Genomic DNA, 46,705 nt, shown 5'->3' on the forward strand with positions numbered 1-46,705 from the left:
CTCATATCTTATGTGAAATGATTTCAAAAATGAGGAAAGATATTTTTATATGAAAATGTATTATACATAAGTAATTTTTTAACGATTAAAGATAATGAACAATAGAAAAAGATTACCATAATCAATTGTAGCTATATAAAAACTTTACAATAGTAAAATTTATTTATCTGTTTCTTTTAAAATAATAGATTTAATGAAGAAAGTGTTATATAATATTTTAAAAGCTTATTCATTATATAAAGCCAATACTAACAATGAAAGTAAATCATGAGGAGGCCAAATTTATGGAAAGTAAAGCATCATTTTATATTACGTCTGAGAGGGCTTTAAGTCAGTTGAAACATTGGTTGAAGTCAGCTCACCGTTTATCTATCGAAGAGTTTGTAGTTCTGTTTAAGGTTTATGAAGCTAATAAAATTAGCGGAAAAGAATTAAGAGATACCTTACATTTTGAAATGTTATGGGACACTAGTAAAATAGATGTTATTATAAGAAAGATTTACAAAAAAGAATTGATTTCAAAAGTTCGATCAGAAACAGATGAAAGACAAGTGTTCTATTATTACACAGATGATCAGTTAAAAGTAATAGATGATATTATAACAGAAATCGAAAACATAAAAGTTGCTTAATCATTAAGGTTACAATCAGATGATGATCAATAACAACAATATAAATTTGAAATAAGCCAAGTGCTAAAATAGCATTTGGTTTTTTTATGTATTTGAAATATAGAATAAACCTAATTCAGTAATAATTATAATATAAATAAACAAATTTCAATTTTAAATATTGTAAAATGTAGACGAATTGACGCTTCATCCATAAAGTATGTAAAAAAACTGCCAACAATACTTTTGTTGACAGCTAAAACCAATCTTTTTCGGGATATATAGTTTATTGTTTAATGAAAAGATTAGATGTTCATGTGTTTTACTTTTCTACCATGAACAAAGTAATAAATAACTCCAGTAATTAAAACCAGTACACCCATAATAGCGTATAATTGAGCGAATGAAACTGCAGAGGTTACAAATCCTAATATATATGGACCAAAGCCTAGTCCTAAGTCTAAACCAATGAAGTAAGTTGAGGTAGCTATTCCATATTTTGCCGGTGGAGATACTTTGATTGCAATTGCTTGCATACAAGAAGAAATATTTCCGTAACCAGCACCAAGGAGTAATCCCGCAAGAATTAATAACCAACTATTATTTGTAATACTTAACGTTAAAAAGGTAAGTATTAAAAAGATGAAAGCAGGATAAGCGATGACGTTTTCATTTTTGAGATCCATCATTCTACCAGCGATTGGTCTTGTAATGAGTGATGCAATAGCATAAAAAATAAAGAAATAACTAGATATTGTGACTAAATTAATTTCTTGTGCAAAAAATTGTAAAAATGTCAGAATAGACGAATAAGATAACCCGGCAAGGAGCATAATGATTGCCACAGGTAATGCTTCTTTGGCGATGTAGTTATTAATATTAAATTTTTTACTTTCAGTAGTTTGAGGTTTTATGATATCACGCGTTGTATCGATATTTAGCTTAATGAAAAATGAAATGATAAAACTAATGATACCGCACATTAAACAAAGTAAAAATAACAATTGAATTGGGAATGTATTAATAAGTAAAAGGCCAAAAAATGGACCGATTGCAGCGCCGATAACTAAGCTTAAAGAGAATAAGCTAATACCTTCACTTTTTCTCTCCTGAGGCGTTGCATATGCAGCAATTGTTCCTGTCGCTGTTGTAGTAACCCCAGTAGCAATACCATTAACTAATCTCGTGAACATTAAAATAGCTAAGGCACCTTCTATAAAATAGAACAATTGGGTGATGATTAATAAGATTAAACCAATGATTAAAATCCGTTTAGGACCTATTTTATTAACGTACTTTCCAGTGATAAATCGTCCGATTAAAGAACCGATAATAAATAATCCGGATACAAGTCCTGCCATACTGTCTGAGGCATGATATTCAGATTTTGTATAACTTGCTATGATAACGATAAGTAAATACATGCATAAGTAGACTAAAAAATTAGTTATGAAATTAATATTAAAATTCTTTGTCCAAATTGGTGTCTTCATCGATGCTGATTGATTCATGTTAAAACTCCTCTTTCTCTAAAATTTTCGCGTGAATAAGTTGTATTGATTGTGTGATATGCTCCAGTTCTGAATCTGACAAACCTGTATTTTTAATGATTTCATCTTGCACTTTATCTACACGAGTACTAATGCTTTTATAAAGATTTTCTCCTTTTTGAGAAAGTGAAAGCCATTTTTCTCGTTTATCGGTACCTGTTTCTACAGTTAATAAAGATTTTTCAGAAAGCACTTTTAATATTTTTCTTGTGGTCGGTTTTTCAATAGAGCGTCGTTTTGAAATTTGTACTAAAGTGGTTGGGGCATTATAGGAGATATCTTTTAAAACGAGCCATTGTGCAGGATAGAGATCAAATGATTCAAAGATGGGTTGGAATAGTTTTGTATATGGTCTATAAATTGCAATGATATTATCAAAGACAAATTTATTTTGCATGAATGCACACCTCCGAAAATAGTTAGCAAAGCTAACTTAATTTTTAAACAAGTTATATTTTAGTCTATTATGCCAAGGAAATCAATAGCTATTTTTTAAAATATGATTTTTAATCACTATATAAATATGATTTCACAAAAGTAAATTAAATCGTAATCATAGGTTATCAGAAGTAAACGCTTAAACAATTTGTTAGAATAAATATAAAGAAAAAGTAGGGGGATCAAGGTATGCAAGATTTAAAATTAGATCATATCGTTCATTATGTACAACAATTAGATAATTTCAAATTCCCAGGCAATTTATTTACACTATATCAAGGTGGTAAGCATGATCAATTAGGCACATATAATCGTTTAGCGTACTTAAATAATGCTTACATTGAATTACTGGATATTTATAAACCAGAAAAATTGCAAAAAATTGTCAAAAGTGAAGAAGGGCGAGTCTCATTTCCTTCAAAAATCGTTCAAGATCAGTATAAACAAGGACTGAAAACAATAGCATTTCAAACGCAAGATATTACCAAACTAAAAGAAAAACTTGAAGCACAAAATATAGATGTTATAGGTCCTGTAGAAATGGAAAGGGAAAATACTAAAGGAGAAAAGACTACATGGCGCTTGTTATATATAGCTGATCCAGATTATAGAGTTAAACCGCCATTTTTTATTCAATGGAATGAAAATATTGAAACAAGAGAAGAAAAGCTAATATCATTACGGCAAAACGCCTTTAGTATCAAGGGGATTGAAATTAATAGTACAGAAAGAACACATACGGTTGAAAAATGGCAACAGTGGTTTGGGATGGAAGTCGTGAATGATACAGAAACGTTCACGACATTAAAGTTGAAAAACGATGATATTGTATATCGTATATACGATGGTGAGTATTCAGGTTATAAAGCGGTTACTTTGAAAGACGATAATACAACTTCACCGTATACTTTAATCATTAGAGGGCTTAAGTACAAAGTTGAAGCGGATTAGTAAATGTAAACATACATACTATGTGCAATAACGACGATGTGTATCACAGAAGTAATTAGTGTTAAAATAGTTAAGTAAGTTCCCCATTTATTTTTATTAGATAAAAGTAGTAAATACACTGTTGCTACAAATGTAAAAACAGCGAGAATGATTCTTAAACTTAGATATGAAACATTAAACGTTGTACTAAATGTTTGGATTACAAAAATTAAATTGATTAAAAAGAGTAATGACAATATAATGATACGCACTAGAACACCTCATTTCGTATAATATTATAGCAAATAATAGGAAATGATGTGAAAGAATGTGTGAAGCAATGTATAATAACAAAGTATGTAATGGTAAAAGGAGATATCAGTTTTTATGGAAAAGATGAATATAACAAATCAAGCTCATGATGCATTTGTTAAAGCGCATCCGCAAGGTGATCTATTACAATTAACAAAATGGGCAGAAACAAAGCGATTGACTGGCTGGTACTCAAAGCGTATCGCAGTAGGTGAAGATGGTGAGATTTTAGGAGTGGCCCAGTTATTATTTAAAAAGGTTCCTAAATTGCCTTATACGCTATGCTATATTTCAAGAGGTTTTGTAACAGATTATAGTAATAAACTCGCATTAGAAACATTACTAGAATACGCAATTCAGATAGCAAAAGAAGAAAAAGCTTATGCAATAAAAATCGACCCTGATGTTGAAGTAGATAATGGTGCTGATGCACTTACACATCTAAGAGCATTAGGTTTTAGACATAAAGGGTTTAAAGAAGGACTTTCGAAAGATTATATCCAACCAAGAATGACAATGATAACACAGATTGATAAAAACGATGACGCTTTAATTCAAAGTTTTGAAAGACGTAATCGTTCAAAAGTTAGATTGGCATTAAAACGTGGTACGAAAGTAGAACGTTCTGATAGAGAAGGTTTGAAAACATTTGCCGAATTAACGAAAATTACGGGTGAAAGAGATGGCTTTTTAACGAGAGATATTAGCTATTTCCAAAATATATATGATACTTTACATCCCGATGGAGATGCAGAATTATTCTTAGTGAAATTAGAGCCTAAACCCGTGCTTAAGGATTTACGCCAAGATTTAGCGCAGTTAGAAAAGGAAAAAGAAAAGCTAGCTGAAAAAAAACAAGATAAAAAGACATTAAATAAAATAAACGATGCTGACAATAAAATGAAAAAAACGCAAGAACTTATCAATGAGATGGAAGCTTTAGAAGCTAAGCACCCAGAAGGATTATATTTATCAGGTGCATTGCTTGTGTTTGCTGGAAATAAATCTTATTATCTGTATGGCGCGTCATCAAATGATTATCGAGACTTCTTGCCAAATCATCACATGCAATTTGCAATGATGCAATACGCTCGAGCACATGGTGCAAAAACATATGATTTTGGTGGCACAGATAATGATCCCGATAAGGAATCAGACCATTATGGATTGTGGGCATTTAAGAAAGTATGGGGAACTTATTTAAGTGAAAAAATAGGTGAATTTGATTATGTGTTAAACAAACCATTATATCAAGTTATTGAAAATGTTAAACCTAAATTGACTAAAGCTAAAATAAAACTTTCACGTAAATTAAAACGTTAGTAGTTTTGTTTGTGATTTTGTAAAAAAGTAGACACGTTATAAAGTTTTAATATGCAACTTAAACTTTATAACGTGCATTTTTTATGAATTTAGAAAATACATATATAATTAAGCGTAATGAAATTAAATGAAGTATCGCATTAAATTGCTAGTTGAGAGGAGAAAAGATATGATTAAAAAACTATTACAATTTTCACTTGGAAATAAGTTTGCAATTTTTCTTATGGTATTGCTGGTCATTTTAGGTGGTGTGTATTCAAGTGCAAAAATGAAACTTGAATTATTACCTGATGTTGAGCCGCCAGTGATTACAGTACAAACAACCATGCCTGGTGCTACACCAGAAACGGTGAAGGAAGAAATTAGTGATAAAATTGATGACCAAATAAGGTCAATGGCAAGTGTGAAAAATGTTAATGCACAATCTATTCAAAATGCTTCTATGGTTTCTGTTGAATATGAAAATGGCACAGATATGGATAAGGCAGAAAACGATTTAAAAAAAGAACTTGATAAAATTAAGTTTGATGATGGTGTGGAAGACCCCGACTTAACAAGGAATTCAATGAATGCTTTTCCAATTGTGGCTTATTCTTTTACCACAAAGGATAATAATTTAAAAGATACAACAAAAAAAGTTAACAATCAGTTACTACCTAAACTTCAAACAATCGATGGTGTACAAAATGCACAATTGAATGGACAAACATCTAGAGAAGTTTCAATTAAATTTGATCAAGAAAAATTACAAGACAGAGGATTGACTGTAGATAGTGTGGAACAATTCTTAAAGGGTGCCACAAGTGAAACCCCGTTAGGTTTATTCCAGTTCGGTAAAACTGAAAAGTCAGTAGTGGTTGATGGCCAATTTACTTCAATAGATGCATTGGAAAACCTTGAGATTCCATTATCAGCTTCAAGTATGAGCACTCAAGGTAACAACGATGAAAATGCAAGTCAAAGTACGAGTGACCAAAGTTCATCACAAGGGGGTAACATGGAAGCAGCAATGCCTACCTCAGATGATCAAGACGGCGAAAATAGCATGCCTTCTGTTAAACTCAAAGACATTGCCAATATTTCAGTTGGTGATGAACGACAATCTATTTCTAAAACAAATGGCAAAGATGCAGTCAATGTACAAGTGACGAAAGCACAAGATGCCAATACTGTTAAAGTAGCAAAAGATACGAAAAAAGAAATTGATGAATTTACCAAAGACAATAAAGATATCAAAGCTACTAAAGTTATGGATACTGCGAAACCAATAGAAGACTCGCTGTATACAATGATTGAAAAAGCAGCACTCGGTACGATTGTTGCCATAATTGTTATATTATTATTTTTAAGAAATATTAGAACAACAGCAATTTCAGTCGTTTCGATACCGATGTCTATATTAATTGCAATGGTTGCATTGAAATTAACAGATGTGTCGTTAAATATATTGACACTTGGTGCGTTAACAGTTGCGATAGGTCGAGTGATCGATGATTCAATTGTTGTAGTTGAAAATATTTATAGACGTTTATCAGATAAAAAAGAAACACTAACTGGTAACAGCCTCATTATTAGTGCGACGAGTGAAGTATTTAAACCGATAATGTCGTCGACAATCGTTACTATTATAGTTTTTCTACCATTGGCGTTTGTCAATGGTTCAGTAGGTGAGATGTTTAGGCCATTTGCATTAGCGATTGCATTTAGTTTACTAGCTTCTTTACTTGTTTCGATTACCATCGTACCTTCTTTAAGTGCTACTTTCTTCAAAAAAGGTGTCAAACAACAGAGAGAAGAAACATTAGGTCTGGTAGGAAGAGGGTATAAGCGTATACTCCGCTGGTCATTAGCGCACAAATGGATTGTAATGATTTTAAGTACAATCATTTTAATCGCTAGTATCGGTTTAGGGGCCGCTAAACTAGGGACTAGTTTTATCTCAACTGGAGAAGATAAATTCATGGCATTAACTTACACTCCTGAACCAGGTGAGACAGAGCAAGGTGTATTAGCACATGCCGAACAAGTACAAAAATACTTGAACACTAAAGATAAGGTGAATACAGTTCAGTACTCTGTAGGTGGAGCAACGCCAACAGATCCTACAGGTAGTTCAAATAGTATGGCTATCATGGTTGAATATGAGAGTGATACACCTAACTTTGATGAAGAACCAGATAAATTATTAAAACATATCAACAAATATCATCATCCTGGAGATTGGGCAAATCAGGATATGGGTACAGGTGGTAAAAATAATGAATTAGCAATCACTGTTACTGGTCCATCTGTTGATGCTATCAAAGGAACTGTCAATAAAGTCGAAAAAGAAATGAAACATATTCATGGCATTGCTAATGTTAAGTCTGATTTATCTCAAACATACGAACAATATAATATCAAAGTCGATCAAAATAAAGCTTCCAATTATGGTTTGTCTGCATCACAATTAGCCATGACATTAAATCAGAATACACCTGAGCAAAGTGTCACAACCGTAAAGGAAAATGGTAAATCGATAGATGTGAAAATTAAAGAAGATAAAGAAACGGATTGGACAGAAGAAAAACTTAAAAATACTAAAATACAAACAGCTACTGGTCAATCTATTGAATTAAGTGATATCGCAAAATTAGAAAAAGCAACGACGCCAAACAAAATAGAAACTAAAGCAGGAGACTATACGTCAAAAGTTTCCGGAAAAGTGACAAATGATGATGTTGGCGGGACTTCACAGAAAGTGTTATCACAGTTAAATAAAATAGATAAGCCGAATAACGTAGACGTCAACATGGGAGGGGCAAATGAAGATATAGGAAATGCAGTAACACAATTATCTATGGCGATGTTAGCAGCAATTATTATAGTTTATTTAGTACTTGTGTTAACATTTAAAGGCGCCTTGGCACCTTTCACAATATTATTCTCATTGCCATATACAGTGATAGGTGTAGTGGTTGCATTAGTGGTGACTGGCGAGACAATATCTGTACCTAGCATGATTGGTATGCTTATGCTAATTGGTATTGTTGTAACCAATGCAATTGTGTTAATTGATAGAGTGATTAATAAACAACATCAAGGTATGGCAATGCAAGCGGCACTGTTAGAAGCAGGAGGAACGCGTATCCGACCAATACTTATGACAGCATTAGCAACGATTGGTGCGTTGCTGCCAATGTTATTTGGTCAAGACAGTTCTATTATTATTTCAAAAGGTATGGCAGCGACTGTAGTAGGTGGATTGGTTTCTTCAACCTTATTAACTTTAATTGTTGTACCAGTAATATATGAAATATTATTTACATTAAAGGCAAAAATCTTGAGAAAAAGAAAGTAAAATAAAATGCAGACATATGAGATGACATGCTTTTTGTAGATTTTGTATGTCCGTACTTATATATATGAGCACATGTTTGAATATATAAAATCAACCCCGATAAGTTTCTTTTAATCAGAAAACTTGTCGGGGCTGATTTATATGTGTGACGTTACAGTATTTTAAAATAGTGGTTTTTAATATAAAACTAAAGTCAAAATAACATAAATTACAAATAAGATAACGCTCATTATATTTAAAATTTGAACGGCTTTTTGGTCTTTTTTGCCGTTTTTGAAAGCTGTAATTTCTACATTACCTATGATAAGCAGTAGTACAATAAAGACCCACCAATTGATTGCTGGGAACGATAATGTTGTAATAGCTACCACGAATAATAAAAGTAAAGACATAATAATACGTAAAATACGCGTTATAATGGTGTTCATTTTAAATATACTTATGTAACTTACGATTAAATATAACACTGGCAAAAATATAAGATACAGTTGCATTTATTACATCCTTTCTATGTTCGCCCTTAATCTTAGCATGTAAGTTATTGATTTACTAGGATGTTATTTATTTTCTTTTTGTCTAATTTCTGAACGTACCTCTGACATTTCTTGTTCTATTTTTTCAAGTTGTTTTATTAAAGGATCCACAGATTGATTAACTGATTCTCTTTTTTCGAGGTCTCCTTGTAATCTAACATAATCATATTTCAGTTCCGCTAATTTATCATTTAAATCCATTCAATTACCTCCATTTTTGTTTAATGTAAGCATTTCGTATATAAGTTGAATTATAACATGGATTCGAAAGCTTCTAAAATGGTTGCCACTTATGTTAAAGTATGAAAATAGAATGAAAACAGATGATTGGATGAAAGAAGGAATAATGTGACCCAACAATTTATCATTATTATATTACTCATTGCATTAGGCTATGTACTCAAACGGATAAATTACTTTAAAGCTAACGATAGTCAAGTCTTTTCAACACTCGTATTAAACATAACATTACCTTCTTTAGTGATTGTTAATTTAAATGGTGCAAGTTTAGATTTGTCACTATCAATATTACCGATAATGATGATATTGTATGGTGTTATCGCTAAGATCATCGTGATTTGGTTTTTCTTAAAATATGACAATCACATACGTGGCACAGTTGGCATGATGACAGCTTCGCTAAATATTGGTTTATTTGCTTATCCACTTGTAGAAGCGATATGGCCTAAAACAGGAATGATATATTTTGGAATGGCAGATATAGGTGGCGCAATGATTATGTTTGGTGTTACATACTTTGTTGGCAGTTATTTCAGTAGTGCAGGTGATAATTTTGATTTTAAATATTTAGGAAAGAATTTACTTAAATCGGTTCCTTTAATGACATATATCATTATGTTTATATTAAATATGCTTAATATACACTTCCCAGAGCCTGTAATTAAATTTTTCTCTGTACTATCTGGCGCTAATATGCCACTTTCAATGATATTATTAGGTTTGATGCTCAACTTTAGTATTGATAAACGCTTCTTGCCTATTGCTTTAAAGTATTTAGGTTTACATTATGGATTGGGAATCATCGCAGGATTGCTCGTTTACTTCTTTTTACCAGTTGATAATGATATGATTAAAACAACACTACAAGTTGCTTGGTTATTACCAGTAGGTGTTGCTATTATACCTTATTCCATTCAATTTAAGTATAAGACTTTGCCACTCGTTGGAATGGTGAGTAATTTAACGATTTTAATTAGCATTATTATATTGTATGTATATCAAGCGTTATTTGTTTAATTGATTTTTGGAAGACTATGAAACGATTTGAATATAAAAAATAAGGGTCTGGGACATATCAATGGTGTCCCGGACCCTTAAATATTGAGCATAAGTATTAATGACTAAATGCATGTGTTTGGATTGGCGTGATGACTTTATCCTTTACCTCCCATAAACGCGGGGTAATTAGTCATTCCGCCATCAACGTAAATGGTAGTTCCATGAATATAACTTGCTAAATCAGAGGCAAGAAATCTTGCTACATTTGCGACTTCATTTGCTTCACCAATCTCTTTTGCCGGAATCATTTCTAATGTTTCTGCAAGTGTTGCTGGGTCTGAAAATTTTTCTTTTGTATGTTCCGTTACAATTGCCCCTGGTGAAATATTATTAATGCGGATGCCATATTGAGCATATTCCATAGACATTGTTTCCATCATTAATTTTAAACCGCCTTTACTAGCAGCGTAATTCACATAGTTAGGCCAAGGGATTTTATCATGTACACTTGAAGTATTAAGAATAACACCTTTTTTATTCTCTTTTAGAAATTGATTAACTGCTGCTTTGGAACCTAAAAAAGCACCTGTTAGGTTAATATCAATTACTTTTTGCCACTCATCTAAAGGCATTTCATGTGTTGGGATTGCTTTTTCAAATCCGGCATTGTTAATCATGATATCTAATGTACCAAAGTGATTTACAGTAGTTTGAATGAGGTGATCAATATCATTTTCTTTAGAGATATCTGCTTGAACTTTTAATGCTTTGCCACCAGCATTTTCAATTAATTCAATTGAGGCTTCAATAGCATCCATATGACGTTCGGATCTGTAATTTAATACGACATTCGCTTGTTCTTCACCAAACTGCTCTGCCATGGCTTTTCCAATACCACTACCAGCCCCAGTAATAATGACTACTTTTCCTGCTAAATCTTTAAACATTTAAGATTCCTCCTAGTTATTCGGCATAAATTTTGATGAATTAAAGTGTCTAGTCGAATAAGATTTTATAATACTTGATTAAGCTTTAATATTGCCTAAAACAAATGCAGCGATAACGATTAAAATGATACCTGTCCAAATACCTATCATCTGACGTTTATCTTTTCGTTCACCTAAAAGGAAAATGCCACCAAGTGTAGAAACAATTACTAATAATTGTGAAAATGAGAAACTTGTCGCCACACCTACTTTTGGTTGTGAATAGAACATAAACAAGTTACCTATACCCCATATGACACCTGGTATCAGGTTCCAAACTGTACTTCTAATCGTAGTTTCATGTTTAGCTGATAATATTAATCCACCTATTGCCATACCAATAGATTGGAAAAATAGGGCATTCATACCATCAACACCAAAAATTTGTGCAACTACAACATAGACGACATAACCTACAGTGGAAATTAACAAGATAGGAATTGCTTTACCAAAGTTTTTCGTACTTTCTGAAGCTTCATTTTTACCTTTAATTGAAGTAAGCGCAATACCGCCAACAAGTAAAATCATTGCAACTAGGCCAAGAATTACTTGTGTGCCAGTACTCCATTCACCTAAAAATATAGCACTAAATAAAGTAGTACCAACAAGTTGTAATCCTGTTGAAATTGGCATTGTTTTAGATACGCCAATTAAACTGACTGATTTTAATTGATAACCTTGTCCCAATGCCCAAAAAGCACCAGATATTAAACCTACAATAATGACGATGGGGTCATCGAATTTTGTATTGCCAGTAAGTAATAATAAGATACCTATGATAAGTGCACCGAAAGTAGTCCCTCTGATTTGATTGTAAGGGCCACCACCAACGAGTACATTAATTAAAACAACACTTCCCCAAAATAATGCTGGGAGCAGGGCAATTAATAAATCCATAATTAAGCTTCACTCACTCTCTATTTATTTTTACTTTCCCTTTATAAAACAATCACTGAAGATTGCCTTAGACACTCATTTTAAAGTAAAGGTATCGAATAGTAAAAATATTAGATTACAGTTCAGCTTTTTAATTTTTAAAATAGTCTATATGGATATTAAAAATGAAAAAATATAAAACACTTATAATTTAAATGTATGCCGCTACGTACTTGAATTTTTTATATTCATAATTAATGTTAAAACCTAATTCGTTGAAACGCTCAACAAGTGTAGTATTTTTACTGCGTATTTTAAAATATATCTTATCAATATCAAAAGTTGAAAAAGCAAAATGTAGAGAATATGATAGTAAATCAAAAGCAATCCCCATTAATCTGTAATCAGAGTGCGAAGAAAAGTATTTGATTTCAGCTATATGGTTGTTTTCAGCGATTTCAAGATATAAATAACCTTTTAATAATCCTTCAGACATGAATATAAATAGGCGATGGTACTCATCTAATGATTTTACAATTTCAGCAGCAGTCATTACATCATGTTTAAATGTTTGATCATGTAATTTACTAAAATAAGGATAGAACGCAGGTTGATATTCAATAATATTTTGTTCATTACCAACATTTCCAATATCTTTTGTAGAAATGAGATAGTAGTCAGTAAAGCTATAGGATGCACCTAATGATTTCATAAACGGTAAGTATTCTTGTTCATGTTCTTCAAAAGAAAAATTAAAATTTGCAGTATCAGGTTTACTTTGAGCTAAAGCATCAAAAAGTTGTGTCATTTCTTCGATAGTAGGCGTAATATTTTTGTGTATGAATGGGCCTAATACTTTATATTTATTATCTTCGTACTTTAAAGCTAAAAGTAACATTGTAATTTCATCTTGATTGTTCACTTGTGCAAATACACCAGGATCCTGTATTGCATTGGTAATAACAGACCTAATATCATTATGCATTTGTGGTAATTTGTACAAATAAGAAGCAGATTGATAGTTAGCATTATTCAAAAATTCCAAGATTTGATCGACATCGTTCGGATTTGTTGTTTTCATATAATACCTCCATATGATGAACTATTAAGTTAATTATAAGAACTTTTTCATGTAAATGGAAGTTTTGATGTGCTATATACATGTTACAATAAGAATATCATTGAACTGAAAGGACGAAATTATGAAATCACTCATTATTGCAGAAAAACCTTCTGTAGGTAGAGATATTGCGCAAGCATTGAATATAAATGATAAACGTAATGGTTACTTTGAAAATAATAAATATATTGTGACTTGGGCATTGGGGCATTTAGTTACAAATGCTACGCCAGAACAATATGATAATAATTATAAAGAATGGAAACTTAACGATCTCCCTATTATACCTAACCGTATGAAGACGGTTGTCATAAGTAAGACCAAAAAACAATTTTCTATTGTACAATCATTAATCAATAACAAAAACACAAAAGATATTATTATCGCAACAGATGCCGGTAGAGAAGGTGAACTTGTTGCGCGTTTAATTTTGGATAAATCTCATAATAAGAAACCGATTAAAAGGTTGTGGATTAGTTCAGTAACAAAAAAAGCAATTAAAGATGGCTTTTCAAAATTACAAGATGGTCGTAAATTTAACAATTTATATTATGCAGCACTTGCTCGAAGTGAGGCAGACTGGATTGTTGGTATCAATGCGACGCGTGCATTAACTACGAAATATGATGCACAATTGTCTCTCGGTAGAGTTCAGACACCGACGATACAACTCGTTCAAATGAGACAAAACGAAATTAATCACTTTTCTCCACAAACTTATTTTAAAATGAATATTGTTGCTGGGGGGCTTACATTCCAATGTGTGACGCCAGAGTCAAATAATGATAAATCAGTTTTTGAAAAGATAAAAAGTGAAATCAGTGAGAAAGACGGTTTGATTGAAAGTATAAATAAAAAACATAAAAAGTCCTATGCACCTAAACTGTTCAGTTTAACAGACTTGCAACAAGAGGCATACAAACGTTATCACTATGGTCCAAAAGAAACATTGAATGTTTTACAGACGTTGTATGAAAGACATAAACTAGTAACATACCCACGAACAGATTCTAATTATTTAACTGATGATATGGTAAATACACTAAAAGATAGAATACAAGCTATCATGGGCACATCGTTAAAAGAAATTGCAAAAAAACAATTAACACAATCTTTTTCAATAAATGAAAAATTTATAAATAATCAAAAAGTATCAGACCACCATGCAATTATTCCAACAGAAGTACGTCCAGATATGAATCAACTAACCCAACGTGAAACAAAAATTTATCTGATGATTGCTCAAAGATTTTTAGAAAATCTTATGCCCCCACACGAATACGAGGCTGTATCAATCCAAATTGTAAGTGGGAAATATAAATTCGAATTTAAAGATAAAATTACTAAAAAATTAGGGTTTAAGGCGATTTATGAAACTGAAGCATCAGTAAACGAGCAAATAGAAAAATTAACAAAATCATCCAAATTGCATATCACACAAGCTAAAATTGAGCACCATGAAACAACGCCACCTTCATATTTTAATGAAGGTACATTATTAAAAGCGATGGAAAGCCCACAAAAATTCTTTAAATTAAACAATAAAAAATATAATGAAACATTAAAAGAAACAGGTGGAATTGGAACAGTTGCGACTAGAGCAGATATCATTGAAAAATTATTTAATATGAATGCAATCGAATCACGTGACGGTAAAATCAAAGTTACCTCTAAAGGAAAACAAATACTAGAGCTTGCACCACAAAAATTAACATCTCCGCTATTAACTGCTGAGTGGGAAGAAAAACTATCTTTAATAGAACAAGGTAAATATAATGCCAATCAATTTATATCTGAGATGAAAAATTTCACACATGAAGTTGTCAGTGAAATAAAAGAAAGCGAACAGAATTATAAACACGATAATTTAACCACAACGGAATGTCCTACATGTGGCAAATTTATGATTAAAGTTAAAACTAAAAATGGACAAATGCTGGTTTGTCAGGATCCGAAATGTAAAACTAAAAAGAATATTCAAAGAAAAACCAATGCGCGTTGTCCAAATTGCCATAAAAAAATGATGTTGTTTGGAAAAGGAAAAGAAGCAGTATATCGTTGTGTGTGCGGACATACTGAAACACAAGCACAAATGGATAAACGTCATAAAAATAAAAAATCAGATAAAGTAAACAAAAAAGATTTAAAAAAATATATGAATAACAATGATGGCTTAGAGAACAATCCATTTCAAGATGCGTTAAAAGGTTTGAAATTTTAAATTAATCGAACGAATAGCATTAATTTTGACAAGAAGTTCGTGTTTGCTATTGTAAAATAATGAAATTGGTATTAGAATGTGTAGGTATTTTAAAAAAAGGAGAACTAAACCGTGAAAAAGTATTTCAAGTTTGAAAAACATAAAACAAACTATAAGAAAGAGATACTTGGTGGGCTTACAACTTTCTTGTCAATGGCATATATCTTAGCTGTCAACCCTCAAGTACTAAGTTTAGCAGGCGTAAAAGGTGTTTCAGAAAATATGAAAATGGATCAAGGTGCTATTTTTGTTGCTACAGCACTAGCAGCGTTTGTTGGTTCGTTATTCATGGGCTTGATAGCTAGGTATCCAATTGCCTTAGCACCCGGTATGGGCTTAAATGCGTTTTTCGCATTTACAGTGGTGTTAACAATGGGAATTCCATGGCAAGTAGGTTTGACTGGTGTGTTATTCTCTGGTGTAGTTTTTGCAATACTGACTATGACAGGTTTAAGAGAGACCATTATTAATGCAATACCCTATCAAATGAAAATGGCGGTTTCAGCGGGTATAGGTTTGTTTATTACCTTTGTAGGATTACAAAGCTCAGGAATTATTACTAATAATGATTCTACATTAGTGACTTTGGGTCATATAACTGATGGTCCAGTATTGTTAACAATATTTGGAATTATAATAACAGTGATTCTGTATGCTGTTAGAGTACCTGGTGCTATATTTATTGGTATGGTACTAACATCTATTTTAGGTATGCTTACAGGATTAATACATACACCAAGTGGCATTGTAGGCAAAGTACCAAGTATTGAACCTACTTTTGGAGCCGCTTTTGAAGCATTCAAAGATCCCGGTCAGTTGTTCACTGTGCAATTTTTAATTGTAATTTTAACGTTTTTATTTATAGATTTCTTCGATACCGCAGGTACACTTGTTGCAGTAGCAACACAAGCAGGTATGATGAAGAATAATAAATTACCGAGAGCTGGACGCGCATTATTTTCTGATTCATTAGCAACGATAGTTGGTTCAATTTTTGGTACGACAACAACAACTTCCTATATTGAATCTACTTCAGGTGTCGCTGTAGGGGCGCGTACTGGATTTGCTAGTGTTGTTACAGGTTTTTGTTTCCTATTAGCGATATTTTTTAGTCCTTTAATGGAAGTAGTAACAAGTGCAGTGACTACGCCAGCGCTTGTAGTCGTGGGTGTGTTGATGGCTGCCAATTTTGCGGAAATAGATTGGAAAAAATTCGAAGTTGCCGTACCGGCATTTATCACGATCATTATGATGCCATTATCTTATTCAATCGCAACTGGTATTGCTTGTGGTTTCATCTTTTATCCAATCACTATGTTGATTTCTAAAAGACATAAAGAAGTCCACCCAATCATGTATGCTTTAATGATATTGTTTATATTATATTTTGTATTTGTTCACGGCTAAATAAAAATCCTTTTGCAGCGTTTCGTATCGCAGCAAAAGGATTTTTTTGTAAGCACTTATTACTAATAAAAATTTTATAAAAAAGGATGTGTTTCTTCATTATAATATAGCTATCATAACTATATATTTTTAAAACTTCTTATTCTCTTGTTTGTGTTGTGTATAAACAACTTTTGCATGTTTATTTGGAACATAAAGTGGTGTCGAAAAAATAATTAACACAAAGAACAACATTAAAAAGAATAAAATCCAATGCACAATCATACCAACAAAAGGTACAAATGCTAAAAAGGAACCGAAAACACCTAATAAAGGAATCACTAACATTGGTTTAATAGAATTTTGTTTATCGACGACTAATATAATCACGATTACAAAGTAGAGCAATGCATTGATTAATAAAGGTTGCCAACCAAAACTAAAAATAATACTCCCACCTAAAAACGGAATACCATATATAAACTCACCAACAATTAATATTAAACTCAAAATTATAAGCGTTGTACGAATACCACTTTTCATTAATATTCACTCCTAACTAAATAATAGTATAAACGAAATAAATGAAATAGAAATAAAAAAGAACAAATAATCAATTAAAATTACAAACATCAAAAATTTCCGAAAAGAGGTTGAACTGAATAAGTAGTTCAAGTATAATAACAAGGTATGTGTTAGGCAAATAGTAAAAACTTTTGCAGAAAAGCTTGATAAATCACTGCTTTTCATGTAACATATCTAATGTTGGACTTTAAGAACACGCGATGAAGCGAAAGGTTACTGACACACCCGGCCGCTTTGCCATGGCGCTGTGTGAGATAGTTTTCGTGGAGAAGTCTATCACTTAAATGTAGACGAATAAGGAGGGAAAATTATGGCAAAACAAAAAATCAGAATCAGATTAAAAGCTTATGATCACAGAGTTATCGATCAATCTGCAGAAAAAATTGTTGAAACAGCAAAACGTTCTGGTGCAGATGTTTCTGGACCAATTCCGTTACCGACTGAAAGATCAGTTTACACTGTAATTCGTGCCGTGCATAAGTATAAAGATTCACGTGAACAATTCGAACAACGTACACATAAACGCTTAATCGATATTGTTAACCCTACACCTAAAACAGTAGATGCTCTTATGGGCTTAAACTTACCATCTGGTGTAGACATCGAAATCAAATTATAATAGAAAAATTTAGGAGGTGGACTTTCGATGACCAAAGGAATCTTAGGAAGAAAAATCGGGATGACACAAGTTTTCGGAGAAAACGGTGATTTAATCCCTGTAACAGTAGTAGAAGCTAGTGAAAACGTAGTATTACAAAAGAAAACTGAAGAAGTAGATGGCTATAATGCAATCCAAGTAGGTTATGCTGATAAAGCAGCTTACAAAAAAGGAAGCAAATCAAGTAAATATGCTAATAAGCCAGCTGAAGGTCACGCTAAAAAAGCGAGCTCAGCACCTAAGCGCTTCATTCGTGAATTCAGAAACGTCAATGTTGATGAATACGAAGTAGGTCAAGAAGTCTCAGTTGAAACATTTGAAGCTGGTGACATCATCGATGTAACTGGCGTATCTAAAGGTAAAGGATTCCAAGGTGCTATCAAGCGCCATAACCAAGCACGTGGACCAATGTCACATGGTTCTCATTTCCATAGATCACCTGGTTCAGTAGGTATGGCATCTGATGCTTCAAAAGTTTTCAAAGGACAAAAAATGCCAGGACGTATGGGTGGAAACACAGTAACAGTCCAAAACTTAGAAGTAGTTCAAGTTGACGCTGAAAACAAAGTTATCTTAGTAAAAGGTAACGTACCAGGTCCGAAAAAAGGATTCTTAGAAATTTCTTCATCAATTAAAGGTAATAAATAATTATAGAGCGAAAGGAGGAAATGCATAATGGCAAATTATGATGTATTAAAAGTAGATGGAACTAAATCAGGTTCAGTTGAATTAAGCGATGCAGTATTTGCAATCGAACCAAACAACAACGTTCTTTTTGAAGCAATTAATTTACAACGTGCTTCATTACGCCAAGGTACACATGCTGTTAAGAACCGTTCAGCAGTACGTGGTGGTGGACGTAAACCATGGAGACAAAAAGGTACAGGACGTGCGCGTCAAGGTACTATTCGTGCGCCACAATGGCGTGGTGGTGGTATCGTATTCGGACCAACACCAAGAAGCTATGCTTACAAAATGCCTAAGAAAATGCGTCGTTTAGCTTTACGCTCAGCATTATCTTTCAAAGCACAAGAAAATAGCTTAACAATTGTAGATACATTAAGTTTTGAAACTCCGAAAACAAAAGAATTCAAAACTGTACTTTCTAACTTAGAACAACCTACAAAAGTGTTAGTAATCACTGAATCTGAAGATGTAAATGTTGCACTTTCAGCACGTAACATCCCAGGTGTTCAAGTAACAACTGCACAAGGTTTAAACGTTCTAGATTTAACAAGCGCTGACAGTGTCGTAATCACAGAAGCAGCTGCTAAAAAAGTTGAGGAGGTGCTCGGATAATGGAAGCAAGAGACGTTCTTAAGCGCCCCGTAATCACTGAAAAATCTTCAGTTGCAATGGCTGAAGACAAATATACATTCGATGTTGATACTCGTGCGAATAAAACACAAGTAAAAATCGCTGTAGAAGAAATCTTTGATGTAAAAGTTGATAATGTGAATATTATTAACTACAAACCAAAGAAAAAACGTATGGGCCGTTACCAAGGCTATACAAACAAACGACGCGTAGCAATCGTTAAATTAAAAGAAGGATCAATCGATCTATTTAACTAAAAAATTACCAATAAGGAGGTAAACGACAATGGCTCTAAAAAAATATAAGCCAATTACTAACGGTCGTCGTAATATGACTAGTTTAGATTTCGCTGAAATTACGAAAACTACTCCTGAAAAGTCACTATTACAACCGCTACCGAAAAGAGCGGGACGAAATCATCAAGGTAAATTGACTGTACGCCATCATGGCGGTGGACACAAACGTCAATATCGTGTAATTGATTTCAAACGTAACAAAGATGGTATCCAAGCAAAAGTTGATTCAATTCAATATGATCCAAACCGTTCAGCAAATATCGCATTGTTATTTTACGCTGATGGAGAAAAACGTTATATTATTGCACCTAAAAACTTAAAAGTAGGTCAAACACTTGAAAGTGGTGCAGAAGCAGATATTAAAGTAGGTAATGCACTACCACTACAAAATATTCCAGTAGGTACTGTTATTCATAACATCGAGTTGAAACCTGGTAGAGGTGGACAAATCGCTCGTTCTGCTGGTGCAAGTGCACAAGTATTAGGTAAAGAAGGTAAATATGTATTAATCAGATTAAGATCTGGCGAAGTACGTATGATTCTTTCAACTTGCCGTGCTACTATTGGACAAGTTGGTAATATCCAACACGAACTTGTTAACGTTGGTAAAGCTGGACGTTCAAGATGGAAAGGTATCCGTCCGACAGTTCGTGGTTCTGTAATGAACCCTAACGATCACCCACACGGTGGTGGTGAAGGACGCGCACCAATCGGTATGCCTTCTCCAATGTCACCTTGGGGCAAACCAACACTTGGTAAGAAAACACGTCGCGGTAAAAAATCATCAGATAAACTTATCGTTCGTGGACGTAAGAAAAAATAAAAATAACTTATTTGGGTGTGCGGCTTAACCGCTGCACGCACATAATAAGAAGGGAGGCGCCACTATGGCTCGTAGTATTAAAAAAGGACCTTTCGTTGACGATCACCTAATGAAAAAGGTTGAAGCTCAAAGCGGAAGCGAGAAAAAACAAGTAATCAAAACTTGGTCACGTCGTTCAACTATTTTCCCTGATTTCATCGGACATACATTCGCTGTATATGATGGACGTAAACATGTGCCTGTATTTGTAACAGAAGATATGGTTGGTCATAAACTTGGAGAGTTTGCACCAACACGTACATTTAAAGGTCACGTTGCAGACGATAAAAAAACAAGAAGATAATATCTAACAGGTAGAGGAGGAAATTGGAATGGAAGCAAAAGCGGTTGCTAAAACAATAAGAATCGCACCTCGTAAAGTTAGATTAGTATTAGATCTAATTAGAGGCAAAAGCGCTGGTGAAGCGATAGCGATTTTGAAATTAACAAACAAGGCTTCATCACCAGTAATTGAGAAATTATTAATGTCCGCTTTAGCTAATGCAGAACATAACTATGACATGAACACAGATGAGTTAATAGTTAAAGAAGCTTATGCTAATGAAGGACCAACTTTAAAACGTTTCCGTCCACGTGCACAAGGTAGTGCAAGTGCGATTAACAAACGTACAAGCCACATTACAATCGTCGTAAGTGACGGTAAAGAAGAAGCTAAAGAAGCTTAATAAAATCTTAAGGAGGGAACACTGTGGGTCAAAAAATTAATCCAATTGGACTTCGTGTCGGTGTAATCCGTGATTGGGAAGCTAAATGGTATGCAGAAAAAGACTTCGCATCATTATTACACGAAGATTTAAAAATCCGTAAGTTTATTGATAACGCATTAAGTGAAGCTTCAGTTTCTCATGTAGAAATTGAACGTGCTGCTAATCGTATCAACATCGCTATTCACACTGGTAAACCTGGTATGGTAATCGGTAAAGGCGGTTCAGAAATAGAAAAACTTCGTAACAAATTAAATTCATTAACAAATAAAAAAGTACACATCAACGTAATTGAAATCAAAAAAGTAGATTTAGATGCTAAATTGGTAGCGGAAAACATTGCGCGTCAATTAGAAAATCGTGCATCTTTCCGTCGTGTACAAAAACAAGCTATTACAAGAGCGATGAAACAAGGCGCTAAAGGTATCAAAACACAAGTATCTGGTCGTTTAGCTGGTGCTGATATCGCTCGTGCAGAACAATATTCAGAAGGAACTGTTCCACTTCATACACTACGTGCTGACATAGGCTATGCACACGCAGAAGCAGACACAACTTATGGTAAGTTAGGTGTCAAAGTGTGGATTTATCGTGGAGAAGTTCTTCCTACTAAGAACACTAGTGAAGGAGGAAAATAATAATGTTACTACCAAAACGTGTTAAATATCGTCGTCAACATCGTCCTAAAACAACTGGTCGTTCTAAAGGCGGTAACTATGTAACATTTGGTGAGTATGGTTTACAAGCAACTACAACGTCTTGGATCACATCTCGTCAAATCGAATCAGCTCGTATTGCAATGACTCGTTATATGAAACGTGGCGGGAAAGTTTGGATCAAAATCTTCCCACACACACCTTACACTAAAAAACCTTTAGAAGTTCGTATGGGTGCTGGTAAAGGTGCCGTTGAAGGCTGGATTGCTGTTGCAAAACCAGGTAGAATTTTATTTGAAGTTGCAGGCGTAAACGAAGAAGTTGCGCGTGAAGCATTACGTTTAGCTAGTCACAAACTTCCAGTTAAAACTAAGTTTGTAAAACGTGAAGAATTGGGTGGTGAAACAAATGAAAGCTAAGGAAATTAGAGACTTAACCACTTCTGAAATCGAAGAACAAATCAAATCTTCAAAAGAGGAGCTTTTTAACCTACGCTTTCAGTTAGCTACAGGACAATTAGAGGAAACTGCACGTATTCGTACAGTAAGAAAAACGATTGCACGTCTAAAAACTGTTGCTCGTGAAAGAGAAATTGAACAAGGTAAGGCTAATCAATAATCAAATTGAAAGAGGAGGTTACTAAAGTGAGCGAAAGAAATGATCGTAAAGTTTATGTAGGTAGAGTCGTTTCCGATAAAATGGATAAAACAGTAACTGTACTTGTTGAAACATACAAAACACACAAACTATATGGCAAACGAGTAAAATACTCTAAAAAATACAAAACACATGATGAAAACAACTCAGCTAAATTAGGGGACATCGTTAAGATTCAAGAAACACGTCCTTTATCAGCAACTAAGCGTTTCCGTTTAGTAGATATTGTTGAAGAATCAGTAATTATTTAATAAACAGTGAAGATAAAGGAGGTTTAACTCATGATCCAACAAGAAACACGATTAAAAGTAGCAGATAACTCTGGTGCACGTGAAGTACTTACAGTTAAAGTATTAGGTGGATCTGGTCGTAAAACAGCGAACATTGGTGACGTAATCGTCGTTACTGTTAAACATGCTACACCAGGCGGCGTTGTCAAAAAAGGTGAAGTAGTTAAAGCTGTTGTTGTACGTACTAAATCAGGTGTACGTCGTAATGACGGTTCATATATCAAATTTGATGAAAATGCATGTGTCATCATTCGTGACGACAAAGGCCCACGTGGTACTCGTATTTTTGGACCAGTTGCGCGTGAATTACGTGAAGGTAATTTCATGAAAATTGTATCATTAGCTCCAGAAGTACTTTAATAAACTATTTATAAATATATAAATTTAAGGAGGTGCCACACATGCATATCAAAAAAGGTGACAACGTAAAAGTTATCGCAGGTAAAGACAAAGGTAAAGAAGGTAAAGTAGTAGCTACTGAACCTAAAAAAGACCGTGTCGTTGTGGAAGGTGTTAACACTATTAAAAAACACCAAAAACCAACTCAATTTAATCCTGAAGGTGGAATCTTAGAAACAGAGGCAGCAATCCATGTTTCTAATGTACAATTATTAGACCCTAAAACGAATGAACCTACTCGTGTAGGTTACAAATTCGAAGACGGTAAAAAAGTTAGAATTGCAAAAAAATCTGGCGAAGAAATTAAATCTAATAATGAATAATTAATTGAAAGGAGGATCCACTGTGAATCGTTTAAAAGAAAAATTTAATACTGAAGTTACAACGGACTTAGTAAAAAAATTCAACTATAGTTCTGTAATGGAAGTACCAAAAATAGAAAAAATTGTAGTAAACATGGGTGTTGGTGATGCTGTACAAAACTCTAAAGTATTAGATGATGCTGTAGAAGAATTACAAGCTATCACTGGTCAAAAACCATTAGTAACTAAAGCGAAAAAATCTGTCGCTACATTCCGTTTGCGTGAAGGTATGCCAATCGGTGCTAAAGTAACTTTACGCGGTGAAAGAATGTATGACTTTTTAGATAAATTAATTGCGGTATCACTTCCACGTGTTCGTGACTTCCGTGGTGTATCAAAATCTGCATTTGACGGTAGAGGTAACTACACTTTAGGTGTTAAAGAACAATTAATTTTCCCTGAAATCGACTACGACCGAGTAAGTAAAATACGAGGAATGGATATCGTTATCGTAACAACTGCTAACACTGACGAGGAAGCTCGTGAATTGTTAACACAATTCGGTATGCCATTTCAAAAATAATCTCTAAAGGAGGCTAATTAAGTGGCTAAAAGTTCAATGGTTGCTAAGCAACAAAAAAAACAAAAGTTCCAAGTACGTGAATATACGCGTTGTGAACGTTGTGGTCGTCCACATTCTGTATATCGTAAATTTAAATTATGCCGTATTTGTTTCCGTGAATTAGCTTATAAAGGCCAAATCCCTGGCGTTCGTAAAGCTAGCTGGTAATAGAAAAAAGTCTGAAAGGAGGCAACATTCAATGACAATCAACGATCCAATTGCAGATATGCTAACTCGTGTAAGAAACGCAAACATGGTGCGTCACGATAAGTTAGAATTACCTGCATCAAATATTAAAAAAGAAATTGCTGAAATATTAAAAAGTGAAGGTTTCATTAAAAACGTAGAATACGTTGAAGACGATAAACAAGGGGTTATCCGTTTATTCCTTAAATATGGTCAAAACAATGAACGTGTTATCACTGGATTAAAACGTATCTCAAAACCAGGTTTACGTGTTTATGCTAAAGCAAACGAAGTACCTAAAGTATTAAATGGTTTAGGTATTGCATTAGTTTCTACTTCTGAAGGTGTAATCACTGATAAAGAAGCAAGAAAACGTAATATTGGTGGAGAAATCTTAGGTTACGTTTGGTAATAATTAATAACAAGGAGGTGCGATAACATGAGTCGTGTTGGTAAAAAAATTATTGACATCCCTAGCGACGTTACAGTAACTATCGAAGGAAATACAGTTTCTGTTAAAGGTCCAAAAGGCGAATTATCACAAACAATGAATGAAAGAATGACATATAAGCAAGATGAAAACACATTAGAAGTTGTTAGACCAACTGATTCTCAAAATGATAGAACAGTTCATGGTACAACTCGTGCTTTGATTAATAATATGATTCTAGGTGTTAAAGATGGCTATAAAAAAACACTTGAGCTTGTAGGTGTTGGTTACCGTGCTCAAATGCAAGGTAATGACCTAGTATTAAACGTTGGATACTCACATCCAGTTGAATTTAAAGCTGAAGATGGAATCACTTTCGGTGTTGATAAAAACACTACAGTAACTGTAGAAGGTATTTCAAAAGAACAAGTTGGAGCGATTGCATCAAACATCCGTTCAGTAAGACCTCCAGAACCTTACAAAGGTAAAGGAATCCGTTACCAAGGTGAATACGTTCGCCGTAAAGAAGGTAAAACTGGTAAATAATAAATAACTTTCAGAAGAAAGGAGTAATAAAATGATCAGCAAAATTGATAAAAACAAAGTGCGTTTGAAAAGACATGCACGTGTCCGTAACAAATTGTCTGGCACTGCTGAAAAACCACGTCTAAATGTTTATCGTTCAAACAAACACATTTATGCACAAGTTATCGATGATGTTAATGGCAAAACATTAGCACAAGCTTCAACACAAGAAAAAGATCTAGCTAATGAAACTGGATCTAAAGTTGATTTATCAGCTAAAGTCGGCGAAACAATTGCTAAAAGAGCAAATGAAAAAGGCGTAAAAACAATTGTATTTGACCGCGGAGGATATTTATATCACGGACGTGTTAAAGCATTAGCAGAAGCAGCTCGTGAAAATGGTTTAGAATTTTAATTTAAAGGAGGGACATTTACATGGCTCGTAGAGAAGAAGCGAAAGAATTTGAAGAACGCGTTGTTACAATTAATCGTGTTGCAAAAGTTGTAAAAGGTGGTCGTAGTTTCCGTTTCAGCGCTTTAGTAGTAGTTGGAGATAAAAACGGTCGCGTTGGATTCGGTACTGGTAAAGCACAAGAGGTACCTGAAGCAATCAAAAAAGCAGTTGAAGCAGCTAAGAAAAACTTAGTTGAAGTTCCACGTGTCGAAGGTACAACTCCTCACATGATTACTGGACAATTCAGTTCAGGTAGTGTATTAATGAAACCAGCTGCACCTGGTACTGGTGTTATTGCGGGTGGTCCTGTTCGTGCGGTGTTAGAACTAGCAGGTATCACTGATATCTTAAGTAAATCTTTAGGTTCAAACACACCAATCAACATGGTGCGTGCAACAATTAATGGATTACAAAACCTTAAAAATGCTGAACAAGTTGCGAAATTACGTGGCAAGTCAGTAGAAGAATTATATAATTAAGGAGGGAAAATAAGTTATGGCTAAATTACAAATTACCCTCACTCGTAGTGTTATAGGTCGTCCAGAAACACAACGTAAAACTGTTGAAGCTTTAGGTTTGAAAAAAACAAACTCTTCAGTAGTTGTTGAAGATAACCCTGCTATTCGTGGGCAAATCAACAAAGTAAGTCACTTAGTGACAGTAGAAGAAAAATAATTAAGGAGGTGCCGAAATGAAATTACATGAGTTAAAACCAGCAGAAGGTTCTCGTAAAGTTCGTAACCGCGTAGGTCGTGGTGCAGCTACTGGTAACGGTAAAACTAGTGGCCGTGGACAAAAAGGACAAAAAGCGCGTTCAGGTGGTAGTATCAGACCAGGATTTGAAGGTGGACAATTACCTTTATTCCGCCGTTTACCAAAACGAGGTTTTACTAACATTAACCGCAAAGAATATGCTATTGTTAACTTAGACCAACTTAATAAATTTGAGGATGGTACTGAAGTAACTCCTGCTTTATTAGTAGAATCTGGTGTAGTTAAAAGTGAAAAATCTGGTATTAAAGTACTAGGCAATGGTTCACTTGACAAGAAGTTAACAGTGAAAGCTAACAAATTCTCTGCTTCTGCAGCAGAAGCTATTGATGCTAAAGGCGGAGCACACGAGGTGATCTAATGTTTCAAACGCTTGTGAGCTTCTTTACTACAAAAGAAGTTCGTAACAAGATCTTTTTTACGCTCGCAATGTTAGTTATTTTTAAAATAGGTACTTATATTCCAGCACCTGGCGTAAATCCAGCTGCTTTTGACAGTCAACAAGGTTCTCAAGGTGTCACTGACTTACTGAATACGTTTGGTGGCGGAGCCTTGCAGAACTTTTCTATCTTTGCCATGGGTATAATGCCATATATTACTGCATCAATTGTGATGCAGTTATTACAAATGGATATTGTTCCAAAGTTTTCAGAGTGGGCAAAACAAGGTGATGCAGGTAGAAAGAAACTTAATAACGTAACCCGTTATTTTGCGATTGTACTTGCTTTTATCCAATCAATAGGAATGGCGTTCCAATTTAATAATTATTTACAAGGTCAACTTATTATGGATCAGTCCGTAATAAGCTACCTGACAATAGCTGTTGTATTAACAGCTGGAACAGCGTTTTTAATTTGGATAGGTGAACAAATCACTCAATTCGGTGTTGGTAATGGTATTTCCATCATTATCTTTGGAGGTATTTTATCTTCATTACCTTCATCATTAATCCAGTTTTACCAACAGTCCTTTGTAGGACAAGATGACACAACTTTAGCATGGTTAAAAGTTATTGGGTTAATTGTTGGAATGATATTGCTAACAGTTGGTGCAATATTCGTACTACAAGCTATTAGAAAAATACCAATTCAATATGCGAAAAAACAGTCTGCACAACGATTAGGTTCACAAGCAACATATTTACCTTTGAAAGTTAACTCTGCAGGGGTTATCCCAGTCATCTTTGCAATGGCGTTCTTCTTATTACCAAGAACATTAACTTTGTTCTTCCCTGATGCAAGTTGGGCGCAAAAAGTATCTGACGTTGCAAATCCATCGAATAATATAGGGATGATTGTTTATGTAATCCTTATTATTGCATTTGCATATTTCTATGCATTTGTACAAGTCAATCCTGAAAAGATGTCTGATAACCTTAAAAAACAAGGAAGTTATGTTCCGGGTATTAGACCTGGCGAACAAACAAAAAAATATATTACTAAAGTTCTCTACAGATTGACCTTTGTAGGATCAATATTCTTAGCTGTCGTTGCTATACTACCAATCATTGCTACTAAGGTGATGGACTTACCACAATCGATTCAAGTCGGTGGTACAAGTCTACTTATCGTAATTGGTGTTGCGATTGAAACAATGAAGAGTCTTGAAGCTCAAGTGAGTCAAAAAGATTATAGAGGCTTTGGTGGTAGATAAATTGTAGGAGGGCACTTATGAATATCATTTTAATGGGTTTACCTGGCGCAGGTAAAGGAACTCAAGCGAGTGAAATTGTTAAGAAATTCCCAATTCCACACATATCTACTGGAGACATGTTCAGAAAAGCGATTAAAGATGAAACGGATTTAGGCAAAGAAGCTAAATCATACATGGATCGTGGAGAATTAGTCCCTGATGAAGTTACTGTGGGCATCGTAAAAGAAAGAATTTCTGAAGACGATGCAAAAAAAGGATTCTTACTTGACGGCTTTCCTCGTACTATTGAACAAGCAAAAGCATTAAGTGAAATCATGCAAGAATTAGATAGAAAAATTGATGCTGTTATCAATATAGAGGTACCTGAAGAAGAATTAATGAACCGCCTTACTGGTCGTAGAATTTGCGAAAAATGCGGGCACACTTATCATCTTGTATTCAATCCTCCAAAAGTTGATGGCATTTGTGATATTGACGGTGGTAAATTATACCAACGTGAAGATGACAACCCAGAGACAGTTGCAAATCGTTTAAATGTCAATGTGAAACAATCTAAGCCAATCCTAGAATACTATGATAATGAAAATGTATTGAAAAACATTGATGGTTCAAAAGATATTAACGAGGTTACTTCAAACGTAATCGATATTCTTGAGAATCTAAAATAGTATCAACTTTGTACGGTCTATGTAATGCCAAGAGTATAAACGAAAAAGAGTGACAATGCGATATAGTAATTCATTTTAATTTTGTTGAACTTATTAACAACACTTATAGACTCGTAGGGTTAGAGTTGATCTTAGACGATAACCAACTATTGTAAAAAGGGGGAAGTTAATAAATGGCTAAGCAAGATGTTATTGAATTAGAAGGTACAGTATTAGATACTTTACCAAATGCAATGTTTAAAGTAGAATTAGAAAATGGTCATGAGATTTTAGCTCACGTTAGTGGTAAAATCAGAATGAATTATATTCGAATTCTACCTGGCGACAAAGTAACTGTAGAAATGTCTCCGTATGATTTAACACGCGGAAGAATTACGTATCGTTATAAATAATCGTCACTCCATAATATAGGGAGGTATTAAAATGAAAGTAAGACCATCAGTAAAACCAATTTGCGAAAAATGTAAAGTCATTAAACGTAAAGGTAAAGTAATGGTAATTTGTAGCAATCCAAAACACAAACAAAGACAAGGTTAATAAAGAGAGGTGTAAATAATTATGGCACGTATAGCAGGAGTAGATATTCCACGTGAAAAACGTATTGTTATTTCGTTAACTTATGTATATGGTATCGGTACTACTACAGCTCAAAAAATTGTTGAAGAAGCAAATGTATCTGCAGATACACGCGTTAAAGACTTAACTGATGACGAATTAGGTCGTATCCGTGAAGTTATCGACAATTATAAAGTAGAAGGTGACTTACGTCGTGAGCAAAACTTAAACATTAAACGTTTAATGGAAATCTCATCATACCGTGGTATCCGTCACCGTCGTGGATTACCAGTACGCGGACAAAAAACAAAAAACAATGCTCGTACTCGTAAAGGCCCAGTTAAAACTGTAGCTAACAAGAAAAAATAATAGGTAAAGGAGGCAAATTTTAAATGGCACGTAAACAAGTATCTCGTAAACGTAGAGTGAAAAAGAATATTGAGAATGGTGTAGCACATATCCGCTCAACATTCAATAATACAATCGTAACTATTACTGATGAATTTGGTAATGCTTTATCATGGTCATCAGCAGGTGCACTTGGATTTAAAGGATCAAAAAAATCAACACCATTCGCAGCACAAATGGCATCAGAAACTGCAGCTAAAGCAGCTATGGAACATGGTTTGAAAACTGTTGAAGTTACAGTTAAAGGTCCTGGCCCAGGTCGTGAATCAGCGATCCGTGCATTACAATCAGCTGGATTAGATGTAACTGCAATCCGTGACGTTACTCCAGTACCACATAATGGTTGTCGTCCACCAAAACGTCGTCGCGTATAATATTATCGTTATTGTCGCAAGTCACTGAGAAACACAGTACAATTCAAGTCGACGTAATCAAGGAGGATATTTGTAAATGATTGAAATCGAAAAACCTAGAATTGAAACAATTGAAATTAGTGAAGATGCTAAATTCGGTAAGTTCGTTGTTGAACCACTAGAACGTGGCTACGGTACTACACTAGGAAACTCCTTACGTCGTATCCTACTATCTTCATTACCAGGTGCAGCCGTTAAGTACATCGAAATCGAAGGTGTATTACATGAATTCTCAGCAATAGATAATGTTGTAGAAGATGTTTCAACAATTATCATGAACATCAAAAAACTAGCATTGAAAATTTATTCTGAAGAAGATAAAACATTAGAGATTGATGTAAAAGATGAAGGCGAAGTTACTGCAAGTGACATCACACATGATAGTGATGTAGAGATTTTAAATCCTGAGATTAAGATCGCAACAGTATCTAAAGGTGGACATTTAAAAATCCGTCTTGTTGCTAATAAGGGTAGAGGTTACGCATTAGCAGAACAAAATAACACTAGTGATTTACCAATTGGTGTAATTCCAGTGGATTCACTATATTCACCAGTAGAACGTGTTAACTATACTGTAGAAAACACACGTGTAGGTCAAAGTAGTGATTTTGATAAATTAACTTTAGATGTTTGGACTAATGGTTCTATTACGCCACAAGAGTCTGTTTCTCTAGCGGCAAAAATCTTAACTGAACATTTGAACATCTTCGTTGGATTAACTGATGAAGCTCAAAATGCTGAAATCATGATTGAAAAAGAAGAAGATCAAAAAGAAAAAGTACTTGAAATGTCTATTGAAGAATTAGACCTATCTGTACGTTCATATAACTGTTTGAAACGCGCAGGTATTAATTCTGTTCAAGAATTAGCTGATAAATCTGAAGCAGATATGATGAAAGTGCGCAATTTAGGACGTAAATCATTAGAAGAAGTTAAATATAAACTTGAAGATCTAGGTTTAGGTCTTAGAAAAGAAGATTAATATAAAGGAGGTTAACTCATGGGTTACAGAAAATTAGGACGTACATCTGATCAACGTAAAGCGATGTTACGTGACTTAGCTACTTCACTTATTGTAAGTGAGCGTGTTGAAACTACAGAAGCACGTGCAAAAGAATTACGTAGTGTTGTTGAAAAATTAATCACTTTAGGTAAAAAAGGAGATTTAGCATCTCGTCGTCAAGCTGCTAAAACTTTACGTAATGTTGAAATCTTAAATGAAGATGAAACAACACAAACTGCACTTCAAAAATTATTTGGTGAAATTGCTGAACGTTATACAGAACGTCAAGGCGGTTACACTCGTATCCTTAAAGTAGGCCCTCGTCGTGGTGACGGTGCTGAATCAGTAATTATAGAATTAGTTTAATTTAAATACACATACTACTATGTATAAAGCAAATGAGTGCAACGATAATGTTTGCCACATACAAATATTGTCTAGCTCAGAGTACCCCATCAAACTTAATAAATTTTAAAGCGTGAACTCAAATATGATGGGGTGCGCGCTTTTTTTTGTTAGCCCCCCTTAATTCGAAGAATTTAGGGGGGCTTATGCAATTGCAAAGCAATAGCGAACCGCTAAGCCTTAATTCGAAGAATTTAGGGGGGCTTATGCAATTGCAAAGCAATAGCGAACCGCTAAGCCTTAATTCGAAGAAGATAAGGAATGCCTTTACGGAGTAAATGCATAAGTAGATCTAGCTAAGCAAAGCTTAGAGAACTGCTTTAGGCTTATGCAATTGCAAAGCAATAGCGAACCGCTAAGCCTTAATTCGAAGAAGATAAGGAATGCCTTCACGGAGTGAATGCATAAGTAGTTCTAGCTAAGCAAAGCTTAGAGAACTGCTTTAGACTTATGCAATTGCAAAGCAATAGCGAACCACTGAGCCTTAATTCGAAGAAGATAAGGAATGCCTTCACGGAGTGGAGACATGAGCAGTTCTAGCTAATCAGCGATTTGTTTATAAATTCATATAAGTTTATTGTTAGGTATCAGTAATTGTTAATAGTGAAATATAATCTTTAGATGTTTAATGGTATCTTTTTGAAGACTCAATAAATGAGATTTTAAAGAAAAATTAGTGAAGAAGAAGTGCTTATTTATTATTTTTCATGTAAAATGATTAAGTATATGATTAATATTTTTGATTTAGGAGATAACTGACATGGTAACGCAAGCAGAAGAAATAATTAAATTTGATCACGTATCTTTTAAATATAATAGCGATGAACCACTTGCGTTAAATGATGTATCATTTAGCATACCAAGAGGTAAATGGACCTCTATAGTAGGCCACAATGGTTCAGGTAAATCAACGATAGCAAAACTGATGATAGGCATTCAAAAACCTTTTGAAGGCCAAATTTATTTGAACGGTATAAGCATCAATGATGATAACTTAAATGAGTTAAGACAACATATAGGAATTGTATTTCAAAATCCAGAAAATCAATTTGTAGGGTCTACTGTAGAATTTGATGTAGCTTTTGGTTTAGAAAATAATGCGATAGCTTACGAAAAGATGCACGAAATTGTACCCAAAGCATTAGCGGATGTAGATATGTTGGATAGAGCCACATATGAGCCGCAATCACTTTCAGGTGGTCAAAAACAGCGTGTCGCAATCGCAGGTGTCTTAGCATTAAATACGGATATCATTATATTAGATGAAGCGACATCTATGTTAGATCCAGAAGGCAGAACAGAATTAATTTCATTAATTCACCGTTTAAAAGAAGAAAAAGATGTGACAATCATTTCCATCACTCATGATTTATCAGAAGCTATAGATGCGGACCATTTAGTTGTTTTAAACCAAGGTTCCTTATATCAAGCGGGTTTGCCTCAAGTTATTTTTAATCAAGGAGCGGCACTGACACAAATTGGTTTAGATTTACCGTTTGCAATGAGAATGAGCCAACAACTCTTAGGTGTTACTGACTATATTTCTTACGAAAGGTTGGTAAGCAAATTATGACTGTTAAATTTGATCAAGTATCTTATGTTTATCAAAAAGGAACACCTTATGAGCATCTTGCATTGAAAGACATTGTAACCACTTTTGAACAAGGAAAGTATTATGCAGTAATTGGTCAAACAGGCTCAGGCAAGTCTACATTAATTCAGCATATTAATGGACTACTCAAACCTTCACATGGCTCTTTAGAGGTCAATGATGTCCAAATTACACATAAAACTAAAGATAAGTATTTAAAACAAGTACGAAAACGTGTAGGGGTAGTATTCCAGTTTCCAGAATCACAACTGTTTGAAGACTCAGTAGAACGAGAAATATTATTTGGACCTAAAAATTTTAATATGCCACTTGAAGAAGTAAAAGTACGGGCATTTCAATTATTAATCGAATTCGGTTTTAATAGAGATATACTTGAACAATCGCCTTTCCAAATGTCGGGAGGACAAATGAGAAAAATAGCAATTACTTCTATCTTAGCTATGGATCCAGATATTGTCATATTAGATGAACCCACTGCGGGTCTTGATCCTAAAAGTAGAAATCAAATCATGGAAATGTTAAAGAAACTTCAAGTTGAACAACATAAAACAATCATATTAGTCACGCATGAAATGAATGACGTTGCAAAATATGTTGATGAAGTAAAAATTATTAAGCAGGGCAAATTAGTTGAAAGCTGTTCTCCAAGAAAATTGTTTAATGCAAATGACTATGTTAAAGACATGCACTTGGATGTTCCAGACATCGTTAAATTACAGAGAGACATTGAAGCAAAACATCAAATTAAATTTGACCGTATTGCATTAACCGAATCAGAATTCACTGAGATGTATAAGGAGTGGCAAAAAAATGAGAGATAAGTTTATTATAGGACGTTATCTTCCATTAGACACTTTTGTACATCGTCGTGATCCACGTGCAAAATTAATTTTTGTCTTTTTATTTATTATATTAATATTTTTTGCACATTCATTTTTTACTTATTTATGGTTATTTATAATCATTGTAACCATGATGAAAACTGCTCATATAAAAGCTTGGTTTTTAATTAAGGGGTTAACCCCAATATGGATTTTTCTGATTTTCACCTTTTTAATGCATTTATTTTTAACTAAAGGTGGTATACGGATATTTGAATTCGGTTTTATTTCAATTGATACACATGGTATTTTAGAAGGTATTTATATTGTCTTGAGGTTAATGTTTATCATTATGGTGTCTACAATTATGACTTTAACGACAAGTCCTTTAGATCTTACTGATGCATTTGAAAGGTTATTATACCCATTAAAGTTGATAAAAATACCTGTACATTTACTGAGTATGATGATGTCAATTGCTTTACGTTTTATTCCAACTTTAATGAATGAACTGGATAAAATTATCTTAGCACAAAAATCAAGAGGTTCTGAAATCAGTTCAGGGGGATTAATCAATAGAGTGAGTGCGTTTATACCTTTGTTAATTCCTTTATTTATCTCAGCTTTCCAAAGAGCTGAAGATTTAGCAATTGCAATGGAAGTACGTGGTTATGATACAAACAAACAGCGAACGAGTTATCGTCAATTAAACTGGCAAAAGTCTGATAGCTTGTTATTGATATCAATAATACCAATAGTAATAATATTATTTGTGTTAAAGTATATGGGAGTGTAAAGGATGGTTCGTGTTTTAGTAAATATTTCGTATCAAGGTAGTCAATTCTTAGGTTTTCAAATTCAAAATAATGGTAGAACGGTACAACAGCAATTTGAAAAAATACTTAAGCGCATGCACAAGCGACATGTTAGAATTCATCCTAGTAGCCGAACTGATCGTGGTGTGCATGCAATAGAGCAATATTTTCATTTTGATTCAGAGCTTAACATTTTACCAGATCAATGGCAGTATGCAATGAATCGGGCATTACCTGATGATATTTTTGTGAAACATGTTTCATTTGTAGATGCGTCATTCCACTGTAGATATGATTGTGTGGGTAAAACTTACCGCTATAAAGTTTATCAATCACCTAATAAAAATCCATTTGAATGTGGTTTGAAAGCACACGTACCTGAAAGTTTAGACTTTGAAAAGATGTCTCAGGCTGCCAGTTTATTTATGGGTACACATGACTTTACTGGTTTTTGTTCTCAAAAAACAGAAGTTGAAAGTAAAGTACGTACTCTATATGAAAGTAGAATCGAAAAAACAGAATATGGTTTTGATTATGTAGTTACTGGTTCAGGGTTTTTATATAATATGGTACGTGTGTTAGTTGCATTTTTAATTGGTGTGGGTAAAGAGAAATTTCCGCCTGAGTCAGTTCCACAATTATTAAAAGCGAAAGATCGCAATAAAGTTCCGTTTACTGCACCAGCAGAAGGATTATATTTGGAACATATATACTTGTCTCCCGAAGCACTCATAAGTGATTTTGGTGAAGACATAAAAATATATCAAAAAAAATCCACACAAAATAGGTAAATTACATTGACAAAACACCATAAAAATTATACGATAACTAACGGTATTGTTTTATATCACCCCACGATAAGCCCCGGAATCTTATTGTGTAACAAGATATAGAAGCACGTAGAAATTATAAATTAACAAAATAAATGCATTTAAGTTTAAATATCATTTCAATTAGACAAGAAACATTTATTTATTCTAGGAGGACAATTATATGCGTCAAACATTTATGGCTAATGAAGCAAACATTGAGCGCAAATGGTATGTTATTGATGCTGAAGGTCAAACACTTGGTCGTTTATCATCAGAAGTAGCTGCTATTCTACGCGGTAAAAATAAAGTAACTTATACACCACACGTTGATTCAGGTGATTATGTAATTATCATCAACGCTGCTAAAATTCAATTCACTGGTAATAAAGAACAAGACAAAATGTATTACCGTCACAGTAACCACCCAGGCGGAATCAAATCAATCTCTGCTGGTGAGTTAAAAGCTAAAAACCCAGAACGTTTACTTGAAAACTCAATTAAAGGTATGTTACCAAGCACACGTCTAGGTGAAAAACAAGGCAAAAAATTATTTGTATATGGTGGCGCTGAACATCCACACGCTGCACAACAACCAGAAAACTACGAGTTACGTGGTTAATTAAAAGGAGGAAATTACATTGGCACAAGTTGAATATAAAGGCACAGGCCGTCGTAAAAACTCAGTAGCACGTGTACGTTTAGTACCTGGCGAAGGTAACATTACTGTTAATCACACTGATGTACGTAGCTACTTACCATTCGAATCATTAATCTTAGACTTAAACCAACCATTTGATGTTACAGAAACTAAAGGTAACTATGATGTATTAGTTAACGTTCACGGTGGTGGTTTCACTGGACAAGCACAAGCTATCCGTCACGGTATCGCACGTGCTTTATTAGAAGCAGATCCTGAATATAGAGGTTCATTAAAACGCGCTGGATTACTTACACGTGACCCACGTATGAAAGAACGTAAAAAACCAGGTCTTAAAAAAGCTCGTCGTTCACCACAATTCTCAAAACGTTAATATATCAAATACTGTGGCGAATACGATTCACCTACAGATTTGTACATTAATTGCTTAAGTAATTGTTGTTTATATAGCAACAATATTTCTAACTTCCCATATTTGTATGGGAAGTTTTTTTTGATTTATAAAATATTAAAAAAACAAACTTTGCTACTTTTAAAATTCAAAGCATTTGGTTTACTTTAGTAAGTTCAGTTAGTATGAAGTATAATAAAGTAAAAATGGTATTAGAGGTTATACATATGGCATTCAATAAATTAAAACATCTCTTGAAGCAATTGGTTTTCGTGTTAATATTTATTTTTTTAGCTAGTATTATCGTTTTGACTTTGAATCAACTGTTTAACAAAACCCACATTAAAAACATGTCTAACGAGACATCGATTCCTACATTTTTTTTGCACGGTTTTGCCGGTACAGCTAATTCAGAAAAATACATGGTTAATTCAGCAATTCAAAATAATATTACAAATGACGTTGTTGAGGCCAAAGTTTCATCAAATGGAAAGGTGACATTTAATAAAAATATAGTTAACAATATGAAACGTCCGATTATAAAAATCATTTTTGAAGATAATGAAGAAAAAGATTTAGAAAAAGATGCGCAATGGATTAAAAATGTTATGATTGCTTTTAATGCAAAATATCATTTTAAAAAATTCAATTTTGTAGCTCATTCTATGGGAAATCAATCATTTAGTTATTATATGTTAAAGTATGGTGATGATAGTGCCTTACCTAAGTTAAATAAGCAAGTGAGTTTAGCTGGAAACTTTAACGGGGAAGTGGATATCAATGGTTTGGACTTAAATATATATTTAGATAAAAATGGCAAACCTAACAGGATGTTAAAAGAATATCGAAATTTATTATCTATGCAAGCGCACTATCCTAGAAATGCTGAAGTGCTTAATATTTATGGAGATTTAAAAGACGGAACCCATTCTGATGGTAGAGTTACAAATGTATCTTCAGAATCGTTAAGGTATCTCTTGTCAAATCACGTTAAAACTTATAAAACATACAAAGTATATGGACCAAAAGCAGAACATAGTGAGCTCCATGATAATAAAAAAGTTACAGATCAAATGAATGCATTTCTTTGGGGCTTATAAATGAAAAAGATAACTCTATGATTTTAGAATTATCTTTTGTACAGTTTTGAATCCATGTTATTTACTCATTCTAAAAGGCTTAAAATGTATTATTTTCAGCTGCTAATAATTGTAGTAAGTTTTTGCGATTTGCTTCACCATATACATGTGGCTGTATCATCATTTCATCTGCATTATATTGATTTGCGATAGCTTTAAGTTGAGTGGAAACTTCATTTGGCAAACCAATGATAACACGTGCTTTATTTTGATGCATTTTTTCTATTTCTCTAGTGGATGGCTGTCTTTGTTGCGCAAATGTAATTGATGGATAATGACTAGGTTGTTTTAAATAATTAATGCGTAATAGCCATAGATGAAAAGCTTGTTCTAACTCTTTGATTTTTTGAATGTCATTTGCTGTGATGACAAAAGTTGAAATTATAACATAAGGTGTTCGGTTTGGATGAAGTTCTGAAAATAGCTTGCGATAAACAGCGATAGATTGTTTAACTTTATTTTTATTTTTCCCCATTAAAGCGGTGACAAAAGGTAAGCCGTGTTGTGCAGCGAGTTCAGCGCTATTTTGACTTGTGCCTAATAAATGCATATTAGGTTGCGTTGGGATTAAAGGCGTGGCGTATAATCCAGGAAATCTTTGCTTTTGAATGTCATCATTAAAATAGTTTGTTAGATCCAAAATTTGTGTTTCAAAATCAATGTTAGCTGTTTTGTTTTCATTTAACGCTTGATTTACATTTTTAAAACTGAAAGAGCGGCCAATGCCTAAATCTACTCTACGAGGGTGACGTCCTTCTAATATTTTAAAGACTTCTGCTATTTTATAAGCACTATAGTGGGGAAGCATAACGCCACCACTGCCAATGCGTATTGAAGTCGTATTTTCTAACAAAGCCATCATAATCATTTCTGGAGCACTAGAAGCAACTGACAATACTTTGTGATGTTCAGCAACCCAAAATCGGTAAAAACCTAATGATTCAGCAAGTTGAGCTAATTCAACAGAATGATTTATCGCTTGAGTGGTGTCACTACCTTCAAATATTGGGACATAGTCTAGTATACTTAATCGCATGTTTACATTCTCCTTCATTACAATCATTTAAGTGCTCTATTCTGTTTATCATAACATGTGGACAAAATATCAAATAAGCGATTTGATTGATTGCATCACCTCATCACTATAAAATAGAAGAAAAGATGAAATGGAGGCAAAATAATGAAAACAGAAAGCATTGTATTAGCAAAACGTCCAGAAGGTATACCTTCGGATGATGTATTTAGATACGAAACTGTTGAAATAGATGAGCCTAGTAAAGATGAGATTCAAATTGAAGCGATATATATTTCGGTAGATCCATATATGCGTGGCAGAATGGATGATAGTAAATCTTATATTCAACCATTTCAATTGGATAAACCATTGGCAGGACATATTGTTGGAAAAGTAATACAATCCAATGCTGATGGTTTTGAACAAGGCGATTATGTTGTAGGTATGCTACCTTGGCAAAAACACACAAATGTATCAGCACAAAGTGTTACGAAAATTACCCAGCGAGACATTCCACTATACTTATATCTTAGCGTACTAGGTATGACTGGCCAAACAGCATATCACGGATTGCTAAAAATTGGACAACCAAAAGAAGGGGAAACAGTTGTTGTATCTGCAGCTTCAGGAGCTGTGGGTTCAGTAGTAGGTCAAATTGCTAAACTCAAAGGTGCTCGTGTAGTTGGTATTGCAGGTGGAACAAGTAAAACAGAATATTTAACTGATCAATTAGGATTTGATGCTAGCGTAGATTATAAAGCTGATAACTTCTCAGAAAAATTAGCTCAAGCGGTGCCTGATGGTGTAGATGTTTATTTTGAAAATGTTGGTGGACACATTGCAGATGAAGTTATGAAACACTTAAATCAATTTGCTAGAATTCCAGTATGTGGAGCGATTTCTGGTTATAATGATAAGGGTATCGAGCATGGTCCACGGATTCAACCAATTTTAATAAAATCACAAGCACTTATGAAAGGGTTTGTTGTGGCTAATTATGCAGACGACTTTAAACAAGCTAGTCAGCAACTTGCACAGTGGGTAAATGAAGACAAAATAAAAACAAAAACTTCAATCGTAGAAGGATTTGAAAACGTGCCTAATGCATTTAGAAATTTATTTACTGGAGACAATTTTGGTAAACAAGTGGTCCAAGTATCAGATAATTTATAGCTAAAGGAGATGCACATATGAAAGCAATTGGTGCAGACAAACCGTTTACATTAGATGAGGGTAATCAATTTTATGAAATGGATATAAAGACGCCAAAACCTCAGCAGCGTGAGTTATTAGTACGTTTAACAGCTATTAGCGTTAATCCAGTAGATACGAAAATTAGACAATCGTCTATAAATGAGTCGCCAAGAATTCTAGGTTATGATGCTGTAGGCATTGTAGAAGATTTAGGTGAAGATGTTAAACAATTTAAAATTGGAGATGAAGTTTATTACTCAGGCTCACCATCATATCAAGGCTCAAATCAGACCTATCAACTTGTTGATGAACGTTTAGTAGCATTAAAGCCAAGTAATATTAGTGATACAGCAGCGGCAAGTTTACCATTAACTGGTTTAACAGCATCAGAGACACTTTTTGATGTTTTTAATATTTCTAAGAATCCTGAAGAAAATAAAGGTAAATCCTTATTAATAATTAATGGGGCAGGTGGCGTAGGCAGTATCGCGACACAGATAGCAAAATATTACGGATTACATGTCATCACCACTGCATCACGTGATGAAACGTATAATTGGTCAAAATCATTAGGTGCGGACATCGTGTTGAATCATAAAAATAATTTGACAGATGAATTTAAAAAATATGAAATTAGTGAAGTAGATTATATTTTTTGTACTTTTGATACGGACTTATATTATGAAAAAATGATTGAACTTGTAAAACCACGTGGTAAAATTGCGACAATTGTTGCTTTCAATCATAAGCAAGATTTGAATTTACTAAAGCCTAAAAGCATCACCTTTACTCATGAATATATGTATTCAAGACCTTTGAATCAAACAGAAGATATGGCTATTCACGGTACGTATCTAAAAGACATCACTGATAAAGTAGAATCTGGTGATTATCAACCAACAGCAAATGAAGTGTTAAAAGGATTAACAGCAGATAATATTTTTGAGGCGCATAGAAAAATGGAAAATCATAGAATGATCGGTAAATTGGTTATTTCAATTTAACAAAAGTGAAAAGTATTCTTAACGAAAACACTGTTAGTTATATATAAATTATTGTTAAATCATATGTGATATGCCAAAGCGATTTGATTAAATTAAGAGCTTTCAAGGAGCAAATACAGTCAAGTTATTATATTTGATTGTTATTTTGCTCCTTTATTTTTTCAACATAACAGTCTATCATATGTTCGGTATCATCATTTTCACTTTTGAATATATGTGTGTCTTAAAATAAAAGTTATATATAAATTAAAATGTTAAATGCAATTAAATTCATAAATTACGCATATTAGCACGATGTAAGGGTATATGTGACACATAAAGTAAAGGGAGAGTGTCATGTTAATATGCGATTTAGAAAATTAACAGTGGTTTTTTGGGTAGCGTTAACGATTTGTACGCTATTTGTTATATATGGAGCAATTGCGCCTAAACAATTAGAATCGGTTACACAAGCAATTACTAATTTTATTGCAGTAAATTTTGGATGGTATTATTTACTATTAGTATTAGCCATTTTAGTTGTATCTATTTATTTATTATTTTCTAGATATTCAACAATAACTTTAGGGCAAGAGGGAGAAGACCCAGAATTTTCACTTAAATCATGGTTTGCAATGTTATTTAGTGCAGGTATGGGGATAGGCTTAGTATTTTGGACAACAGCTGAACCCATCAGTCACGCATTTACTTTAACACCGATACATAAAGCAGGAACACAAACTGCTATAAATGAAGCGATGCAGTTTTCATTTTTTCACTGGGGTATACATGCGTGGGCAGTGTACGGAATTGTTGGACTCGTGTTTGCGTACTTTAATTTTCATAAAGGATATCCTGGATTAGTTAGTGCTACATTAAGACCCATTTTGGGTGAAAAAATGATGCGAGGCCCAATAGGTGGCGCAATCGATGTGCTTGCAATTATTGCCACAGTAACTGGTGTTGCTGCGACATTAGGTTTTGGTGCATTACAAATTAATGAAGGGTTGAATTTCTTATTTAAAATACCTTCTAATTTTGGTACACAAGTTGTGATTATCGTTATAGCTACAGTGTTATTTACCTGGTCTGCTTGGTCCGGTATTGATAAAGGCATTAAAAACTTAAGTAATATTAATATGTTTTTAGCTTTTGTAGTTTTGATTGCATTATTTTGTGTCGGTCCTACGTTAAACATTTTAAATATGTTTACGAATTCATTGGGTGATTATATTGCTAATTTCTTTAATATGAGTTTACGTATTCCACAAGCAGGTGGAGAGAAATTCCAATGGTTACAACAGTGGACAATCTTCTACTGGGCATGGTGGGTTTCTTGGGCGCCATTTGTTGGTATATTCATTGCTCGGGTTTCTCGAGGTAGAACAATTAAAGAATTTATTTTAGGTGTACTTTTTGTACCAGCACTTGTTTGTTTTTTATTCTTTGCAGTATTCGGGGCATCTGCAATTTATTTACAGCAAAATGGTATTGCCAACATTGCTAAAGAGGCAACTGAAACTGCAACATTTGCAACGCTTGAGCATTTCCCATTAGGATTTTTACTCAGTATTATCACGCTCATTGTAATTATGATTTTCTTTGTTACTTCAGCAGACTCAGCAACTTACGTGCTTGGTATGTTGAGCTCTAAAGGTAGTATAAACCCATCCGGTATAGTAAAAGTAAGCTGGGGGATTATTTTAGCTTTATTTGCGATGATTATGATTTATACAGGTGGTACACAATCAATACAAAATTTATTAATCATTGCAGCTTTGCCTTTTTCAATCGTCATTATCTTTATGATTTGGTCACTATTCAAATCATTATCAATTGAAAAACCGCGTCCTAGCAATAAATTACTTGTTTCTGATGAAAAGTATTTACAATATCGAAAATCAAATCAAGATCATGAAAAAAATACCTAATTACAAATGCATCATGACAGTGATTAAAATTATTTTACCAAATACATTATAATTTCAATTTAAAATGTTTTTACGTTTATTTAACGGGGTATAAAGATGTATGACATGTACATATAATTTGACTATAGGAGGTGTCATACGAGGTGAAGCGAATTAAAAATTTTATACTAGGTCTATTAATCGTAGTCATCGTTGGTTTTTTACTATTTATGTATATCAAAGATTCTAGAATTAGTGAGTACCAGGACTACTTCAAGCAATTTAATTGGTTTGAACCAACGTTAATTGGCTTATCAGCTTTGTTGATTTTAATAGGTCTAATACTTGTATTTAGCTTGTTTAAACCTACGTATAGAAAACCTGGACTTTATAAAGACTATGAAGATGGACATATTTATGTTTCGAGAAAAGCAGTTGAAAAATCTGCATACGATACACTTGTAAAATATGACCAAATTCGTCAACCAAATGTTATAGCGAAACTATATAACAAGAAAAAGAAATCACATATTGCTTTAAAAGCAGATTTCTTTGTTCCAGGTGATGTTCAAGTTGGTTCATTAACAGAAGAAATAAGAAATGACATTAAACAAAATGTTGAGCATTTCACAGAATTACCAGTTTCAAAATTAGAGGTTAACGTTAGAGATCAAAAAGCCTCAGGCAAACGTGTGTTGTAAGGGAGGGTTATCATGGCTAACAATAATAACCAACAAAGACAAGATTCTACACAAGAAGTTGTTGATTTTTTCAAAACATTTAAATGGAGAATAATTGGATTTTTAGCATTTCTAATTATCGCTATATTATTTTTAACGTTAGGTTTCTGGAGTACAATATTAATTATTGTTTTATGTTTAATTGGTATTGGTATTGGGTATACTAAAGATCGTAAGCAAGATTTTTTAAATTTCTTAAATCGATGGAGTTAATTAATTTAAATAGTACATTATTAATTTTAAAATCTTATATAACAAAGGAGAATTAATTATGGCAGTAGATAACAATAAAGCAAAACAAGCATATGATAACCAAACTGGAGTAAACGAAAAAGAGCAAGAAAAACAACAACAGCAGCAACAACAGCAACAAGAACCAGAATTCACGAACAAGTTAACGTTCTCAGACGAAGTTATTGAAAAAATTGCTGGTATTGCCGCACGCGAAGTAAATGGTATTTTAGAAATGAAAGGCGGCTTCGTTGATAACATTTCTAGTTCATTCGGAAGCAGCAACAATGTAACACAAGGTGTTAGCGTTGAAGTAGGCGAAAAACAAGCTGCAGTTGATTTAAAAGTTATTTTAGAATATGGTGAATCTGCACCTAAAATTTTCCGCAAAGTAACAGATTTAGTTAAAGAACAAGTAAAATATATTACTGGTCTTGAAGTTGTAGAAGTGAATATGCGTGTTGAAGACGTGATGACTAGAAAAGAATGGTCACAAAAAAATGAAAAAAGCCAAAATTCAAGCAACGAAAATAAAGGCTTACAATAACGCTTAATTTAAAAACTACCGGTAAAGGTAATCCTTTACCGGTAGTTTTATATATATTTATTTCTGATGTAAAGGATTGTCAACTTTAATATAGGTATAGTAATCCGCTTCATCAGTCAAACGCATGGTTGTAACACATTTATAATCTATTTTGGGTGCCAATAGGATTGATTTTATATTTTTCACGCGTTGTTGGTCATCTATATCATTTGCAATATCATTTAATTTAGCAATTAAAATATCTCGAATCAATTGCCAAAGTTGTTTTTCAAAATTAGAATTTTCACTTGATTTTGTAATACTGACAATTAATTCACCGAGATGATTTTGAATACTTGAATAAAAGACTTTATTAAATACTGTTTGAGGTTGATCAGATAAAATTAAAGATTTTTCATGAAAACTTGCAGTACTATAACCCATCTTATTCAAGCGTATGCGATCGATACGTAACCCCTCAAAATCACGTATATAAAGCCTATCTAATCGTCCATCTTCACTAAATGTAGCGATTGAATTTTGTAAATGTGCTTCAAGGGCGATACCGTATTTCACATATAGAGGAATCGTGATATCTATTAAGGCTTGACCGTATTGATTTATCCAAGATAAAGCAGCGATTTCAAAGGTCGGAAACTTATTTTTTTCTTTATATTTGTTAATTAACGAAACAATTAATGGTTCATTATTATATATAGTTGAACTAACTAACGCTGAAGGAATGATAGGTGTAGTTTCATTTTTAATTAAATGATAAATATTGGTTCTAAATAATGTACCTAGTTGTTCACTTCTTTTAGTTCTGGTAGAGACTTTGTCCAATGAATTATAAAAATGAATACCAGCAAGTTCATCAATTGTATCAGCGTTTATATGCTTAAATAATGAATCTTTTTGTTTTATATCATTAAGGATATGTGTTACTTGTGGACCATTTATTGTAGTTTGCTCAGATAATGTTCTAATCTCACCAGTAATATGAACATTGGTTGATAACTTGATATGAGGTGACTTTTTAGGATATTTGGGCATTAAAGTTCTAAATGATAATCCTGCGTAATAAGATTGTTGATAATCAATTGGTATCAATCGATTTGTTTTTAATTCTTCTTTATATTCTTGTAATAAGATATGGTCGTATTGCCATGGATGGACGACCATGACGTAATATTGATTAATTTGATCGCGACCAACATAATCCATGACAGTTGCTTCTAATCCTTCAAATGATTTAAAAAGTAAATCATTTTCTTCTCCAGTATAGGTCTGCACTTTAGCGATTGATTTATGTATTAAAACAAATTGTAAGGAAATGGCGTTACTAAATTCAGCCGAATAATTAATTACAGTTTCTGGTGACATTCCTTTACGTAATTTAGCACCCGGATGAATAGGGTGTCCTTCTATAACAAATTGTTCAGAACTCAAATAACTGTCTTCTGCATTCATGATTAATTCATATAAGCTTTTTTTATTGTTTTCTAATGTATATGCTTGATAACTTAATGCAATGGCCATATTTGTGACACTGTTGTTCAAATCTTCATAAAATTGTGTACTAGCATCATTATCTAGCTCTGGTGATATCGTTAAAATAATATTTAATATTTCATTTGGATGTTGGACTCTATTGTAATTTCCGTTGTCTTCAATATAAAATGGTCCTTGAACGTCTAGTCGATCAAATGCATGATTTCCTGTAATCGTTGCATATAGCGTCTTATTAACTTTCGGGAACGCAATGGATAACAATTTGCTGTTTGCTGGTAAGTGCACAATGTTCAAATCTTGGTTAGAAATAATCTTACTGTAACTCCGACTGTCTATTAAATTTTCTCTATGTAATGAAGAAATTAATCTTTGAGATATTTTATCTCGACTTTCTAAAAGCATATTTAAAAACAATTGTGCCCATTGTTCATTGATTGATAATAAATAATCAAATGCATGTTGTTCATCATTGTTCATTTTATTTAATAAATTGTTGTTAATACTTTTTGAATTCATAAAGCACCTCTAAATATTATTTTACAAAAGTATAGGATATTTGTATAATCCATAATATCGATAATGATAATTATTATCAATTAAAA

59 protein-coding genes are annotated in these 46,705 nt (G+C 33.4%); 49 read left to right on the forward strand and 10 right to left on the reverse strand.

The genetic code is table 11. From position 1 onward, the window contains the following. Nucleotides 1-284 precede the first annotated feature (284 nt). Nucleotides 285-632, forward strand: coding sequence for a SarA family transcriptional regulator (locus CD150_RS05155; RefSeq protein WP_046208439.1), 348 nt, complete (start codon nucleotides 285-287; stop codon nucleotides 630-632). 284 nt (nucleotides 633-916) lie between these two features. On the opposite strand, the gene CD150_RS05160 is transcribed toward CD150_RS05155, so the two are convergent. Together CD150_RS05160 and CD150_RS05165 are read right to left on the reverse strand one after the other, a co-directional pair. Next, a complete protein-coding gene (locus tag CD150_RS05160) occupies nucleotides 917-2,122 on the reverse strand; it encodes an MFS transporter (RefSeq protein ID WP_064209377.1) in 1,206 nt (401 codons plus the stop codon). 1 nt (nucleotide 2,123) lies between these two features. Then, entirely contained in the window at nucleotides 2,124-2,558 is a 435-nt protein-coding gene (locus CD150_RS05165; RefSeq protein WP_064209378.1) for a MarR family winged helix-turn-helix transcriptional regulator, read from the reverse strand. A gap of 230 nt (nucleotides 2,559-2,788) precedes the next feature. Here CD150_RS05165 and CD150_RS05170 point away from each other — a divergent pair, with 230 nt between their 5' ends. From CD150_RS05170 to CD150_RS05185, 3 genes are all read left to right on the forward strand, one after another. Next, nucleotides 2,789-3,550, forward strand: a complete 762-nt coding sequence (locus CD150_RS05170; RefSeq protein WP_073343814.1) for a VOC family protein — start codon at nucleotides 2,789-2,791, stop codon at nucleotides 3,548-3,550. A gap of 366 nt (nucleotides 3,551-3,916) precedes the next feature. Further along, entirely contained in the window at nucleotides 3,917-5,164 is a 1,248-nt protein-coding gene (locus CD150_RS05180) for a lipid II:glycine glycyltransferase FemX (RefSeq protein WP_073343808.1), read from the forward strand. Nucleotides 5,165-5,333: 169 nt separating this feature from the next. Then, nucleotides 5,334-8,504, forward strand: coding sequence for an efflux RND transporter permease subunit (locus tag CD150_RS05185; RefSeq protein WP_103161407.1), 3,171 nt, complete (start codon nucleotides 5,334-5,336; stop codon nucleotides 8,502-8,504). Nucleotides 8,505-8,680: 176 nt separating this feature from the next. Here CD150_RS05185 and mspA read toward each other — a convergent pair whose 3' ends face one another. Both mspA and CD150_RS13355 read right to left on the reverse strand, forming a co-directional pair. Beyond that, entirely contained in the window at nucleotides 8,681-8,998 is a 318-nt protein-coding gene (gene mspA / locus CD150_RS05190; RefSeq protein WP_046208433.1) for a membrane stabilizing protein MspA, read from the reverse strand. A 63-nt stretch (nucleotides 8,999-9,061) separates the two neighbouring features. Continuing rightward, nucleotides 9,062-9,238, reverse strand: a complete 177-nt coding sequence (locus tag CD150_RS13355; RefSeq protein WP_164987263.1) for an SE1832 family protein — start codon at nucleotides 9,236-9,238, stop codon at nucleotides 9,062-9,064. A 147-nt stretch (nucleotides 9,239-9,385) separates the two neighbouring features. On the opposite strand from CD150_RS13355, the gene CD150_RS05195 reads away from it, so the two are divergent. Beyond that, the gene (locus CD150_RS05195) at nucleotides 9,386-10,294 is read left to right on the forward strand and encodes an AEC family transporter (RefSeq protein ID WP_073343802.1); all 909 of its coding nucleotides are present in this window, start codon (nucleotides 9,386-9,388) and stop codon (nucleotides 10,292-10,294) included. A gap of 137 nt (nucleotides 10,295-10,431) precedes the next feature. On the opposite strand, the gene CD150_RS05200 is transcribed toward CD150_RS05195, so the two are convergent. The 3 genes from CD150_RS05200 to CD150_RS05210 form a co-directional block, all read right to left on the reverse strand. Next, the gene (locus CD150_RS05200) at nucleotides 10,432-11,223 is read right to left on the reverse strand and encodes a glucose 1-dehydrogenase (RefSeq protein ID WP_103161408.1); all 792 of its coding nucleotides are present in this window, start codon (nucleotides 11,221-11,223) and stop codon (nucleotides 10,432-10,434) included. A gap of 78 nt (nucleotides 11,224-11,301) precedes the next feature. Next, nucleotides 11,302-12,159: a RhaT/GlcU family sugar-proton symporter gene (locus tag CD150_RS05205; protein ID WP_046208430.1), complete on the reverse strand. Its 858-nt coding sequence runs from the start codon at nucleotides 12,157-12,159 to the stop codon at nucleotides 11,302-11,304. A 190-nt stretch (nucleotides 12,160-12,349) separates the two neighbouring features. Next, nucleotides 12,350-13,219 carry a GNAT family N-acetyltransferase gene (locus tag CD150_RS05210; RefSeq protein ID WP_073343794.1) on the reverse strand — a complete coding sequence of 290 codons (870 nt, stop codon included), beginning with the start codon at nucleotides 13,217-13,219 and terminating at the stop codon, nucleotides 12,350-12,352. A 121-nt stretch (nucleotides 13,220-13,340) separates the two neighbouring features. On the opposite strand from CD150_RS05210, the gene CD150_RS05215 reads away from it, so the two are divergent. Together CD150_RS05215 and CD150_RS05220 are read left to right on the forward strand one after the other, a co-directional pair. Beyond that, nucleotides 13,341-15,479 (forward strand): DNA topoisomerase III, encoded by a 2,139-nt coding sequence (locus CD150_RS05215; RefSeq protein WP_103161409.1) that lies wholly within the window; start codon nucleotides 13,341-13,343, stop codon nucleotides 15,477-15,479. A gap of 111 nt (nucleotides 15,480-15,590) precedes the next feature. Next, nucleotides 15,591-16,925 carry an NCS2 family permease gene (locus CD150_RS05220; RefSeq protein WP_046208428.1) on the forward strand — a complete coding sequence of 445 codons (1,335 nt, stop codon included), beginning with the start codon at nucleotides 15,591-15,593 and terminating at the stop codon, nucleotides 16,923-16,925. A gap of 129 nt (nucleotides 16,926-17,054) precedes the next feature. On the opposite strand, the gene CD150_RS05225 is transcribed toward CD150_RS05220, so the two are convergent. After that, the gene (locus tag CD150_RS05225; protein WP_046208427.1) at nucleotides 17,055-17,447 is read right to left on the reverse strand and encodes a hypothetical protein; all 393 of its coding nucleotides are present in this window, start codon (nucleotides 17,445-17,447) and stop codon (nucleotides 17,055-17,057) included. 352 nt (nucleotides 17,448-17,799) lie between these two features. Between CD150_RS05225 and rpsJ the strand changes: the two genes are divergently transcribed. The 36 genes from rpsJ to CD150_RS05405 all read left to right on the forward strand — a co-directional run bounded on the left by rpsJ (nucleotide 17,800) and on the right by CD150_RS05405 (nucleotide 37,953). Continuing rightward, nucleotides 17,800-18,108 (forward strand): 30S ribosomal protein S10, encoded by a 309-nt coding sequence (gene rpsJ, locus CD150_RS05230; RefSeq protein WP_002482611.1) that lies wholly within the window; start codon nucleotides 17,800-17,802, stop codon nucleotides 18,106-18,108. A 27-nt stretch (nucleotides 18,109-18,135) separates the two neighbouring features. Beyond that, nucleotides 18,136-18,795: a 50S ribosomal protein L3 gene (gene rplC / locus CD150_RS05235; protein ID WP_046208426.1), complete on the forward strand. Its 660-nt coding sequence runs from the start codon at nucleotides 18,136-18,138 to the stop codon at nucleotides 18,793-18,795. A gap of 27 nt (nucleotides 18,796-18,822) precedes the next feature. Further along, nucleotides 18,823-19,446, forward strand: a complete 624-nt coding sequence (gene rplD / locus CD150_RS05240; RefSeq protein WP_046208425.1) for a 50S ribosomal protein L4 — start codon at nucleotides 18,823-18,825, stop codon at nucleotides 19,444-19,446. Beyond that, nucleotides 19,446-19,721 carry a 50S ribosomal protein L23 gene (gene rplW, locus CD150_RS05245; RefSeq protein WP_046208424.1) on the forward strand — a complete coding sequence of 92 codons (276 nt, stop codon included), beginning with the start codon at nucleotides 19,446-19,448 and terminating at the stop codon, nucleotides 19,719-19,721. The genes rplD and rplW overlap by 1 nt, the downstream gene beginning before the upstream one ends. Before the next feature lie 28 nt (nucleotides 19,722-19,749). Beyond that, entirely contained in the window at nucleotides 19,750-20,583 is an 834-nt protein-coding gene (gene rplB, locus CD150_RS05250) for a 50S ribosomal protein L2 (protein WP_046208423.1), read from the forward strand. Between the two features lie 64 nt (nucleotides 20,584-20,647). Then, complete coding sequence (rpsS, locus tag CD150_RS05255; protein WP_019468644.1) at nucleotides 20,648-20,926, forward strand: 30S ribosomal protein S19; 279 nt, start codon at nucleotides 20,648-20,650, stop codon at nucleotides 20,924-20,926. Between the two features lie 28 nt (nucleotides 20,927-20,954). Continuing rightward, complete coding sequence (gene rplV, locus CD150_RS05260; RefSeq protein ID WP_019468645.1) at nucleotides 20,955-21,308, forward strand: 50S ribosomal protein L22; 354 nt, start codon at nucleotides 20,955-20,957, stop codon at nucleotides 21,306-21,308. Nucleotides 21,309-21,331: 23 nt separating this feature from the next. Then, a complete protein-coding gene (gene rpsC, locus CD150_RS05265; protein WP_019468646.1) occupies nucleotides 21,332-21,985 on the forward strand; it encodes a 30S ribosomal protein S3 in 654 nt (217 codons plus the stop codon). 2 nt (nucleotides 21,986-21,987) lie between these two features. Next, the gene (rplP, locus tag CD150_RS05270; RefSeq protein ID WP_019468647.1) at nucleotides 21,988-22,422 is read left to right on the forward strand and encodes a 50S ribosomal protein L16; all 435 of its coding nucleotides are present in this window, start codon (nucleotides 21,988-21,990) and stop codon (nucleotides 22,420-22,422) included. Then, nucleotides 22,412-22,621 (forward strand): 50S ribosomal protein L29, encoded by a 210-nt coding sequence (rpmC, locus tag CD150_RS05275; RefSeq protein WP_002482620.1) that lies wholly within the window; start codon nucleotides 22,412-22,414, stop codon nucleotides 22,619-22,621. The genes rplP and rpmC overlap by 11 nt, the downstream gene beginning before the upstream one ends. A 26-nt stretch (nucleotides 22,622-22,647) precedes the next feature. Further along, nucleotides 22,648-22,911, forward strand: coding sequence for a 30S ribosomal protein S17 (gene rpsQ, locus CD150_RS05280; protein ID WP_019468648.1), 264 nt, complete (start codon nucleotides 22,648-22,650; stop codon nucleotides 22,909-22,911). A 30-nt stretch (nucleotides 22,912-22,941) separates the two neighbouring features. Then, complete coding sequence (gene rplN, locus CD150_RS05285) at nucleotides 22,942-23,310, forward strand: 50S ribosomal protein L14 (RefSeq protein ID WP_019468649.1); 369 nt, start codon at nucleotides 22,942-22,944, stop codon at nucleotides 23,308-23,310. Nucleotides 23,311-23,351: 41 nt separating this feature from the next. After that, nucleotides 23,352-23,672 (forward strand): 50S ribosomal protein L24, encoded by a 321-nt coding sequence (rplX, locus tag CD150_RS05290; protein ID WP_040029978.1) that lies wholly within the window; start codon nucleotides 23,352-23,354, stop codon nucleotides 23,670-23,672. A gap of 22 nt (nucleotides 23,673-23,694) precedes the next feature. After that, nucleotides 23,695-24,234 (forward strand): 50S ribosomal protein L5, encoded by a 540-nt coding sequence (gene rplE / locus CD150_RS05295; protein ID WP_046208422.1) that lies wholly within the window; start codon nucleotides 23,695-23,697, stop codon nucleotides 24,232-24,234. A gap of 21 nt (nucleotides 24,235-24,255) precedes the next feature. Further along, nucleotides 24,256-24,441 (forward strand): type Z 30S ribosomal protein S14, encoded by a 186-nt coding sequence (locus tag CD150_RS05300; protein WP_046208421.1) that lies wholly within the window; start codon nucleotides 24,256-24,258, stop codon nucleotides 24,439-24,441. Between the two features lie 31 nt (nucleotides 24,442-24,472). Further along, nucleotides 24,473-24,871, forward strand: a complete 399-nt coding sequence (gene rpsH, locus CD150_RS05305) for a 30S ribosomal protein S8 (protein WP_019468652.1) — start codon at nucleotides 24,473-24,475, stop codon at nucleotides 24,869-24,871. 27 nt (nucleotides 24,872-24,898) lie between these two features. Beyond that, nucleotides 24,899-25,435 (forward strand): 50S ribosomal protein L6, encoded by a 537-nt coding sequence (gene rplF, locus CD150_RS05310; RefSeq protein ID WP_019468653.1) that lies wholly within the window; start codon nucleotides 24,899-24,901, stop codon nucleotides 25,433-25,435. A gap of 31 nt (nucleotides 25,436-25,466) precedes the next feature. Further along, entirely contained in the window at nucleotides 25,467-25,829 is a 363-nt protein-coding gene (gene rplR / locus CD150_RS05315; RefSeq protein WP_046208420.1) for a 50S ribosomal protein L18, read from the forward strand. A 20-nt stretch (nucleotides 25,830-25,849) separates the two neighbouring features. After that, nucleotides 25,850-26,347 (forward strand): 30S ribosomal protein S5, encoded by a 498-nt coding sequence (gene rpsE / locus CD150_RS05320; protein ID WP_019468655.1) that lies wholly within the window; start codon nucleotides 25,850-25,852, stop codon nucleotides 26,345-26,347. A gap of 16 nt (nucleotides 26,348-26,363) precedes the next feature. Beyond that, nucleotides 26,364-26,543, forward strand: a complete 180-nt coding sequence (gene rpmD, locus CD150_RS05325; protein WP_002482630.1) for a 50S ribosomal protein L30 — start codon at nucleotides 26,364-26,366, stop codon at nucleotides 26,541-26,543. 16 nt (nucleotides 26,544-26,559) lie between these two features. Continuing rightward, nucleotides 26,560-27,000: a 50S ribosomal protein L15 gene (rplO, locus tag CD150_RS05330; RefSeq protein WP_046208824.1), complete on the forward strand. Its 441-nt coding sequence runs from the start codon at nucleotides 26,560-26,562 to the stop codon at nucleotides 26,998-27,000. Beyond that, a complete protein-coding gene (secY, locus tag CD150_RS05335) occupies nucleotides 27,000-28,292 on the forward strand; it encodes a preprotein translocase subunit SecY (RefSeq protein WP_046208418.1) in 1,293 nt (430 codons plus the stop codon). Before rplO ends, secY begins: the two co-directional genes overlap by 1 nt. Before the next feature lie 17 nt (nucleotides 28,293-28,309). After that, nucleotides 28,310-28,960: an adenylate kinase gene (locus CD150_RS05340; protein WP_019468658.1), complete on the forward strand. Its 651-nt coding sequence runs from the start codon at nucleotides 28,310-28,312 to the stop codon at nucleotides 28,958-28,960. A 173-nt stretch (nucleotides 28,961-29,133) separates the two neighbouring features. Further along, nucleotides 29,134-29,352 (forward strand): translation initiation factor IF-1, encoded by a 219-nt coding sequence (gene infA / locus CD150_RS05345; RefSeq protein ID WP_001118443.1) that lies wholly within the window; start codon nucleotides 29,134-29,136, stop codon nucleotides 29,350-29,352. 31 nt (nucleotides 29,353-29,383) lie between these two features. After that, nucleotides 29,384-29,497 carry a 50S ribosomal protein L36 gene (gene rpmJ, locus CD150_RS05350; RefSeq protein WP_002482634.1) on the forward strand — a complete coding sequence of 38 codons (114 nt, stop codon included), beginning with the start codon at nucleotides 29,384-29,386 and terminating at the stop codon, nucleotides 29,495-29,497. Between the two features lie 21 nt (nucleotides 29,498-29,518). After that, nucleotides 29,519-29,884: a 30S ribosomal protein S13 gene (gene rpsM, locus CD150_RS05355; RefSeq protein WP_046208417.1), complete on the forward strand. Its 366-nt coding sequence runs from the start codon at nucleotides 29,519-29,521 to the stop codon at nucleotides 29,882-29,884. Nucleotides 29,885-29,907: 23 nt separating this feature from the next. Continuing rightward, nucleotides 29,908-30,297 (forward strand): 30S ribosomal protein S11, encoded by a 390-nt coding sequence (gene rpsK, locus CD150_RS05360; RefSeq protein ID WP_019468660.1) that lies wholly within the window; start codon nucleotides 29,908-29,910, stop codon nucleotides 30,295-30,297. 76 nt (nucleotides 30,298-30,373) lie between these two features. Continuing rightward, nucleotides 30,374-31,318 (forward strand): DNA-directed RNA polymerase subunit alpha, encoded by a 945-nt coding sequence (locus CD150_RS05365; protein ID WP_019468661.1) that lies wholly within the window; start codon nucleotides 30,374-30,376, stop codon nucleotides 31,316-31,318. An 18-nt stretch (nucleotides 31,319-31,336) separates the two neighbouring features. Beyond that, the gene (rplQ, locus tag CD150_RS05370) at nucleotides 31,337-31,705 is read left to right on the forward strand and encodes a 50S ribosomal protein L17 (RefSeq protein WP_046208416.1); all 369 of its coding nucleotides are present in this window, start codon (nucleotides 31,337-31,339) and stop codon (nucleotides 31,703-31,705) included. A 799-nt stretch (nucleotides 31,706-32,504) separates the two neighbouring features. After that, nucleotides 32,505-33,317, forward strand: coding sequence for an energy-coupling factor transporter ATPase (locus CD150_RS05375; RefSeq protein ID WP_073343787.1), 813 nt, complete (start codon nucleotides 32,505-32,507; stop codon nucleotides 33,315-33,317). Beyond that, nucleotides 33,314-34,177 (forward strand): energy-coupling factor transporter ATPase, encoded by an 864-nt coding sequence (locus CD150_RS05380; RefSeq protein ID WP_046208414.1) that lies wholly within the window; start codon nucleotides 33,314-33,316, stop codon nucleotides 34,175-34,177. The genes CD150_RS05375 and CD150_RS05380 overlap by 4 nt, the downstream gene beginning before the upstream one ends. Further along, a complete protein-coding gene (locus tag CD150_RS05385; RefSeq protein WP_073343781.1) occupies nucleotides 34,167-34,973 on the forward strand; it encodes an energy-coupling factor transporter transmembrane component T family protein in 807 nt (268 codons plus the stop codon). Before CD150_RS05380 ends, CD150_RS05385 begins: the two co-directional genes overlap by 11 nt. A 3-nt stretch (nucleotides 34,974-34,976) precedes the next feature. Further along, the gene (gene truA, locus CD150_RS05390) at nucleotides 34,977-35,783 is read left to right on the forward strand and encodes a tRNA pseudouridine(38-40) synthase TruA (protein ID WP_103161410.1); all 807 of its coding nucleotides are present in this window, start codon (nucleotides 34,977-34,979) and stop codon (nucleotides 35,781-35,783) included. A gap of 202 nt (nucleotides 35,784-35,985) precedes the next feature. Beyond that, the gene (gene rplM / locus CD150_RS05395) at nucleotides 35,986-36,423 is read left to right on the forward strand and encodes a 50S ribosomal protein L13 (RefSeq protein ID WP_046208411.1); all 438 of its coding nucleotides are present in this window, start codon (nucleotides 35,986-35,988) and stop codon (nucleotides 36,421-36,423) included. A gap of 19 nt (nucleotides 36,424-36,442) precedes the next feature. Then, a complete protein-coding gene (gene rpsI / locus CD150_RS05400) occupies nucleotides 36,443-36,835 on the forward strand; it encodes a 30S ribosomal protein S9 (protein WP_019468668.1) in 393 nt (130 codons plus the stop codon). Nucleotides 36,836-37,080: 245 nt separating this feature from the next. Next, nucleotides 37,081-37,953, forward strand: coding sequence for an alpha/beta hydrolase (locus tag CD150_RS05405; RefSeq protein ID WP_073343771.1), 873 nt, complete (start codon nucleotides 37,081-37,083; stop codon nucleotides 37,951-37,953). Between the two features lie 79 nt (nucleotides 37,954-38,032). On the opposite strand, the gene CD150_RS05410 is transcribed toward CD150_RS05405, so the two are convergent. Beyond that, nucleotides 38,033-39,028: an LLM class flavin-dependent oxidoreductase gene (locus CD150_RS05410; protein ID WP_103161412.1), complete on the reverse strand. Its 996-nt coding sequence runs from the start codon at nucleotides 39,026-39,028 to the stop codon at nucleotides 38,033-38,035. A 144-nt stretch (nucleotides 39,029-39,172) separates the two neighbouring features. On the opposite strand from CD150_RS05410, the gene CD150_RS05415 reads away from it, so the two are divergent. From CD150_RS05415 to CD150_RS05440, 6 genes are all read left to right on the forward strand, one after another. Next, nucleotides 39,173-40,180: an NADP-dependent oxidoreductase gene (locus CD150_RS05415; protein ID WP_073343765.1), complete on the forward strand. Its 1,008-nt coding sequence runs from the start codon at nucleotides 39,173-39,175 to the stop codon at nucleotides 40,178-40,180. A 17-nt stretch (nucleotides 40,181-40,197) separates the two neighbouring features. Beyond that, on the forward strand, nucleotides 40,198-41,205 hold the full coding sequence (locus CD150_RS05420) for a zinc-binding alcohol dehydrogenase family protein (RefSeq protein ID WP_103161413.1): 1,008 nt from the start codon (nucleotides 40,198-40,200) through the stop codon (nucleotides 41,203-41,205). 344 nt (nucleotides 41,206-41,549) lie between these two features. Then, nucleotides 41,550-43,115: a BCCT family transporter gene (locus CD150_RS05425; protein ID WP_046208405.1), complete on the forward strand. Its 1,566-nt coding sequence runs from the start codon at nucleotides 41,550-41,552 to the stop codon at nucleotides 43,113-43,115. Between the two features lie 143 nt (nucleotides 43,116-43,258). After that, complete coding sequence (amaP, locus tag CD150_RS05430; protein ID WP_073343754.1) at nucleotides 43,259-43,795, forward strand: alkaline shock response membrane anchor protein AmaP; 537 nt, start codon at nucleotides 43,259-43,261, stop codon at nucleotides 43,793-43,795. A 12-nt stretch (nucleotides 43,796-43,807) separates the two neighbouring features. Then, nucleotides 43,808-44,047 carry a DUF2273 domain-containing protein gene (locus CD150_RS05435; RefSeq protein WP_019468675.1) on the forward strand — a complete coding sequence of 80 codons (240 nt, stop codon included), beginning with the start codon at nucleotides 43,808-43,810 and terminating at the stop codon, nucleotides 44,045-44,047. A gap of 58 nt (nucleotides 44,048-44,105) precedes the next feature. Further along, nucleotides 44,106-44,612, forward strand: coding sequence for an Asp23/Gls24 family envelope stress response protein (locus CD150_RS05440; RefSeq protein WP_046208404.1), 507 nt, complete (start codon nucleotides 44,106-44,108; stop codon nucleotides 44,610-44,612). Between the two features lie 57 nt (nucleotides 44,613-44,669). On the opposite strand, the gene CD150_RS05445 is transcribed toward CD150_RS05440, so the two are convergent. After that, nucleotides 44,670-46,619 (reverse strand): IucA/IucC family protein, encoded by a 1,950-nt coding sequence (locus tag CD150_RS05445; protein WP_073343751.1) that lies wholly within the window; start codon nucleotides 46,617-46,619, stop codon nucleotides 44,670-44,672. Between the last annotated feature and the right edge of the window lie 86 nt (nucleotides 46,620-46,705).

The organism is Staphylococcus ureilyticus (genome assembly GCF_002902235.1).
Taxonomy (GTDB): domain Bacteria; phylum Bacillota; class Bacilli; order Staphylococcales; family Staphylococcaceae; genus Staphylococcus; species Staphylococcus ureilyticus.

Excerpts from the sequence above, each read along its gene's own strand:
- CD150_RS05205 (WP_046208430.1), bottom strand. The coding sequence starts at position 12,159 with ATGGATTTATTAATTGCCCTGCTCCCAGCATTATTTTGGGGAAGTGTT.
- rpsE (WP_019468655.1), top strand. The coding sequence starts at position 25,850 with ATGGCTCGTAGAGAAGAAGCGAAAGAATTTGAAGAACGCGTTGTTACA.
- CD150_RS05200 (WP_103161408.1), bottom strand. The coding sequence starts at position 11,223 with ATGTTTAAAGATTTAGCAGGAAAAGTAGTCATTATTACTGGGGCTGGT.
- CD150_RS13355 (WP_164987263.1), bottom strand. The coding sequence starts at position 9,238 with ATGGATTTAAATGATAAATTAGCGGAACTGAAATATGATTATGTTAGA.
- CD150_RS05215 (WP_103161409.1), top strand. The coding sequence starts at position 13,341 with ATGAAATCACTCATTATTGCAGAAAAACCTTCTGTAGGTAGAGATATT.
- rplW (WP_046208424.1), top strand. The coding sequence starts at position 19,446 with ATGGAAGCAAGAGACGTTCTTAAGCGCCCCGTAATCACTGAAAAATCT.
- rpsJ (WP_002482611.1), top strand. The coding sequence starts at position 17,800 with ATGGCAAAACAAAAAATCAGAATCAGATTAAAAGCTTATGATCACAGA.
- rplV (WP_019468645.1), top strand. The coding sequence starts at position 20,955 with ATGGAAGCAAAAGCGGTTGCTAAAACAATAAGAATCGCACCTCGTAAA.
- CD150_RS05415 (WP_073343765.1), top strand. The coding sequence starts at position 39,173 with ATGAAAACAGAAAGCATTGTATTAGCAAAACGTCCAGAAGGTATACCT.
- secY (WP_046208418.1), top strand. The coding sequence starts at position 27,000 with ATGTTTCAAACGCTTGTGAGCTTCTTTACTACAAAAGAAGTTCGTAAC.
- truA (WP_103161410.1), top strand. The coding sequence starts at position 34,977 with ATGGTTCGTGTTTTAGTAAATATTTCGTATCAAGGTAGTCAATTCTTA.
- CD150_RS05420 (WP_103161413.1), top strand. The coding sequence starts at position 40,198 with ATGAAAGCAATTGGTGCAGACAAACCGTTTACATTAGATGAGGGTAAT.
- rpsH (WP_019468652.1), top strand. The coding sequence starts at position 24,473 with ATGACAATCAACGATCCAATTGCAGATATGCTAACTCGTGTAAGAAAC.
- rplR (WP_046208420.1), top strand. The coding sequence starts at position 25,467 with ATGATCAGCAAAATTGATAAAAACAAAGTGCGTTTGAAAAGACATGCA.
- CD150_RS05375 (WP_073343787.1), top strand. The coding sequence starts at position 32,505 with ATGGTAACGCAAGCAGAAGAAATAATTAAATTTGATCACGTATCTTTT.
- rplF (WP_019468653.1), top strand. The coding sequence starts at position 24,899 with ATGAGTCGTGTTGGTAAAAAAATTATTGACATCCCTAGCGACGTTACA.
- CD150_RS05210 (WP_073343794.1), bottom strand. The coding sequence starts at position 13,219 with ATGAAAACAACAAATCCGAACGATGTCGATCAAATCTTGGAATTTTTG.
- CD150_RS05435 (WP_019468675.1), top strand. The coding sequence starts at position 43,808 with ATGGCTAACAATAATAACCAACAAAGACAAGATTCTACACAAGAAGTT.
- CD150_RS05365 (WP_019468661.1), top strand. The coding sequence starts at position 30,374 with ATGATTGAAATCGAAAAACCTAGAATTGAAACAATTGAAATTAGTGAA.
- infA (WP_001118443.1), top strand. The coding sequence starts at position 29,134 with ATGGCTAAGCAAGATGTTATTGAATTAGAAGGTACAGTATTAGATACT.
- rplB (WP_046208423.1), top strand. The coding sequence starts at position 19,750 with ATGGCTCTAAAAAAATATAAGCCAATTACTAACGGTCGTCGTAATATG.
- rpsM (WP_046208417.1), top strand. The coding sequence starts at position 29,519 with ATGGCACGTATAGCAGGAGTAGATATTCCACGTGAAAAACGTATTGTT.
- CD150_RS05160 (WP_064209377.1), bottom strand. The coding sequence starts at position 2,122 with ATGAATCAATCAGCATCGATGAAGACACCAATTTGGACAAAGAATTTT.
- CD150_RS05445 (WP_073343751.1), bottom strand. The coding sequence starts at position 46,619 with ATGAATTCAAAAAGTATTAACAACAATTTATTAAATAAAATGAACAAT.
- mspA (WP_046208433.1), bottom strand. The coding sequence starts at position 8,998 with ATGCAACTGTATCTTATATTTTTGCCAGTGTTATATTTAATCGTAAGT.
- CD150_RS05380 (WP_046208414.1), top strand. The coding sequence starts at position 33,314 with ATGACTGTTAAATTTGATCAAGTATCTTATGTTTATCAAAAAGGAACA.
- CD150_RS05410 (WP_103161412.1), bottom strand. The coding sequence starts at position 39,028 with ATGCGATTAAGTATACTAGACTATGTCCCAATATTTGAAGGTAGTGAC.
- rpsS (WP_019468644.1), top strand. The coding sequence starts at position 20,648 with ATGGCTCGTAGTATTAAAAAAGGACCTTTCGTTGACGATCACCTAATG.
- rplD (WP_046208425.1), top strand. The coding sequence starts at position 18,823 with ATGGCAAATTATGATGTATTAAAAGTAGATGGAACTAAATCAGGTTCA.
- CD150_RS05180 (WP_073343808.1), top strand. The coding sequence starts at position 3,917 with ATGGAAAAGATGAATATAACAAATCAAGCTCATGATGCATTTGTTAAA.
- rpmJ (WP_002482634.1), top strand. The coding sequence starts at position 29,384 with ATGAAAGTAAGACCATCAGTAAAACCAATTTGCGAAAAATGTAAAGTC.
- rpmC (WP_002482620.1), top strand. The coding sequence starts at position 22,412 with ATGAAAGCTAAGGAAATTAGAGACTTAACCACTTCTGAAATCGAAGAA.
- CD150_RS05225 (WP_046208427.1), bottom strand. The coding sequence starts at position 17,447 with ATGAAAAGTGGTATTCGTACAACGCTTATAATTTTGAGTTTAATATTA.
- CD150_RS05170 (WP_073343814.1), top strand. The coding sequence starts at position 2,789 with ATGCAAGATTTAAAATTAGATCATATCGTTCATTATGTACAACAATTA.
- rpsK (WP_019468660.1), top strand. The coding sequence starts at position 29,908 with ATGGCACGTAAACAAGTATCTCGTAAACGTAGAGTGAAAAAGAATATT.
- rplN (WP_019468649.1), top strand. The coding sequence starts at position 22,942 with ATGATCCAACAAGAAACACGATTAAAAGTAGCAGATAACTCTGGTGCA.
- CD150_RS05405 (WP_073343771.1), top strand. The coding sequence starts at position 37,081 with ATGGCATTCAATAAATTAAAACATCTCTTGAAGCAATTGGTTTTCGTG.
- CD150_RS05440 (WP_046208404.1), top strand. The coding sequence starts at position 44,106 with ATGGCAGTAGATAACAATAAAGCAAAACAAGCATATGATAACCAAACT.
- CD150_RS05155 (WP_046208439.1), top strand. The coding sequence starts at position 285 with ATGGAAAGTAAAGCATCATTTTATATTACGTCTGAGAGGGCTTTAAGT.
- CD150_RS05385 (WP_073343781.1), top strand. The coding sequence starts at position 34,167 with ATGAGAGATAAGTTTATTATAGGACGTTATCTTCCATTAGACACTTTT.
- rplM (WP_046208411.1), top strand. The coding sequence starts at position 35,986 with ATGCGTCAAACATTTATGGCTAATGAAGCAAACATTGAGCGCAAATGG.
- rpmD (WP_002482630.1), top strand. The coding sequence starts at position 26,364 with ATGGCTAAATTACAAATTACCCTCACTCGTAGTGTTATAGGTCGTCCA.
- CD150_RS05425 (WP_046208405.1), top strand. The coding sequence starts at position 41,550 with ATGCGATTTAGAAAATTAACAGTGGTTTTTTGGGTAGCGTTAACGATT.
- rplC (WP_046208426.1), top strand. The coding sequence starts at position 18,136 with ATGACCAAAGGAATCTTAGGAAGAAAAATCGGGATGACACAAGTTTTC.
- CD150_RS05165 (WP_064209378.1), bottom strand. The coding sequence starts at position 2,558 with ATGCAAAATAAATTTGTCTTTGATAATATCATTGCAATTTATAGACCA.
- CD150_RS05340 (WP_019468658.1), top strand. The coding sequence starts at position 28,310 with ATGAATATCATTTTAATGGGTTTACCTGGCGCAGGTAAAGGAACTCAA.
- CD150_RS05185 (WP_103161407.1), top strand. The coding sequence starts at position 5,334 with ATGATTAAAAAACTATTACAATTTTCACTTGGAAATAAGTTTGCAATT.
- rplX (WP_040029978.1), top strand. The coding sequence starts at position 23,352 with ATGCATATCAAAAAAGGTGACAACGTAAAAGTTATCGCAGGTAAAGAC.
- rplP (WP_019468647.1), top strand. The coding sequence starts at position 21,988 with ATGTTACTACCAAAACGTGTTAAATATCGTCGTCAACATCGTCCTAAA.
- rplQ (WP_046208416.1), top strand. The coding sequence starts at position 31,337 with ATGGGTTACAGAAAATTAGGACGTACATCTGATCAACGTAAAGCGATG.
- rplO (WP_046208824.1), top strand. The coding sequence starts at position 26,560 with ATGAAATTACATGAGTTAAAACCAGCAGAAGGTTCTCGTAAAGTTCGT.